The sequence below is a fragment of the Intestinibacillus sp. Marseille-P6563 genome (genome assembly GCF_900604335.1).
GTDB lineage: Bacteria > Bacillota > Clostridia > Oscillospirales > Butyricicoccaceae > Butyricicoccus_B.
Genome location: NZ_UWOD01000002.1, coordinates 340,932 through 397,498, shown reverse-complemented (window position 1 = coordinate 397,498; position 56,567 = coordinate 340,932). Strand labels below are relative to the sequence as shown.

The following is a 56,567-nucleotide window of genomic DNA, read 5'->3' as shown; positions in this document are numbered from 1 at the left end:
GCAGCAACTCCATAGTTCGGTGAAAAGCCAGCCGGCACGATGTGCACTGGGCAGAGCCAAAACAACATTCGGCTGCAAAACCTGCCAGTTGTAATACCAATGCAAAAAAGAAGTGCATGTATCACAATATAGATGCAGTAAACTGCGGCGGTTTTGTTCTTCCTCTCGACTGATCCAGTCCATGGAATGCAGCGCACAAATGCATAAATCATAGCGCCAGGCCCGTTCCAGAGGCAGATCATGGGAAGGGGTGTTTTGCAGCCATTTTTGTAGCTGCAAAGACAGTCCCAAGTCCTTTTGTTTAAGCAAAATATCCGATATGTGGTGCAGATGCTCCAAAGATGTGTGATAGAAGGCATCTGGGAAGGGGATACAGAATCGCATATAATCCACAATGGCCTGTGCAGGAACAAAGGACCAGTTTTCGATCTGTTCGGCGGCGGCTTGCGCATCATCCGCATCGCTCGTATCCAGTATCGTTGCGACATGTCCTAGGTCACAATCAAGCGGAGCAAACAGTGCAGCAGGACGGGCAAAGGAGCCATCCGAAGGTGCGACTAAATAAGCACGTCCATCCTGTTGAAACTTTTCCCATACATCGGGATGGGATGTACGATCCAGAGAAAGCTTTTGATAAAAGCGCAGCATCTGATCGCTGAGGTCAACTTGTGTCCAGGCAGATACGATAATGCGCAAAATTTCCGAAACGTTTTGTTCTGTAATCTGTTCTTTCAGACGATCTTCCAGTGCGTTGATGAAGGGAAGCCATTGCTCCAAATGACGATAGGACTCGATTTGCATCTTTTTGGCGGTTTCACGTCGATCGACCGAAGTCGTATATACCGCGCTGTAACATAGAGGCAAAGGATCAAACTGTTTGGTATCATACCGATGAATCCCACCCCAGTAGGCCGGCAAGGCCTGCAAAACTTTTTCATAATCTTTGTGATTATACGCATAGGCCGCGCGATACAGAGGGATATCGACTCGTGTGTAAATAGAATCCGGGAATTTGGTTTCTGCAACGCAAGCCCAAGACTCAAATTCCGGCAGATCATAATTCAGCGCAACTTGCACGGCAGCTCGAACGGCGGCAGCCTTTACATGCGTATTTTGAGCAAGCTCTTGACCGACCAACTGCATCGCCATATGCGCAAATCGGATGCCCTGTTCCTCCGTATAGCAGGATTCCAGACATTGCAGTACACGCATCAGACTATGGGGGGCTTTGGCCAACTCTGCTTCCAGGAGCGGCATATTGCGTTTTAATTTTTGTAAGCGAGCCTTTTCCGAGGGATATGCGTATCCGGTATGATGGATCAGCACCTGATCGATGACATAGCAGCTTTGGATGGTTTCAATCAGAGGCCAATATTCATGAATCGCGCCGCTATATCGTACACCGGTATCCAGACGTGCCAAACGGCAGGCCAATATATCGCCATAAGTTTCTGTGGATTGATAAGTGGTATAGTTGCGGAGATACGTCATAGCGAGCGATATCTGCCTGGGCGGCTGTTTTAAAAAGGAGATCAATCGATGTAAGTCCTGATCCAAATATTCATCTGCATCCAACGAAAGATACCATTGACCCGTACAACGGTCCATCACGGCATTGCGGGCTGCTGAAAAATCATTGGACCAAGTAAAATCAAACAAAATATCTGCATACTGTGCGGCAAGTTCACGTGTGCCATCGGTGGAGCCGGTATCGGCGATGACTACTTCACAGGGAATGGCTTCCCGTAAAGGAGTCAACGATTCCAAACACCGCTGCAAACAGTCCATTTCGTTTTTCACGATCATACCGATGGACAACAACGGGCCGTTGTGCTGTTTCATACTCATTTCTCCTTTGCTGAAAGGAATTCAAAAACTGGAAAAGGAGCCCTTTTGGGGCCCCTTTTCCAACCCTTGAATCAAAGGGCAGGGCGGGACGAACCCGCCCCCTCCTTGTATAAAGCGCCAAATATGGCTTACTGCAGAAGCTGCAGAACGCCCTGCGGCACCTGATTGGCCTGCGCCAGCATTGCCTGCGCGGACTGAATGAGAATATTGTTCTTGGTATATGCCATCATTTCATCGGCTACATCGGTGTCACGGATCGAGGATTCTGCATCCTGAATGTTTTCCTGCATCACCGACAGGTTATTGATGGTATGGTCCAGACGGTTTTGCGTTGCGCCCAGCGTACCACGAACGCTAGATACCGTATTGATCGCATTTTTAATTTTAGCGATCGCATCCTGTGCGCCGTCTTGCGTACCGATGTTGATATCTTCAATGTTGAGCGACTTTACATGCATATCCTGAATCGCAACATTGAGCTGGTTGTATTTGGCGCTGGTATCACCAATTTGCAGCGTCAGACCCTGCGAGTTACCGCCAGCAGCGGTTGCAGTAAAGCCAGTCGTGCTATAAGTGCCATCGTCCTTGGCTTCAGCAACCGTAACCGTAACGGTCATGCCTTCATAGATGTCAGCAACATCCTGGCTGGCGGTACCGGCCAGCTTGGCCTGGAATGTAATATTGCCGCCGTTCTTACCGGAAAGCGTATCGGTGCCGATGGCTTCCCAGGTTACGCCACTTGCTGCACCAGGGCCAGTAATGGAAATTTTGCCATCTGCTGAGATCGTAGCACTGAAAGCACCGTCGGCAGCAAGCTTACCGCCCGCAACTGTAATGGACTGAATACCGTTTTCAAGAGCGGTTGCCTGCGTCATTTTATAACCGCCCAGCGAACCATCCAGCAGATTGATGCCGTTAAAGTTCGAAGAGTCTGCAATACGGTCGATTTCGTCCTTCAGTTCAGCAACTTCCTTCTGCAGCTGTTCACGGTCAGTGCCGTCATAAGTGCCGTTTGCCGACTGGTTGGCCAGCTCGACCATACGGTTGAGCATGTCGTGCACTTCGGTCAGCGCGCCTTCGGCAGTCTGTACCAGCGAGATGCCGTCCTTGGCATTATCCTGCGCTTTATCCAGACCGGTGATCTGCGCGCGCATCTTTTCCGAAATCGCAAGGCCTGCTGCATCGTCGCCTGCGCGGTTGATCTTATAACCGGAAGACAGCTTTTCCAGGTTCTTGGACAGAGCCGAGGTATTGTTAGAATAGTTGCGGTAGGCGTTCATCGCCATGATGTTGTGTTGAATACGCATAATTAGGTTCCTCCTAAATCTGATTAGTGTGACGGGGCCATCCAATTTACCCCAGCACAGGTCGTGGAAGCGTCATGGAACTTCGGACATTCGGCCGAACTGCCCAAAATCATGGGACGCATGAACTCTATTTCAACCGACCCGTCGGCCGGATGAAAACAAATATAATGTTGGATTCTCGGGGACTGCCCGGCATGCCGGGCTTCGGGCGCGCTCCTGGGGATGGCGGAGGTTGCCGTCTTTTGTTCCCACTTCACATCCGAACGGAAACGCTGATCGCGTCGAAAGAAACCCGTTCTTTCGACCCAATCAACGCTTCCGCATCCTTGTGTCATGGGCAGACACCGGTGTCCCAACCGGTCCTATGACAGAGTCAGGCCGAAGCGCGCTGCCTCTGGGAAGCGGAATATTGTACAAGGCCCTGATCGCGCAGGTTTTGCGCCGCATTTTTGGCACGGTCAAGCGTTGTACCACAGATCGGGCAGGTCCACCGTTTGGCGCCTGCGGGGAGGGCCTCATTGACACTGCCGCAGTGATGGCACGTTTTCGTGGAAGGGAAATATTTTTCGACCACGATATACGGTTTGCCCAGACGTTCCAGCTTGTACTGCAAATAGCTGCGGAATCGTCCGTAACCGGCATCCATTACATGTCCCAGCTTGATGGCCTGCGACATTTTGACCAGATTGGTGTCTTTCACACACACGGCGTCCCAGGCGTTGGCTATCCGCCTGCTCTCCTTGTGTAGGAAGTCCTTTCTCTGGTTGGAAATGTGCTCGTGCAAACGTTGGATTTTATAGAGTTGCTGCTCGTAATTCCGGGAGCCGGGCTGCATGCGTGCAAGCTGCTGCTGCATATAGCGCAGCTTATCTTGCGACCGCGCCAGCCAGTGTGGGGGATCGGCGGCGTGGCCGTTGCTGTCGATATAAAAATGAGACAATGAATAATTCAGTCCCAAGGTGGTTTCGGGGGTAGGGGGGATCTGCCGGGATGGCTTTGTGGTATAAGCAAACACCAGCGAGCAATAGTACTTGCCGGACGAGGTTTTGCTGATGGTTGCTGTTTTTAAAGTCCACCAATGCAGGGGCCTGCGATGCAAGCGTGCTTTGACAAGACCCGCCTTAGGAAGCCGGATGCCGTCCTTGGTCAGATAAATGCTGGTGCCCTTTCCGGAGCGATAATATTGACAGTATGTTGTATAACTGTTTTTGCAGCGTTTTTTGGATTTAAAGGTGGGGTGTCGGTAGCGAGAAGGATTGCTAAAGAATCGCTGAAACGCTTTATGAAGATTTTGATGCACGGAAACCAAAGCATTGCTATCCGCTTCTTTCAGAAACGGAGCATCCTTCTTGTATTTTGCGGGGGTGGGGATAAAGTGTGCGTCGGTTTCGGTATAGAACCGGATTTGATCGCTCAACATCTGGTTCCAGAGGTAGCGGCAGCAGTTGAAATTTTCATCGAAAAAGGCTGCCTGTGCCGGTGTGGGATCAAGGCGCACTTTGATGGTCGTGTTCCAGGTTTTTGTTTGTGCCATCTCGTGTTGCACCTCCCTCTGTTGCCAGGATTTCGGACTGTTCTAACCGTTCCAGTTGGAGAGCGACGGCCAGCTCAATCGCGGCGCCAGCATCGGATTGATGGAGAAGGGTACGCAATTGCTGCACCGCATCTGCGCGGATGGCAGCTGCTTTTTGACGAGCCTCCAGGCGCTGCATGCGGCGGGCCTGCTGCCGCACCATCGGGCCGTTGGAAGGATCACATACGCTTTCCGGACGGGCATTGCCTTGCCGTTCCCGCACTTCGCCACGTACGATCGAAAGCTCCCTAGGAGCCTGAATCGCCAGCCGAAACTGCGAACCAGAACGCTGAAACACCTGAATCACAACATTTTCGCCGATGGTAATGTATTCTCCGGACTTGATTTGTAAGGAAAGCATAGCGACTCCTTTCGCATCGTTCCAACATGGATGAATGTTTGATAAATGACAAAAAGTGTACTTTCTGTAACAAATTTTTTAAATGATTTTTTTTTGGAAAATCGCTTAACTTTTCATCTCCACAGCCGATAAACTTTTTGAACGACAATGAAAGTGCTATCCATGGTGCTGTTACAAAAGGTACACTTTTAGAAACAAATTTTTCGCTCCGGCTGCTGGTTATGCAGCTGCGTTGCAAAATAAAAAGAGAGTGGATTTCCCTCATGTGGAAATCCACTCTCTTTTTTTATTCTACTTGGGATTGTGCCGGAGGGGCACATAACTCTTTTGCCCTGCGCAAAAAGGTCTGATAAGAAATACCCAATTTCTTCGCCGCTGCGCGGGAGGAGATCTCACCATGCTGCCAGGCATAGGCTAACTCCCGAAATCCTGGCGGCATGATGATTTGTTTTCGGCCCAGATGGGTGCCGCGCTTTCGGGCATCCCGGATGCCTTCGGCTTGCCGCTGCCGGATATATTGGCGTTCGGTTTCCGCCACATAACTGAGAAGCTGAAGCACAATATTGGTGATTAACTGTCCAGTCAGGTCATGTCCCTGCCGGGTGTCCAGCAGCGGGATATCCAGCACAACAATGGCCAGATTGCGCGTTTGGGTGAGATAGGCCCATTGCTCTAAAATTTCTGTGTAGTTTCGTCCCAGTCGGTCAATGCTTTTGATCACCAGGACATCGCCCGCTTGCATACGGTTGACCAGTTGGATGTAGTGAGGCCGCTGAAAATCTTTCCCCGATTGCTTTTCGATAACCACATTTTCTTTGGCGATTCCAAATTCCTGCATCGCAGTCAATTGTCTTGATTCGTTTTGGTCTTTGGTAGAAACTCGCACATAGCCATACATTGTTCCGTTCATGATTATCCTCCATACAAAAGCGGTTATAGGTATTATTCTACTCTGAAATTGCATGAAAGTGCGCGGTATATTCGGGCATCGGATGTATGAAATGGGTTTTGTGCCATGGTATGATGGAAGTTTCTTTGTAAAAAAAACCTCCTGTGCGGCTATATGATGCTGCACAGGAGGTTTGTATAGTTTTTAACACGGGTCCTTTTATGTAGTGCGATTCAGTTCTGTAATCAACAGGTCCCCGGCCCGGCAGAGCATTTTTACGTCCTGATCGATATCCTCTTGCTGCTGCTGGATCGGCTGATCGACGTAGGCGTCAAACATGCTGCGAGTGCGATGGATGGCGACATACATCATCGATCCGGTAAACGTGATGCAGATCTGTTCTCCGATCTCATCGGCGAATTTGGTGATCTGTTCCATCATGCGAGGCGTCAAAATATAAAATGCGTTTAGAGAATCGGCCGAATAAATCTGAAACCGGTTGTTAAACACTTCATCTTCGGTCTGGATTTTATTTTGTGCGGTCCAGCCCTTTAAATTTGAGAGAAAAGCGTTTTCAAAGATTTGCAGGTGTCCAAAACTGCGCTTGTTTTCATCAAAAGAGGAAAAGCGCATGATTTGGCCTTCGAAAATGGTGCGTACCTCACGCTTTTTGCCCGATCGGACGATGTGTTTGGTTTCGACATCGCCGTAAAGGAAGCCGATGCCCTGATAGCTGCCCGACAGAAAATCCTCGCTGTGGAAATATTTCGGATCTCCGGTGGCAACAACGGCGCTGTCACGGATTTCGTCATAGGAAAAGCGGTTGTGCGGGGAGTAAGAAAGGTTTTCGAAATATCCGCTTTGTTCGATCAGGGGAAGTACATAATGTTGTTTGAAGTACAGATTAAAGGCATCATAGGATTTTTTGACAAGCAGGAGGTAAAATATCCCACAAAATGCGAGGGCAATCGCGCCCGATACGCAGACAGCGGCAGCAATTCGTTTGAAGAGCGGATCGGCGTCGGTGCCAAATCCGTAGCGGCCGAGGAGGACTGCAAACACGACAAAGAGAAGGGCGGTGAGAATAAACATCACCCGGTAGCGCGCCTGGGCCTTTTTCTGCAATCGGTCCAATTGTGAGGCGTGATTCATATTGGCTGTCCTCGCTTAATCAAAACTTACTTGGAAGGAACGTTTGTGTTCTTCTGCTTCATAGAAGCTGGCTTCTTCCATATGGAAGAGCGACGCAACAATCGACCATGGAATGGTGCGGACGGTCTGGTTATAAAGGGAAACATTGGAGTTATACAACCGTCTGGCTGCCTGCAAATATTCCTCGGTGTTGCTGATGGAGCGCTGAAATTGGTCGATCGAGATCCAGGAATTGAGCAGGGGATATTGTTCGCACAGGGCATCGATTCCGGCTGCTATACCAGACAGACTGCGATGGGCATCTGCCAGGGTCCTGATCTTCTGATTGAACGCATTTTGGCGGAAGCCGGTCACCTGCGAAAGGTTGTTTTGTTCCTGCCGCGCGTGGTTTTGCGCGCCGTGTTTGCCCGCATTGGGACGGGAAAAGCGGCTGCGGTCGAGCTGATGGCGGATTTCTTCCATACTGCGGCTTTGCCGAGAAATCTCTGCATCGATGCTGCGGACCGCTTCAGTAGAAAGCTCCTGCTGAAGATCCAGACGGCGTTCTTCACCCGCCGTTCCGCTGCGTAGGGCAGTCACATCGGTGAGCGTATCGTACTCATGAGAAAGATATTTTTTGACTACGGCCAGCTGCTCGGAAAGCAGGTCATAACGCTTTTCCAAAGCGATATCGATGCCGGAACCAGCTTCTTCTATTTTGATTTGAAGCTGTTGTAAACGGTTATAAATGGCAATGAATATGATTCCAAGCAGGATCAAAATGGCGATTCCAATCAAGACATACGGCATTTTTTGGCTACCTCCAGGAGTCCCTTGCCGACAAAGGGCAAGGCTAGTTGTTATGTTTATTATAATTGTTTTTCGATTGGATGTATAGAAGGAACTTGATCTTTTTACGCAAAAGACCTCCTGCCGGGAATACTCGCGGCAGGAGGTTTGTTTGAAAATGATGGATGCACTTGTGGAAACGCTAATGCGTCTTTTTGTTGGCAGCACGGTATTCGGACGGGGTCATGCCATGCCGCTCTTTAAACAATTTGGTCAGGACTTTCCCAGAGGGAAGCCCCACACGTGCGGCAATCCGTTCAATGGATTCATCGGTGGTGAGCAGATAGGGCCGCGCATATTCGGTACGGATACCATTGACCGTATAAGCAAAAGATGTACCAAATAATTCATTAAACAGCCGGTTGACATGCCGTGGTGTAACGTGCATCGCATCAGCGACCATATCAATCGTCAGTTTTTCGGCATAGTTGGCATGAATGTACTTGGATGCCAGCAGGGCAATGTTTTTATAGCCCGCTGGAACATCTCCTCCGGACTTGTTAGGCGCAAATTCCCGCAAGACGTTTATAAAAAAGCGGTAAAACAGCATACCAACCATACCGCTCCAGCCGATTTGATGCTGCCGCAGTTCCTGTTCGATATCGTCCAACAAATAAGCTTGCGAGTGATTGCAATGTCCATAGACATATCGTTGTTTGTCAACATAGGATAACGCTTCGATAATCTTGTCGAACTCCATTTCGGAGGTCGCCGAAGCCGGGTCGGTTTTGGGAACAATATCAAAGATAAAGGCCAGATATGTCGCCGATTTCTGCGGATCAAATTCAATCGAATGCGAATTTCCTTTGCCGATCAGGATCACATCATCCGGCCCCAGCGTGACGGCCTGATCTTGGCAATGGCATACCACCGTGCCGCGGAGCCCATAAAAGATTTCATAAAGATTATGGGTGTGTTCAAATGTTACAATCGATGCGGGAAGCTGCTCGGCGTAATGGATGACAAAATCAAAGCAGGGGAAGAAAACCGTATCGATATTGATTTGATAAAGCGTATTGTCGTTGCTGTATTCGCGAAGCAAAAAAACGCACCTCTCTCTGAAACACGCAAAGGAATCGCAACTTAAGTGGACAAACGGCTGAAGGCGGCGCAGAAAGGAAAGCGCCGCTGCAACAAGTATGGTGGGGATACGTTATTTCTTTTTTCGGTGCTGCTCAATGGCTGCCTGCACAGTCTTTTGGTTGCAAAGGTGCTTGAGAAAAACACTGCTGCGCGCTTCCCCGGAATCCAAAAACAGGCCACGCCGGGCATGGATTTGCTGGATCTGATGATGGGTCAGATTGAATCGCTTGCCGGCCGCCAAACCAAAAGCACGGCGGTTGGTCACCAGAACACAAGAGTTTTGGATGGTGACAAGGGCGCGTGCCGCATCGGCCATCATCCAGACACAAATCAGATTGGTCGCCAACAGAAGCATCAGCGAAGACGAAAAGACCCGCCCGACAACAAACGAAATCGCGGCAATCAGAAAAAAGGGAAACAGCACCGGCAGAATGCGAAATTCTCCAATGGCTTCCAGGACTTCACCGGGTTTCAACTCCTGCTGGAACTGATCCAGCTGCGCCTGCTTCTGTTTGCTCATAAAGCCAATCACCCCATTCGTGAATTTTGGCTACATATAACACCCTCTCAGCGAAATGTCAAGTTGAGATTGCCCAAAACACCGTTGTAAAACGGACGAGATTTCGGAAAAGCATGTCCGAATAGAGGTTGCTGCGAAAATTTGTGGTCGTTAAAATAGATGAAAAGGAAAGATAAACCTTCGCTAATTTGTATAAAATCACGAAATTGAAGGAGGAAGCATTGCATGAAAACCATGAAAACCCTGTGTGGCGTATACGTCGGAGACATGAAGGACCCCAATCCTGAGACCCGGGGCAAAGTTGCGTTGGTCGATCTGCCGTTCCCGGAACTGGGACCGCAGGACGTGCGCATCAAGGTCGCATACTGTGCCATTTGCGGCTCCGACCCCCATTGCGTTGGTGGGTGTTTTGGGCAGGAGCCCGGCTCGACCGAACCCATCCCGCTGGGCCATGAGATTTCCGGCGTCGTGGTGGAACTGGGACCCGAAGCCCATCACAAGGGTTTGAAGGTTGGCGACCGGGTAGCCGGCAACTTCCTGCGTTTCTGCGGCGGCTGCTACTACTGCCAGAATGGCCAGCAGCAGTTTTGCGAGAACGGGCAGGCATACAACCGTCCGGGCTTTGCTTCCGAACTGATCTGGCATGAAGACCAGGTATACAAACTGCCGGACGAAATCAGCCTCAAGGAAGGCTGCCTGCTCGAGCCCATGTCGATCATTATCCGCATGATGGACAAGGCCCAGATGAAGGCCGGTATGCGTGTTTGCGTCTGCGGCGGCGGTCCAATCGGTCTGCTGGCCTTGCAGACCCTGAGCCTGTATGGCGCGACCTCGCTGACCATGATCGAGCCGATTGCCGACCGTCGCGAGCTGGCCATGCAGCTGGGCGCGCAATATACGATCGACCCGACCAGTGAAGATGTTGTGCAGCGTGCCATGGCGCTGACCGACGGACGGGGCTATGACGTGGTTCTGGACTGCTCGGGTTCGGCGCATGCGGCGCCCACGCTGCTGCCCATCACCGCCAAGGGCGGCATGCTGATTTACGGGGCGCAGTATCCCAACGATTATGAGATGCCGTTTAACATCTCCCAGTACTGCTATTTCAACGAAATCACCATAACCGGCGTTTTTGTTGCGCCGTATGCGTATCCGCGCGCTTTGCAGATGCTGACCCGGCTGAATCTGGATGTTCTGACCCAGACGGTCTTCGATTTGGAAGACGGTGTTGCGGCCTTTGACGCCCAGTTGACCGGCAAATATCCGAAAATTCTCATCAAGTGCAATCCTGATCTGGAATAAATGGCCGCTTGTGCGCTTTGGAAAAAAGACAGCGGCACAGATTGTACATACTGCACAAGACCGGCTCGAGGATGGCTTGGAAACGGACACAAATAGACAAAGCAGGTCTGGAATTCGGGTAGATAAACACCTCTATTTTCGGTACTATAATGAAAAACAGCGAGAAAATGCTGGCTAAATAAGGTGTATTGCACAAAACTGTTTGGAAACAGGATTTGTGATGTAAAATTCCAAGGAGGCATGTGAAATGGCAGACAAGCAGGAAGTTTTACGCTTGGAAAATCTGGCGTATGAGATGCGGACAAAGCTCATCAACCTGTGCGGCGTGTACGAAGGGTCGGTGCATATCGGCGGCGACCTGTCCATGACCGATTTGCTGATTGGGTTGTTCCATCATGGGCTTAACGTCGACCCGAACAACATTCAAAATCCGGCGCGCGACCGCTTTATTTTGAGCAAGGGACATGGCGCGGTTTGCATGTACATCGCTATGGCGCTGCGCGGATTCTTTGATTATGACCACATTGTCGAAACCTACGGCAAGTTGGACAGCGCATACGGCATGCATCCGTGCAAGGTGCAGCTGCCTGGCGTGGAATGCTCGTCCGGTTCGCTGGGCCAGGGCCTGGCGATGGCAGTTGGCATGGCCATTTCGGCCAAGGTCAAGGGCGAAAGCCATCGCGTCGTCTGCATGCTGGGCGACGGTGAGACCTGCGAAGGCTCGGTCTGGGAAGCCGCGATGTCGGCTCGCTCGTATGAACTGGGCAATCTGGTGGCTGTCATCGACCGCAACCAGCAGATGATGTGCTCGTACACCGAAGAGATTACGGTCATGGAGCCATATGCCGATAAGTGGAAGGCCTTTGGCTGGAACGTCATCGAGATCGACGGCCACGATATGAACGCCATCGTCGATGCGCTGGACAGCCTGCCGCCCACCTCCACCCTCCGTCCGACCGCCATCGTCGCGCACACGACCAAGGGCAAGGGCGTTGACTTTATGGAACGCAACATCGGCTGGCATGCAGGCAGCCTGAACAAGGAAGACTGGGCACAGGCACTGGCCGATTTGAAGAAGAACTACGGTAAGGAGGCATAACCATGGCAGGATCGTTTAACTTTGGAGAATGGATCTCGGCGCGCAGCGTCATCGGCGACACGCTCGACGAGATCGGAAAAACCAACGAGAAACTGTTTGTCTGCACCCCGGACGTCGGCATGAACCTGAAAAACTTCCGGCAGCACTATCCGGACCGCTACATCGATGTCGGCATCGCCGAGCAGAACTGTGTCGGCGTGGCCGCCGGTCTGGCGCTCGAAGGCAATATCCCGGTCATCATGGGCATGCTGCCGTTCCTGTCCATGCGTTCCTGCGAGCAGGTCCGCACGGCGGTTTGTTATCAGAACCTTCCGGTGCGCATCATCGGTACGGGCGGCGGCCTGACGTCGGGCGGCGGCTCGACCCACAATGCCATGGAAGACATCGCAATCGTTAAGTCGTTTGTCAATATGACCGTTCTGTCGATCGGCGACCCGAACATGATCCGCGATATCCTCAAGCTGTCCATGGATTATCCGGGGCCGATGTACATTCGTCTGGCACAGGGCAAGAAGGACCGTCCGCTGTATGAGCCCGGCACCATCGAATTTTCCATCGGCGGCAGCGTGACCGCCCGCGAAGGCACGGACGCGACCATCATCGCCCATGGCGAAATGGTCGGCATGGCGCTGGACGCCGCCGAAGAGCTGGCCAAGGACGGCATCCAGGTGCGCGTCATCGATATGTACACGATCAAGCCGTTTGACCAGGAAGCGGTCCGCAAGGCAGCCGCCGAAACTGGCAACATCGTGGTATGGGAAGACCATCTGATGAGCGGCGGTCTGGCCAGCTCGCTGGCGGACTTCTTCGTCGATGAAGGCATCACGCCCAAGAGCTTCAAGCGCTTTGGCATCCCGCAGGTCTATGCAGGCTTTGGCAGCGGCGAAGAGCTGCAAAAGAAATACGGCTATCATTCGGCCGATGTGATCGCATATATCCGTTCGCTGATGAATAAGTAAGGGAATTTTAAAATTTCATATGGAAAAGAGAAGGAGGAGGCCCATGAAACCGGTTGATGAATATACCAAACTGAGTGTCCCCAAGAAAATGGGATATGCCTGCGGTGACTTTGCCTGTAATATGAGCTGGTCGATGGTAAGCTCGTATCTGGTCTTCTATTTGACCGACATTGCGCTGATCAATGCAACCGTTGTCGGTGTCATCATCTTTTTGTCCAAGTTCTGGGACGCGGTCAACGACCCGGTCGTTGGCGCGCTGGCCGACCGGACCAACACCCGTTGGGGTCGCTATCGTCCCTGGATTATGTTCTCGTTTATCCCGATGCTGATCTTCAACGTCCTGACTTTTACCACCAATCTGGAATGGTCGGAAACCATGCGCACCTGGTGGGGCCTGGGCATGTACTTTATCCTCGTGCTGCTGTACACCATGGTAAACGTAACCTACTCGGCGATGCCGGCCCTGATGACTCGCGACACCGAGACCCGCAGCGCACTGTCCAGCTACCGTATGACCGGCGCATTCCTGGCCATGACCGTGCTGTCCTTCGCGACCTTGCGTATCGTCAACGCGACTGGCGGCGGCCCGTCCGGTTACCAGCGCGCAGCCATTGTATTCTCGCTCCTCGCAGCGCCCTTCTTCATCATCACCATCTTGTCCTCCAAGGAAATCGTCAAGGTGGACATGGAGAAATCGGAAAAGGTCAGCTTTATCCAGCAGTTTAAAGTCCTCAAGGGCAACTGGCCGGTCATCCAGATCGCGATTGCGTATCTCGGATGGGGCATCATTCAGGGCGGTATGACCTTCCGTCTGTACTTCTGTACGTACAATGCAGGCAATGATCTGCTGTACTCCAACACCCAGACCGTCTGGTCGATCTGCGGCATGATCGGTGCATTTTCGGTCAGCTATTTGGTTTCCAAGGTCAAAAACAAGGGTACCATCGGCGGCGTTGCTTTCTCGATCGTTGCCGTATGCTCGATTGTTTCCTTCTTCCTTCCCATCGAATCGGCGACTGCGCAGGCGATTTACTACGTCCTGCAAGCGGGCGTCGGCATCGGCTCCGGCATGATGCTGAGCAATGTATTCGGTATGATGCCCGATACCGCCGAATATACGTACCATAAATATGGCGTCTATTGTGCTGGCTTTGTGTCCACGGTCATCAACTTTATGCTGAAAATTGGTCAGGCGCTGGCCATTTCGGGCGCGGCCGTGGTGCTGGATATGGTCGGTTTTGTACCGAACGCCGAGCAGAGCGGACTGGTTCTGTTCACCATGAACTTTGGTTCTCACATGTTTGTCGGCCTGTGCGCGATCGTTTGTGCCATTGCCATGTTTGCGTATAAGCTCGATAAACAGACCTATGAAAACATCGTTTCCGAACTGCGAGCCGCCGGACGCGCGAACTAAGGAATTTCACAGATTTTACAACAAGGAGATGGACAAAAATGGCTACTATGAAGCAACTATGGTGGACGGACACCGACAAAATCGAACTCAAAGAGGTTCCGATTCCGGAAGTCGGCCCCAATGAAGTCAAAGTAAAAATCGCTTATGCGGCACTTTGCGCGACCGATGTCCATCAGGTCACCATGGGCGTGATGAGCGCCAAGCCGCCGGCACCGCTCGGCCATGAAGCTTCGGGCACGATCGTTGAGATCGGCGAACAGGCCGCTGCGGCGGGTTATAAAGTCGGCGACAAGGTCACCATGTTCCCGGTTTCGCATTGCGGCGAGTGCGAATGGTGCAAGAAGGGCATGACCCAATACTGCATCAATTCCAAGCCTACGGGCGCGTTTGCCGAATATGTTGTCACGGACGTGAAAACGGTCTATAAACTGCCGGACGATGCTGACCTGAAGGAATACGCCATCGTCGAGCCGACCAACTGCTGCCTGCGGGCCATGGATCTGGCTCCCATCCGGCACGGCGCCACGGTTGCGGTTGCCGGTGTTGGCGGCATTGGTTCGATCATGCTCAATCAGATCCTGCTGTCGGGCGCGGCCCGCATCACGGTCATCGAGCCGGTGGCCGAAAAGCGGCAGATGGCGCTGGATATGGGCGCCGAATATGTCATCGACCCGTTTAACGACGACGTGGTGGCCCGCGCCATGGACATTACCGACGGTGTTGGCTTTGACTATGTCTTTGAGATGTCCGGTTCGCCCAAGGCGGCACAGACGCCGATCAATATTCTGGCACGCTGCGGCACTGCGGTATATTTCGCCGTTTTCCCGCCCAAGTTCGAAATGCCGCTCAACCTGCACGAACTATATATGAAGGAAGGGCGTATTCAGACCGTCTTTACCACAACTTCCATTATGCCGCGCGCGATCAAGATGATCAAGCGCATGCAGACCGATAAGATCATCGGCAAGATCATGCCGCTGAGCGAAGCGGTAGAGAGTTTTGATGTCTTCAAGACCTCCAAATATCCCAAGATCCTGCTCGATTGCAGCAAACCGTAAACCATCTCTCTCAATCTTCCATGGGTTGGGCTGCCCGGCTGGGCGGGCAGCCCGATTCCAACCAAATGATCGATTTTAGGAGGAAGCCACCATGAAAATCAAAGCTGCTGTGACGCATCGCGCCGGAGCACCTTATCAAATAGAAGAAGTCGAGCTGGCGGCGCCCAAGGCGCATGAACTGCTCGTCAAAATCACGGCCTGCGGCGTCTGCCACACTGACGCGGCCGTGCAGAATCAGTTTATTCCCGTGCCGCTGCCGGCCGTACTCGGCCATGAAGGAAGCGGCGTAGTTGTGGAAGTTGGCCCGGATGTGACCGAGTTTCAGGTCGGCGACCGCGTTGGTCTGACCTTTGGCTCGTGCGGCAAATGCTACAACTGCATGACCGGCCATCCGCATGCCTGTGAACAATTGAATGCCATCAACTTTGGCGGCGTGCAGCCGGACGGCACCACCCGTCTGTCCACCTTGGACGGTCAGCCGATTTCGACGTTCTTTGCACAGTCTTCGTTTGCCACCCATGCGATCGTCAATGTATCCAATGCGGTCAAGGTGACCGATGACGACATCGACCTGGCGCTCATCGGGCCGCTGGGCTGCGGCATCCAGACCGGCGCCGGTGCGGTCCTCAACCGTCTGCGCCCGGAATTTGGCTCGTCCATCGCGGTCTTTGGCTGCGGCACGGTCGGCATGAGCGCCATTATGGCGGCCAAGATCACGGGCTGTGAAAAGATCATTGCCGTGGGCGGCAACCCCAAGAGCTTGGAACTGGCCAAGGAGCTGGGCGCGACGCACACCATCAACCGCAAGGAAGTGGATGACATCGTCGGCAAGATCCGCAACGAGATCACAAACGGCGGCGTCAACTATGCCATCGATACCTCGGGCGTGCCCGATTTCGTCAAGAAAGCCCTGGCAGCCTGCCGCTTCATGGGCACCTGCGTGGTACTGGGCGCGACCGGCGACGTCACCTTCAACATCCAGGCCGAACTGATGGGCGACGCCAAGAGCCTGATCGGCGTTTTGGAAGGCGACTCCATCCCCAAGGTGTTCATCCCCAAGCTGCTGGATTACTATAAGAAGGGCATGTTCCCGTTTGATAAGCTGATCAAGTTCTATCCGTTTGAACAGATCAACGAAGCCTTTGCCGAATCGGGCGAGGGCAAGTGCATCAAGGCCGTTCTCCGTATGGACTAAAAATTGACTTTAGGAGGTTTTATCAATGAGCAAATGTAAATTTCCCCACGTTTTTTCGCCCCTCAAGCTGCGCAGCGTCACGCTGAAAAACCGCATTGAGTTCACCCCTATGGTCAGCTGTCTGTCCAATGCCGCGGGCGAAGTGACCGAAGAATATCTGGAATTTATCCGCATGCAGGCGCGTTCGGGCGTTTCACAGATCATCATCGGCGACACCCAGATCGACTGGGAGCGTCCGGTCTGCTTCTATGGCGAACTGAACGTGCAGCACGACCGGTATGTGACCGCGCTGTCGCTGATTCCTGAAGTGGCGCACGAATACGGCGCTAAGATGTCCATTGAAATCGCACACGCCGGCAAGGGCGGTGTTCCGTCCATGAACACCAAGCCCGGTTTCTCGTCCTCCTATCTGCCCACTCCGGGCCGCATGCAGGACATCAAGGTCATGGACCGTGCGGATATGGACTATGTCATCGGCCAGTTTGTTGACTGCTGCAAGCGCGTCAAGGCTGCCGGTTTTGACCTCATCTTCATCCATGCCGGTCACAACAACCTCTTTGGCCAGTTTCTCAGCCCGGCTTCCAACATCCGTACCGACGAATACGGCGGCAGCATGGAAAACCGTATGCGCTTCCCGTTGGAGATTTTGAAGGCTATCCGCGAGGCGGTCGGCGAAGATTTCCCGCTCGAAATGCGTGTATCGGCCGAAGAAATGACCGACACCGGCGAACCGGGCTGCGGCCCCGAGTCGGGCAACGGCTGCTTAAAGCCCGAGCATACCCTGGCTTTCCTCAAGGAAGCGCAGAAATACATCGATATGGCGCACATCTCCTGCGGTAACGTCTTTGTCGAGCCGGGCGTCAAGTATTCGGTCCCGCTGTATCTGCAGGAGCGTCAGCAGAACGTCAAGTATGCCGCAATGTTTAAGAAGGAACTGGATATTCCGGTCTCGGTGGTCGGCAATATCATGTCCCTGGAAGAAGCGGAAGAGATTATTGCATCCGGTAAGGCCGATATGGTCGGCATGTGCCGCAGCCTGATGGCTGACCCGGAACTGATTCACAATGCCGTCAAGGGCTGCAGCGAGGACACCCGTCCCTGCCTGCGCTGCATGGATGGCTGCGGCCGGATTTTCTTCGGTCTGCCGGTCCGCTGCGCGGTCAACCCGATCGTCGGCCGGGAATATAAGTACCCGGAAGGCAAGGTCGAACCGGCCCGCAAAAAGAAGAAGGTCGTCATCGTCGGCGGCGGCCCGGCGGGTATGCAGGCTGCACAGACAGCCGTAGACCGCGGCCATGATGTGGTCCTGTTTGAGAAGGACGACTGCCTGGGCGGCATGCTGCACGACGCGAGTGCGGTCCCGTTCAAGGATCTGATGCGCAATTATACCGAGTGGATGGTACGCACGACCATGAAGTGCGGCGCCGATATTCGTCTCAACACGGCGGCCGACAAGGCGACCATCCTGGCCGAAAAGCCGGATGAAGTCATCATCGCGACCGGCAGCCAGTATTTTGTACCGCCGATCCCGGGCGTGGACGGTCCGAATGTAGTCAGCCTGAGCGACGCCGAAAACCGCCGCGCGCCGATCGGCCAGAAGGTTGTTATCTGTGGCGCGGGTCTGTCCGGTATTGAATGCTCGGTCGGCCTGTCCCGCGAGGGCAAGGAAGTCACGGTCGTCGATATGATTCCGGTTGAGGACTTTTGCAGCAAGATGTTCGCCATCACCCGCAAGGCGCTGTTTGACGAAGTATGGCACGGCCATGTACAGCAGATCGGCAACAGCAAGGTGGTAGAGATCAACACTGACGGCGTTGTCATCGAGACCGAGGGCGAAAAGAAGCTGCTGCCCTGCGATACCGTCATCACGGCCTTTGGCCTGAAGAGCGTGAACAATCTGTTCGGCGAAATGCTGGAAGAAATGCCGCTCAATACGTACTGCATCGGCGATGCCGATGGCGTGGAGACCGTTCGCAAAGCCACCAAGACCGGCTTTGACATTGCGGCCCGCATTTAAAGATTCTCAAAGCGCTGCAACGATTTGCAGCGCTTTTTTCTCTCTGCTACGCGGTCCCTTTGCATATTCATGCGGACTATGCTACAATAATACCGAACTCATTTGCAAGTCTGATTTGTTGCAAAAAATGTAAAATATCACCCGTGGGAGGGTAAGCAGATTATGACAAGTGCAGAAATTGCACGGCGTGCCGGTGTTTCCAAAACCGCTGTGTCGCGCTATTTAAATAATGGATATGTCAGCTCGGAAAAGCGGGAAGCCATCCGCCGTGTGATCGAGGAGACCGGATACGTCCCGTCCCAGCAGGCGCAGACCCTGCGCACCGGCAAAAGCCGCATGGTGGGCGTGATCGTGCCGCGCATCGATTCGGAATCCATCAGCCGCGTGGTGGCAGGCATCTCGCGGGTGCTGGAAGAAAAGGGCTATCATCTGTTGCTGGCCAACACCGACAACAATCCGCAAAAGGAAATGGAGTATCTGGAAGTCTTTCGCAGCGGCAATGTGGACGGTGTGATTTTGGTGGCGACCATTCTGTCGGCGGCACACCGGCAGGCGCTCGGTGTGCTGGGCGTTCCTTCGGTGCTGATTGGCCAGCGGATGGAGGGCATCACCTGCGTTTATCACGATGACCGCGGCGCGGCCAAGGCGCTGGTAAACCTGCTTTTGCAGCAGGGGCGGCGGCGCATCGGCTATGTCGGTGTGACACCGCGCGATAAAGCGGCGGGTGCAGCACGGCGTGCCGGTTATCAGGATGCTTTGCAGGAAGCCGGACTGCATGCCGACCCGGCCTGGATGGAACAGAGTGACTTTTCGATCGACGGCGGCTATGCCGCGGCTGGCCGGCTGTTGGCGCGCGTGAGCGATCTGGAAGGGATTTTTTGTGCTACGGACTCCATTGCGGTCGGCGTGAAAAAACGGCTGGAAGAAATGGGGCGGCGCATTCCGCAGGATGTTGCCCTGGCGGGGATTGGTCACTCCCGCTTGAGTGAACTCGTGCGGCCCAAATTGGCAACGGCGCATTATTATTATCAGACCAGCGGCGAAGAAGCGGCGCGCGATCTGCTGGAAATCCTGGAGCAGGGCGTAGACCGGAAAAAGCAGCTCATGCTGGGGTTTGAAATCTACCCCGGCGAGTCGGTATAAAGGACCCCGCTTGCATGCACGGTGCAAGCGGGGATTTTTCTTGCCTGCAAGCCGGGGAGCGTGTTGCAGAGATGAGTGCACATGGTATGGTATCAGTTTCACATAAATTAGACGATATGATTCATAAAGCATGAGTATTTCCGAGTGATTCACCGGATAATACAAAGGGAATTGGGGAAACTGCTCAAAAAAATGCTGGAAATTTAGACAGGATTGCGGATTTACAAGGGACGGGCACGGCAGTATAATACATACAGAAAAGATGAAATCGATTTCATACAAACGAATGAAAGGGCGGAAAAAAGTGGACTACAAAAAAGCGGCTTCCGAAGTGCTTCGGTGTATCGGCGGGAAGGATAACGTCGTGTCCGCAGCGCATTGCGCAACGCGGCTGCGTTTGGTCATCGCAGACAACAGCAAGGTAGATAAGAAAAACCTGGAAAACGCAACCGGCGTACAGGGCGTTTTCGAAGCACAGGGGCAATTACAGATCATTTTTGGCACCGGTACGGTCAATAAGGTATTTACGGAATTCATCGCGCTGTCGGGGGCAGCGGCCGTCAGCAAGGATGAGGCCAAGGCGCAGGGCGCGCAGAAGGGCAACTGGTTCCAGCGCGCCATCAAGACGCTGGGTGACATCTTCGTGCCGATCATCCCGGCGATCGTTGCGTCCGGTTTCCTCATGGGCATCATGGAGTCGCTCAACTTCATGGTCAACAACGGCTTTATTCAGATGGATACCAGCAGCTCCATCTATGTGTTTGCACAGCTGTTCTCCAACGTTGCATACACGTTCCTGCCGATTCTGATTGCCTTCTCGGCAGCCAAGGTGTTTGGCGGCAACCCGTTCCTCGGTGCGGTCATCGGTATGATCATGCTGCACCCCAATCTGCAAAATGCGTGGACGGTGGCAACTGAAGGCGTGCAGAATTATCAGGAAGTCTTCTTCGGCCTGTATAAGATTCCGCTCGTCGGCTATCAGGGCCACGTTATCCCGGTCATCATTGCGGTATGGGTGATGTGCTTCCTCGAAAAGCGCCTGCACAAGATCGTGCCGCCGATGTTTGACCTGTTTGTGACCCCGCTCGTGTCGGTATTCGTCACCGGTTATCTGACGCTGGCGGCCATCGGCCCGGTGTTCACCACCGTGGAAAACTTCGTCATCGACGGCGTACAGTGGCTGATCGCCATCCCGTTCGGCATCGGTTCGTTTATCATGGGCGGCCTGTATGCGACAACGGTCGTTTCGGGCATCCATCATATGTATACCATCATTGACCTGGGCCAGCTCAGCGCCTACGGCGTGACCTACTGGCTGCCGCTGGCATCGGCAGCAAACGTCGCCCAGGGCGGCGCGGCACTGGCTGTTGCCCTCAAGACCAAGAATAAGAAGCTCAAGTCCATGGCATTGCCCGCTTCGCTGTCTGCCTTCATGGGCATCACCGAACCGGCCATCTTTGGTGTAAACCTGCGCTTCTTCCGTCCGTTTATCGCGGGTGCGATCGGCGCTGCCTTTGGTGCACTGTATGCTTCGATCGTTGGTCTGGGTGCGACCGGTACGGGCGTTACCGGTATCTTCGGCATCCTGCTGCATCTGCATCATCCGATTCAGTACATCATCACCATCGCGATTGCAACCGGCGTTGCGTTTGTGGTTTCGTGGTTCTTCGGCCTGCCCAAGGAAGAGGAGCAGCCGGAAACCGTTCCGGCCGTTGAAGCACCGGCGCAGGAAGCTGCCCCGGCTGCCGCTCCGGCCGCAGCCGGTGAAACCATGACCGTTGTTTCGCCGCTGAGCGGTGAAGCGGTTGCGCTGAGCGAAACCGGCGACCCGGCCTTTTCTGCCGAAGCACTGGGCAAGGGCATTGCGGTCAAGCCCACCGAAGGCAAGGTATTTGCTCCCTGTGACGCGACCGTGTCTGCGGTCATGGGCCACGCGGTCGGCCTGGAATGCGACAACGGCATGGAGCTTCTCATCCACGTCGGCATCGATACCGTCAACTTGAACGGCAAGCATTACACCGGCCATGTTCAGGAAGGCCAGCATGTCAAGGCGGGCGACTTGATGCTCGAATTTGACATGGCAGCCATTGAGAAGGAAGGCTATAAGACCATCACCCCGGTCATCGTGACCAACTCGGACGATTTTGCCGACGTCGAGCGGCATCCCGGCGCAGTTGTCGCAGGAAAAGACATCCTGATGACGCTCAAGCGCTGATTGGAGGAGGAAAACAAACATGAGCAACGCATTGCAGCGAGATTTGGAGCGGCTGGTTGTCCGCGTGGAACGGGAGGACGGTCCGCGGGCCGCGGCTGACCCTTACCGTCCGCGGTTTCACCTGATGCCGCCGGTCGGCTGGATGAATGACCCGAACGGCCTGTGCCGCTTTGGGGAGTGGTATCATGTGTTTTATCAATACGGCCCATTCGACCCCACCGGCGGGGTGAAGCACTGGGGGCACTACCGCAGCCGCGATTTGCTGCACTGGGAGCAGCTGCCGCCCATGCTGTATCCCGACCAGCCGTGGGACATCCACGGGGTCTATTCTGGCTCGGCCCTGGTCGAAGACGGGACCATGTATCTCTACTACACCGGAAACGTCAAGTATGCGGGCGATTATGATTACATCACGGCAGGGCGCGGCCACAATACCGCGCTCGCCGTCTCCCACGACGGCGTGACCGTAGCGTCCAATGAACTGTTGCTGGAAAACAAGGATTACCCGGAAAACGTCACCTGTCATGTGCGCGACCCTAAGGTCTGGGCGCAGGACGGCAAATATTATATGGTGCTTGGCGCGCGGACCAAAGAGGACCGCGGCCAACTGCTGGTGTATGAATCGGCCAACAAGCGGAACTGGAAGCACATCAACACACTCACGACCCCCGAGGTCTTCGGGTACATGTGGGAGTGCCCCGACCTGTTCTGCCTGGATGGGCAGTGGTTTTTGATGTGCTCGCCCCAGGGCGTGACCCGGCAGGGTAACAAATATCAAAATGTCTACTCTTGCGGGTACTTCCCGCTGCATGGCGACTTCCGCGGCGCGTATACCCTAGGTGAATATCAGGAACTCGACTGCGGCTTTGATTTCTATGCGCCGCAGACCTTTGTAGACGGCGAGCGGCGGCTGCTCATCGGTTGGATGGGCATGCCGGACGCCGATTATACCAACCCGACCGTGGAAAACGGTTGGCAGCATGGCATGACCGTGCCGTGTGAACTCAAGCGCGACAGCGAAAAGCTGCTGCGTGTGCCGGCGCCCGAAATGGAGGCATTGCGCGGGGAGCGCATCGCGCCCGAGCAGGCGCAGATCTTCGATCTGGAAGCACAGACCGCGCCGCGCGGAAGGCTTGTCATTCGTGGGGCGGCTGTGTTAGAATGGGACGAAGGAACGCTGTCGCTCACGCTGGTACAGGGTGGTTCGGGCCGCACGGTGCGGTATGCCGAACCCGGAACCGTTCGGTCGCTGCGCGTGCTGGCCGATGCTTCTTCGCTCGAGATCTTTGTCAACGGCGGGGAACAGGTGCTCACCACGCGGTATTATCCCGCGCCGCATGCGTGCGGGGTACAGTCGGAAGGAGTACAAGCCGAGCTGTGGGCAATGGGCGCTCTGCAAATTCAGTAAAACCAAAGGTGGGGCACATGGCAAAGTATAAACTGCTCGCACTCGATCTGGACGGCACGCTGCTGGACCCCAGCAGCCGTGTCTCCAAAGAGAATGCCCGCGCGGTGCGGCTGGCACAGCAGGCGGGCGTGCAGATCGTGTTGTGCACAGGACGAAATTGGAAAGAAACCCGCGTTTTTAACCGTCAGTTAGAGGCGCCGGCCGATTGGGTGGTCATCTCCAACGGGGCGGCTGCCGAATGTCTGGCCGATGGCAGCCAGATCACGTTCGACGGACTGGATCGCCAGATGTGCGATACGATTTTTGAGATCTGCGCCCAATTTGATACCGATCCCTGCCTGTATACGGGCGAAAGCCTGTATTATGGCAGGGAGTTCCTGCGTTTTTTGCAGGAGATCCGCCGCCGCGGGTCCACGGCGCTGGAGGAGACCGTAGACGGGTATATCTTTATCGACAGCCCGGAAAAATGGGAAGAACTGCTGCGGCGGGAGGACGGACGCATCCTCAAAGCCATTCTGCATTCGCTGGACCCCAAGCAGGTCGACCGGCTCATCGACACGCTGGAGCAGACCGGGCAGTTTGAACTGGCGCCGTCGATCATGTATGGCGGGGCGCTGAAAAATGTAGAGATCAACCGGAAGGGTGTCCACAAGGGAAGCGGCCTTGCGCAGCTTGCCGCCCAGCTTGGGCTGGGCATGGATGCCGTCATGGCCATCGGCGACAGTGATAATGATTTATCCATGCTGCGCATGGCGGGATTGGGCGTTGCGATGGCAAACGCCGCGCCGCACATCCAGCAGGCCGCCGATGTCTGTACGGGCAGCAACGTCGAGGACGGCGTTGCGCAGGCCATTTACCGATATATTTTGGAGGGAAATACATGAAAAAAGTGGTTGCGATCGGGGAATTGCTGATCGATTTTGTGCCCCAGCAAAAGGGCTGCGCGCTGGATGAAGTGACCCATTTTGAGCGCGTGGCAGGCGGTGCGCCGGCCAATGTCGCAACCGCGGTCGCGCGGCTGGGCAATCCGGCGGCGATGATCTCGCAGGTGGGCGAGGACGCCTTTGGTACCCATATCCTCAAGGTGCTGCGTGCCAATGGGGTGGATACCCAGTGGGTGTTCCGCACCGGACGGGCCAACACCGGCCTTGCCTTTGTTTCACTCGACGCGACCGGCAACCGTGAATTTTCCTTTTTCCGCAATCCGTCGGCCGACCTGTTTCTGGACCAGGAACAGGTGACGGACACGATGTTTGCCGACTGTGCGGTGCTGCATTTTTGTTCGGTCGATCTGGTGGACTGGCCGGTCAAGGCAGCGCATCGCCGGGCCATCGAACTGGCCAAGCAGGCGGGCGCGATCATTTCGTTTGACCCCAATGTCCGGCTGCCACTGTGGAGCAGCCCGGAAGCATGCCAGGCAGCCATCCGGGAATTTTTGCCCTATGCCGACCTGGTCAAGCTTTCGGATGATGAGATCGAATTTGTCACCGGCTGCACCGACGAGCGGGAAGCGGCGCAAAAGCTGTTCGACATGGGTTGCCGCCTGGTGCTCATCACCCGCGGCGCCAACGGCTCGGCCGTCTACACCCCGCAGACCCAGACGTTTGGCCGAACCATTTCGGTACCCGTGGTCGATACGACCGGGGCAGGCGATTCGTTCATTGGTTCGTTCCTGTACCAGCTCACGCGCGACGGGGTGACGGCAGATGCCCTGGCGAACTTGAACGAGGCGCAGCTGACAGCCTATCTGGAATTTTCCGCGCAGTATGCGTCGCTCACCGTGCAGCACAAGGGCGCGGTCATGGCGACCCTGGCCGAACTGGAACAAGCTTATCCGGCCCAAAAGTAAGAAGCCCCAAAGCACCGAATCGTTGGATTCGGTGCTTTTTTGCAGACAAACGGTTGCCAAATCCGGACAAGCCGGGTAAGATACCAGTAAGGGGAATCGTTTGCTGCGGAGCAGGACAAGGAGAGTGCAACATGAAAAAAATACTCGTGGTGGGCAGTCTGAATATGGATTTTGTTATTCGGGTGGATGCGATGCCGTTGGCCGGACAAACCGTGATGGGACACGATATGACGCTGGTTCCGGGCGGAAAGGGCGCCAATCAGGCGTATGCGATTGGAAAATTGGGCGGCCAGGTGGAAATGATCGGCGCCGTGGGCAACGATGTGTATGGCGCTGCGCTGAAAGAAAATCTGGAAAGCGTGGGGGTCGGAACGAGCGGAATCGAAGTGCTGGACGGCGTGCCGACCGGCAATGCCTTTATCTCGGTCGACCGGAACGGCGAAAATTCGATCACCGTGGTGCCGGGCGCCAACGCCAAACTGACCCGGGCGATGATCGACCGCCATTTGGACCTCATCGATGCCTGTGACATTGTTGTCATGCAGCTGGAAATTCCGCTCGAGGTGGTGACGTATGTCAAAGATTTGGCGCGCGCCCGCGGGAAACACATTTTGTTGGACCCAGCGCCCGCACAAGCAGGGCTGACCAAAGAATTTTTCGAAGGGTTTGACATCGTAAAACCGAACGAAACCGAGCTGCAATGCCTGGTGGGGCAAGAACTGCACACCAAAGAAGAATTGGCAGCCGGTGCGCGGACCCTGCTGGAGCAGGGCATGGAAGCCGTGCTCGTCACCCTGGGCGGGGACGGGGTTTTGCTCGTGACCAAGCAAACCTGTGAAGCATTCCCGGCGAAAAAAGTAAAAGCGGTCGATACGACCGCGGCGGGCGATAGCTTTACGGCGGCATTTGTCGTCGCATGCAGCAAAGGGGCTTCGTATTCCGACGCCATCCGGCTGGGCAGCGAGGTCGCAGCCGTTGTCGTGACCCGAAAAGGTGCCCAGACTTCCATCCCCACCTTGGAGGAAGTACAGAACCTGTAAAACAAATCACAGGTTTTCCTGTGACTGCAAAGACCGCAAGCTTTTGGAAAAGGGCTTGCGGTCAATTGTTGCATGGGCGAACAAAATTAACAATATTTTCCGAATCGTTTCGTACGGATTGCACATTGTGCGAGCAGCCGCAATGTGCTATACTTATAAAAAAATAAGCGTAACTGCGGGTGTAACTATGATTCTAGAAGTATCGCATCTTGTGGAGTCATGGTTTTTTTATTTTTCGCAAGGGGAACGAACATGATTATCGAAAAGATCCTGAATAATAATGTTGTGATAACGCGCAGCCCTTCCGGTGCCGAAACGGTTATCATGGGCCGTGGCCTGGCCTTTGGTCGGGCGGCAGGCGACCGGGTGGATGAAAAGAAGATCGAAAAGACCTTTACCATCACCGACCCGTCTTTGGAAGGGAAACTGCACGAACTGCTTGCTGGGATGCCGGTGGAGCATATGCTCATCAGTGAAAAGATCATCAGCCGGGCCAAAGTGATTTTGGGTAAGAAACTGAGCGACAGCATCTATTTGACGCTGCCCGACCATATTTCGTCGACCATTGCACGCTATGAACAGGGAATCGTGCTGGAAAATCCGCTCAAATGGGATATTCGCCGGTTTTACCGCACCGAATATGAGATCGGCATGGATGCCAACCGCCTGGTCGAGGAAGAGACCGGCGTGAAGTTTACCGACGATGAAGCGGCGTTTATTGCCCTGCATTTTGTCAATGCGCAGCAAAACAGCGATATCAAAAGCGCATACAATATGACGTATATCATGCAGGAGATCTGCCAGATCGTCAGCGATTATTTCCAGATGGAGTTTGATGAGGATTCGCTGGATTTTTATCGGTTTATCACCCATCTGAAATTTTTTGCGCAGCGCATGATTCATCAAACGCACTACCACGACAATATGGATGGGCTGCTCAGCGCCATTGCGCAGCAGCATCCCCGGGCGTATGACTGTGCCACACGCATCCGGGACCGCATGGAACAGCAATATGATTTTAAAATGTCCCCGGATGAAATGCTGTATCTGACCATTCATATCTCGCGGCTGAGTGCACACAAAGCGTAAAAATAAAGGGCGTATCGTTCCCCGCCTCCTAATAAGAAAACATGAGAGAGTCCAGTAAAATCAATGTTTTCAGAGGCAAGGAACACGATGTGAAGTCAAAAAATCAAATACTGGCAGGAAAAGGGTGCTGATGTGAAATATCAGCACCCTTTTCCTGTCCCAAACGCCATAGGAAATCCTATGGCGTTTTTTACTTTCCATCAAGTACACGGAAAATTGTATTGAAAGGGGTGAGAAATCGAAGGTATTTCTTCATGTAGGAAATGCAAATTAAGTGTCCATAGGTTTTCCCACATAGAGAAGCAGGTGGGCACAGAATTGAATTTTCCCCGAAAACGAACACTTTTCCAGACCGCCGGAGGGAGGTGAGATTATGGCGGTATTTCGCATTGAGAAAACCCGTGACTACACGGTGATGGCAAACCACCATCTGCGGAACACGGCGCTGTCGCTGAAAGCGAAGGGGCTGCTGTCCCTCATGTTGTCCTTGCCGGAGGATTGGGATTACACCACCAAAGGTCTTGCACGGATATGCCGGGATGGAGTGGACAGCATTTGCGCTACGGTCCGGGAGCTGGAGGATGCGGGGTACATTATTCGTGAAAGAGTCCGTAACGCCAACGGACGGCTCGGCAGCATCGAGTACACGATTTTGGAGCAGCCCAGGCCGCCGGAACCTAAACCGGGAAAACCTGAACGGGAAAATCCAGTTCAGGTAAAACCAGTCTTGGATTCTCCTGCCTTGGGAAAACCTGAACAGGAAAAACCCGCACAATTAAATACTAAAGTATCAAGTAAACAAGGATCAAAAACTGATTCATTAAGTACAGAAGGATCAAATCCTATCCAATCAATCCCCCAAACCCCCGCAGGGGGCAGACGGACTGGACGGGACTGGATGCAGGAGCGAGAGAACTATCGGGAACTGATTTTGGAGAATATCGAGTATGACTATCTATGCCGGGATGACCGGCTGGACCGGGATATGCTGAATGAATTGGTTGAGCTCATGGTGGATACCGTCTGTTCCCGCAGGGAGACGATCCGCATTGCCGGGGACGACTATCCGGCGGAGGTGGTCAAATCCCGGTTCCTGAAGCTGAACAGTTCCCACATCGAGTATGTGCTGGATCGTATGCGGGAGAACACCACCTATGTCCGCAATATCAAGAAATATCTGCTGGCTGCCCTGTATAACGCCCCGGCCACCATCGACAGCTACTATGCGTCCCTGGTGAACCACGATCTGTACGGCAGCGGAGAAAGGAGATGATGACTTATGCAGGAAGAAGTCACCCAGCGCACCGTTGCCCTCTGCGTGGAGGCCACCAGGCTCTCCGCCGGGATGCTGCAACAGGCCATGAAAAAAGTGCTGGACGAGATGCAGAAAGGAGTAACCGGCCACAAGACCAAGCTGCACCACGGCAAGCAGACCCTCCGACAGCTTATGAAGCACAACACCGGCGTTTCCAACATCGAGATCACCGACCAGAACATCCGGGCCTTTTCCGCCACCGCCAAGAAGTACGGCATTGACTTTGCTCTGAAAAAGGACACCAGCGGCGAGATACCCCGCTACCTGGTGTTCTTCAAGGGCCGGGATGCCGACGTCATCACGGCGGCCTTCCGGGAGTTCTCCGCAAAGAACCTGGAGAAAGAGAAAAAGCCCTCCATCCGCAAGGCGCTGGACCAGGCGAAACAACAGGCCAAAGCCCAGCATCGCCAGCGGGAGAAGGTCAAAACTAAAGACCGGGGTGTGGAATTATGACCGACACCTGGAAAAAAGCCCTCATTCTCAACCTCCCGTATCTGCTGTTCGTATATCTCTTTGATAAGCTCTGCCAGGCGGTGCGCCTTGCGCCCGGCCTTGACGCCTCTGAAAAGTTCCTGCATTTGAGTCAGGGCTTTACGGAGGCGTTTTCTTCTGGGCTGCCCAGTCTGCATCCGCTGGACCTGCTGGTGGGTATCGCCGGGGCGGTCATTGTTCGGCTGGCGGTGTACGCCAAAGGAAAAAACGCTCGCAAATATCGCAAGGGCATCGAGTACGGCAGCGCCCGATGGGGCACGGCGGCCGATATTGCCCCCTATGTCGATCCGGTCCCCGACTGGAACATCCCTCTTACCCAGACGGAAAAGCTCACCATGTCCAGCCGCCCAAAAAACCCCAAGTACGCCCGGAACAAAAACATTCTGGTCATCGGCGGAAGCGGCAGCGGCAAGACCCGGTTCTTCGTCAAACCCTCTCTCATGCAGATGCACAGTTCCTATGTGGTCACCGATCCCAAAGGACAGCTTTTGTCCGAGGTGGGGACCATGCTGCGCCGGGGCGCCCCCAAGCTGGACGAGAACGGAAAGCCCATGCGGGACGTCCGCGGGAAAGTCATCTATGAGCCGTACCGCATCAAGGTTCTCAACACCATCAACTTCAAAAAAAGCATGAAATACAACCCCTTCGCCTACATCCGCAGCGAAAAGGATATTTTGAATCTGGTCAATGTCATCATGGCCAACACCAAAGGCGACGGTGAAAAATCCTCCGAGGATTTTTGGGTCAAAGCAGAGCGGCTTTTGTACTGCGCCCTGATCGGGTACATCTGGTACGAGGCGGAGCCGGAGGAAAAGAACTTTCTCACGCTGCTGGAGCTCATCAACGCATCGGAGGCCAGAGAGGACGACGAAGAATTTCAAAGCCCCGTTGACCTGCTCTTTGCCAAGCTGGAGAAGGAGCACCCGGACCACTTTGCTGTGAAGCAGTACCGTAAATTCAAGTTGGCCGCCGGCAAGACCCTGAAATCCATCCTGATTAGCTGCGGTGCCCGCCTTGCCCCCTTCGATATTGCGGAGCTGCGGGAGATCATGTCGGACGACGAACTGGAGCTGGACACCCTGGGCGACCGGAAAACGGCGCTGTTCCTCATTATGAGCGACACGGACACCACCTTCAACTTCGTCATCGCCATGCTGCAAAGCCAGCTATTCAACCTCCTTTGCGACAAGGCAGACGACGTGTACGGCGGCAGGCTGCCCGTCCATGTGCGGTGCCTCCTGGACGAGTTCGCCAACATCGGACAGATACCGAACTTTGACAAGCTGATTGCCACTATCCGGAGCCGGGAAATCTCGGCTTCTATCATTTTGCAGTCCCAAAGCCAGTTAAAGACCATCTACAAGGACGCCGCAGACACCATTGTGGGCAACTGCGACACCACCTTGTTTTTGGGTGGCAAGGAGAAATCCACCCTGAAAGAAATCTCGGAGCTGCTGGGCAAGGAGACCATCGACAGCTTCAATCAATCCGAGAACCGGGGCAGCCAGATTTCCCACGGCCTCAACTATCAGAAATTAGGAAAGGATGTGCCATACTTGTTCGTGAAGAGTTCAGTTGCCTTGAATTTATCATGAACAGGGACACGATCAACTGGATTCTGAAAAAACTGAATACAGGAGGTCGAACATGGAGCATTTACCAAAGAAAATCCATCACAACGGCATCAGCTATACGCTGGTGGGAGACTACTACATCCCCGATCTGAAGCTGCCGGAGGAAAACCGCCCCATCGGGCGGTGGGGGCGGATGCACAAGGCGTTTCTGCAAGAACACCGTCCCGGCCAGTACAGTGAACTGCTTCTGTCGGGAAAACTCTGGACGTATCTTGCCGATCTGAACGAGCAGGCCGATGACCGGCTGGCGTGTATCATCTCGCAGATGCAGGCTGTGGAGGGTATCACCGAGGAACTGAAAGCCCGTGACCAGCTTGCCTGGGTCGGAGCCATGAACAGCATCCGCAGCCGGGCAGAGGAAATCATCCGGTCTGAGATGATTTATGTTTAAGGAGGTGCCTGTCTATGAGATACCGTATCGAATACGCCGATGGGCGCTGCTGTAACTTTGCCAACGGCAGGGCTGAACTGCTGAAATGGCTGAAACTGCTGAAGCAAGAGGAAATCTCCGACATTCGCAAAGTGTATAAAAGCGGTGTGTCGGATTCCGTCCTGGAAACATACCGGAATTATATCCGTCCAGCATAAGGAGGGCGCTTATGGGTACAGATATAGAAAAACTGGTTGATTTGATGATTCAGGAGCGGATGCAGAGCCAGTTCGCTAAATGGCGGGAGGCAGAAACCGGCAAGGAGAAAAAAGCGGACTACCTTCGTTTGGAAACCGAGTATGAAAAAGCGATCAGCGTATTGTCTGAGGAACAGAAGGACACTGTAAGGCACTACTGCGATTCCATCTTCGATTCCGGCGCAGAAAGCGAATGCTTCTTTTACCGGCTGGGCCTCAAAGATGGCATCCGTCTCTGGAAGTTTATGAAAAAGCTGATGAAAACAGTCAGCTAACGGATGTATAACCGCATATTTTATTCCACCCGCAAACGGGTCGAAAGCCGTCCAACGGTACAGGTTGGGCGGCTTTTTCTCTACCTGCGTTTCTTCCGCTTGGGCGCATAGTACGGCTGCGGCTTGGCCTTCCCCCTCATGTTGTTGGGATTTTTGAGCATCTTGGACAGGCTCAGTATCCGAAGGAACGCTGAGAAATCCTCCGAGGAAATCTTCTCAAAGGGTATCTGCAACTTATCGCAGAATTCATGTATCAGCATTTCCACATCGCTGCCTTGCTGGACAGCCTGTTCAAATTGTTCCTTGACGTCCTCCAACGTGGGCTGCGGGTCGGCGGTGGTCTTGTCCTTTAGATGTGCCTCCCGTATGTCCCGGACAATGTTGTCCAGATCGTCATGCAGGACATGGCTGAAAAAGTCACTCTCCTGTATCTGCCCTAATTCCAGCGTCCGCATATAAAGGTCGTTCTCTCCCGGCGCATGGCTGTTGATGACGGTCTGTCGGGTGGCTTCGAGGATCAGGTTCATCTGCTCCACCCGCATATCGGCAATCCGGTCAATGAAGATTTCCATATCGGTCATCAGCCGCTGGAAGTTTGGATGCGTAGCCAGTTCGCAGAGAAGCCGGTTGTTGATCCTGCCGCTGCTCAAAAGTTCCACCATATCGTCACTCAGATGCAGAGATTGAAGCTCTGTGTTTGGGTGATTTTTATTTTCGGACAGCCCCATCAGATAGTCGGTGGACACACCATAAAATTCCGCCAGCGTTGCAATCGCAAACGGGCTGATGTCCTTATAATCATCGCTTTCATATTTTCCCAGCGCCGATCTGGACAGGCCGGTCTGCTCCGCCAGCTGTTCCAGCGTCAGGTGCTTGTCTACCACCCGCAAGTCTTTGAGCCGCTCCGGGATTGACAGCTTTGTGTACATCCAATGCCCCCTCTCTCGTTATCGTTTTTCAGTGAATACACCCATTATAGCACGATTCCATAAGCGTGGAAATATGAGGATTTCGTGCGTTTTTCCAACGTCTTGGATATACGGGAGCGGCCCTCTTTTTTCGATAAAATCATTCTTGCAGACAGGCACTGAACCTTGAAAATCGAATGACCGGCTGCAAGGGGTATGACCTCCGGGGAAGTGGCGCCATGACAGAAATCGAGCGCACCAAAGAGGCCGATACGCCGGGAGAAATTCCGGGCAGGAGCTGCTTGCAGGCAGACCGGCGGAAAGAAACAAGTTTATCATGCGGGGTGCATGGCTCCGCAGCAAAGAAATGGAGGAAAATCATTATGACACTGAGTATGAAAGAAAAGAAGATTCTCTACGCTTTCGCCTGTCCCAGCCATCACAACACGGTGACACGGTTGAAATGGCTGACAGCCCTGACGGTTGACCCGGAGGCCAAACGCCGGATGCTGGGTCTGGCCCGGAAAATGGAGACGGAGGTGGACGAAAGCTGGTACGAGGCTTTTTACCACCATCTGCGCATGGAGATGGACGAGTACCGCCGTCTCAAGCGCAGCCTGCGTGTGCTGAAATCTTACACCGATTATGAGGAGGATTTGTATGACGAAGCTGTCTAAATACGGGCTTTGAGGCCCTGGTCAAGACCGAAGATACGGTCGCTTTTTCCTCTTTGAGTATTGAACCGGCGACCATTGATGAAATCGTTGTATTCACGAGCAAGAAAGGTGACGATTATGAGTAATACATTAAAAGCAACAAAATTAGACTTTTCGCTGGTAAAGCCCTATATCAAGGTGATCGGTTTTACCATGCTTCTTCCTATCGCTTTTGCGGCCATTAACCGTTCCATCCTGACCGGCGTTTCCTTTGCCATGTGCTTTATCGCCATGACCACAGGATACACTTTCTCTGTAACGGAGAAAAACAGCATGGAGCGTTTGTATGGGATTTTACCCATCAAGAAAAGCGAAATGGTAACAGGCCGGTATCTCTTTGTTCTTGCGCTGGGCGCGATGGCTCTGGTGGTTTCTCTTATCACACAGCCGATTGTGCTGCGGGCAATGGGTGAAAGTGTTGGAGCATTTGATATGATTAGTGCAGCCATCGGCGGTTTATTCCTGTTTGCCCTTTATACCGTATTTCAAATTCCGGGCTATTACAAATATGGAGCCATCAAAGGCCGTGTGTTCATGTATATTCCTGTGGCTGGATTTTTGGCGACCTTGTTTTTCCTGCCCAAGATGCCCGCAGACAATCCCTTTGTGACTACGGTTGTAAGTTCCCCGGTACTGCTGATCGGCCTTGTGCTTGTACTCGTTGTTGTCATGTACGCTGTGTCGATCTGGTTCTCCATTCGGATTATGGAAAATAAAGAAATGTGAGGTGAGCAATATGGATTTTACAATTTTAGCGGTAGTTCTTCTGATTGGTGTCGGTATTCCTGTCCGCAACAAGCTGATCCGAAAATATCGGGAAGAAAAGAAGCAAAAAGATAAGGATCGGGATGCAAAATGACCGATATGGAGAAAGCCGAGTTCATCCGCTGTCCCATTTGTGGAAATAAAACACGGGACAAAATTCGGGAGGATACCATCCTAAAAAACTTCCCTCTCTTTTGTCCCAAATGCAAAAGTGAGTGTCTAATTGACATTGAACAATTTCATATAACCGTTATCAAAGCGCCAGACGCACAGCCGCAGAGCCGATAACTCACAAGATCCGATTCACTTGTGATTATCGGCTTTTTTGAATGTTCTGTGCCATATACCTGACTATTTTGGCGCAACCATGTTCCTGCTCAAACGGATTATTTTGCGGTCTGAAATGCAATGAATTTAGAATTGCTACAAAAGTGAAGCAATTCGGGCTGTTTTTTTGTCGAAAGAAGTGGGCGTTAGGACAATTCTGCAACAATTCGATTTTACAGTATTGATAAAGCCAAATATATAATCTATCTGCCCGGCGGCAGAAAAGAAAAAAACCGTCGCTGGGCAGACCAATTTCTATGCTCAAAATATAATTTTAGCGGCGGTTTTGAGAAATCAAGACCGCCGCTTCTTTCTGTCCAAAGGCTAACGACGACCCTATACCTTGCAATTTGGCATGGCGGCAATAGGAGGATGCCGCCATGTGCTACAAAGCCTTTCGACATAAAACGACAAGAGCCATCTTGTCAAAAAAAGTCTGTTTCCATTATCGAGATATTCCGGCCATGAAGATGAACAGTTAAATCATGTAAATACTTCTGTCAATTCCTTTGCGCCTGTCCGCATTTTGCGGATGGGCGCTTTTTGTTGTTTATGTGGGCTTCGTCACCTGACGGAGCCTTTCATAAAAATTTCTTTCCTTTCCAGGTTGCCAAAATCGCAAGTCTTGGATTACTGAGGCGAAAGGGAGGAAATCACCACCCCGCACCTGTGCGGCGCGAAGGGAGGTGAGAATATGAAAGACTCCCATGAGCAACGCATTCAAAATCAATTTGGCGCCTTCTGCGTCAGGGTTTTGAAGAATGAGGCCCGGCATATCCAACGTGACTATGCCAGCCTTCTGGACCAGGAAAAGCCTTTGGACGAGCTGACAGCCTCCGAGCTGGAGCAGACCGCCGTGTGGGACGATTACTTTATGGACGAGCATGTCTTTGAAGTATTGGGACTTCCGGTAGTCGTAACCGGCAATGTCCTGGCCGATGCGTTAGCGCAGTTGCCGGAGGGTAAACGGGATGTGATCCTGCTGTCCTACTTCCTGGGTATGACGGACCGGGAAATCAGCGAAAAGCTGCATATCGTCCATCAGACCGTATCCAAACGGCGGCTCGTTACGCTGAAAGAACTGTACGAATATCTGGTAAAGACCTGCTAATAAAAGTCAAGTAGAAATTTCAGATTTTTTAGGGAGGCAAAAAGGCAACACAAAATCAAGCCGCTGAGCATCTCAAAATTAAAACGGCGGCCAGCCAGATGGTATAGCACAAGAAAATCAGTCGTGTTCCAGGGAATCCAAGTAGGATTCCACAGAAGCGTAGTAGATACGCAGGAACTTATTTGCGGAGGCCATCATGTAGACACGGTAGGGCTTGCCTTCGGAGCGTTTCTTGTTCATGAACTGGTAGACCGGCTCATTCATTGGAGCATGCTGTAGGATGACACTCATCACCAGAAAGAGCGTTCTGCGCAGCGAAGCAGATCCGCGTTTGGAAATGCTGCGGCTACGGACATCCATTTGGCCGGATTGGTAGGGTGGGGCGTCAATGCCCGCAAAGGCCACCAGCGCTTTCTTGGAATGAAAACGGCGCACATCGCCAATTTCAGCCATGAGTTGAGGGCCGAGAGTAGGGCCAACACCAAACATCTCCATCACCACAGGATACTCCGGCAGAGAAGCCGCCAGGGACTGCATCTCCTGTTTGAGAGCAGCTAATGCGGAGGAAGTTGCCCGGAGTTGGGAAATAGCCTGTTCCACCAAAAGTTTTGCCGTATCCGTTTTGGGCATGACACCGAAGTGCCCACGGGCGGCGGCATAAATGTCCAGCGCCTTGCCTTCACTGAAATTGTAGCCGTACTTCTTGCACCACTTCTGGTATTTGGCGGCAAAGGCCTTCTCAGACAGGTCACAAACGCACTCGCGATGCCAAAAAGTAGCTACAAAGTCTATCCACTTCTCGCGGCCATCGTCGCGGGGCGGACTGGTGAACAGGCGGTTTGCATCTGGAAAAGTAGTGTCCAGCAGGGAGATCAGGTTATTCTTCAGCATGGTCTGTACTTTTGAATACTGCTGGTATTGCCGGTAGCAAGCCTTCAACATGAGACGAGTGTCCTCTTCCGGGACATATCTCGGCAGCGTGAGCCAGTGGTCAAGGCCGTAGTTGGCCAGCTTTATAGCGTCCTTCTTGTCGGTATTGGCCCGTCTTAAACTGTTGTTCCCATAGTCGTGTACCAACATTGCATTGACTACGGAAACATAAAGCCCCGCGTCGTGGAGCAGCCAAGCCACCGGCGCGTGGTAATTACCCGTGGATTCCATCACCACACGGGTCTCGCCGTCCAAGCTTTTGAGTAGCCCTGCCAGCTCGCTCAGTTCATTGGCGGTATGACGTACTTCAAAAGGTGAAACCACCACTTCTCCGAAAGGCCGCATGACGGCGATCATGCTTTTCCCTTTGGAAACATCGATGCCAACGCAGTTCATCCATATTCCTCCAATACAAAGAATCTGCAACCGGAGTCCATCTTTTCTCGCTGCCGATTCAATCTATTGGGTGACGCGAACTCTCCGGCATCCGGTGGCTCAACCTGCTTAAATCGAACGCTACAACAAGAGGATGGCTAACAGTCTTTCCAACGGACATAGAAGCCCAAGGAGGGATAGGTCAGCCAGTTGCTCCTCTCATTGTAGCTTAGGCACGAGATGGAGGGAAAGCCGGACTGGCTGCCCGGCGTTCCTGTCCAAATTTATTGTAATAGGAGGGATTTGAATGGCCGGACATGTAAAGCCCATTCCGGTGCCTGTGATTCTGGCAGCCGTGAACGGTGACGAAAATGCTCTTGCTGCTGTCGTCGCTCATTATCAGAAGTACATTCGGGCTCTTGCCACCAGACCGGTGAGGGACGAGTACGGTAACGAATACCTGTATGTGGACGAAGATATGCGGCTCAGACTGGAAACAAAGCTGATACATAGTATCGTGACGAGTTTCAAGGTACTGCCGGTCTAAAGTTGTTCGGGGTAAGTTTCGCTCCCTTTCCTTGCCCCTGACGATCCGGCAGCGGAGTCCATGATCCTTGACAAAGAAAGCCTTCGGGCAGCATAAGGCAGACGGATACGATCTGTCTGTGTGGAGCCGGTCGGCCGGTGCGCCAAGACCCTGTTGCAAGTCCGCAGGACGGGACCCCTACTAAACAGGCGAGCGACAAAACCAGGCCGCAAAACAGGTGTGGCAGCCTGTGGGCGAGGATGCACAGGCAGGATAATGAGACTCCCGCGTTGAACGCCCTCAAAGCATTGCGCGGCGCACCCATCAGCATGGGCCGGGGTGAGATTCCCGTGGAGCTGCGGCCAGCAGCCGTTCGTTTTTTGCCTCTTTTATGGTTTTAATGAAATGGCATGAAAGGGGCCTTATTATGCAGAAAATTCAATCTGAAAATAAATATGCCCCGCCTATGCGGAGCAAAAAGAAGATCGGCAACACGACCTTTATCGTCAATTCCTTTTTCCCTCAAACGGGAAATCAGACGATAGCCTCCAAACTGGAGAACCTGATAAAAGCCGATATTCAGAAACAAACTGTGACTTGAAAACCTTCTAACAGGCAGACAGGGAAAAGAAAGCGCGGTATAATGAAGTTGGACTTCAATATCGTGTTTGACTGCCGGATAGGAGGTATTTATGTATTACCAGTCAAACACCGCTGCCGCGCTTCAATTCCCTTACACGGCTATGAGCTCCGAAGAACTTACAGCTTTGTATTGTCGCTTATCCCGTGACGATGAATTGCAGGGTGACAGCAATAGCATTGTAAACCAGAAAAAAATCCTGGAAAAGTATGCCCGTGAGCATGGATACAGTAATTTCAAATTCTATGTTGATGATGGCATCTCAGGTACGACCTTCAACCGCCCAGGTTTTCAGCAGATGATTGCAGACATTGAGGCTGGCCTTGTCAAGAGGGTCATCATCAAGGATATGTCACGTTTCGGACGTGATTATCTGCAAGTCGGCATGTATACGGAAATCATGTTTCCCGAACATGATATTCACTTTATTGCGGTGAATGATGGTGTGGACAGCACTCAGGGTGACAACGAGTTTACGCCCTTCCGCAATATCATCAATGAATGGTACGCCAAAGACACCAGCAAAAAAATCCGTGCCGTTATGAAAGTGAAAGGCAATGCAGGAGAACATTTGACTGTTTTGCCTCCGTATGGATACATGAAATCGTCTGATGACAAAAAGCAATGGGTGAAGGATGAAGAAGCCGCCCAGGTAGTTTATGAAATTGGTCTCTATATCATGGACGGATTGGGACCCTCGCAGATTGCAAGAAAACTGACGGAAAGAAAAATTCTTACTCCGGCTGCTTACTATGCGAGCAAGGGCAGAACAACCAATGTCACAAAGAAAGGTTCTCCTTACGCTTGGGATTCTTCTACGATTGCCGACATCATGGACCGTTGGCGTGAATACCTGGGGCACACAGTTAATTTCAAAACCCGTAAAAAATCCTACAAGAGTAAAAAGACCTTGCACAATCCAGAAAGCGAATGGAAGATTTTTGAGAATACCCACGAAGCTATCTGGACGGAGGCGATTGCCGATGCAGCAAGGCTCGCAAGGCAATCGCGGCGCCGCCCTACAAAGATGGGAGAAATGGGGATGTTCTCCGGCATGATGTTCTGTGCCGACTGCGGCTCCATCATGTACCAATGCAGGGCAACCAATTTCCGGCGCGATCAGGAATATTACCTGTGTTCCGGCTATCGGAAAAGCCGTGATGTATGTGGGCAGACACATTCTATCCGAACTGTTATCCTGGAAGAATTAGTTCTGCAAAATCTGCGCGAGATTGTTTCCTTCGCATCACAGCGCAAAGACGATTTTGTGAAGATGGTCATGGATGCGGATATGCGCCAGCGTAACCGAGGTTTGGCAAAACGGCAGAAAACATTGGCCGATGCCGAAAAGCGGATTGCAGAGCTGGACACCATTTTCAAACGGCTCTACGAGGATACTATTTCAGGAAAACTTTCTGACGAGCGTTTCCAAAAGCTCTCCGCTGACTACGAGAAAGAACAGCATGAGCTTCAAGAGTTAGCGGCTGTCCTCCGTGGTGAAATCGAAGCAGAGGAACGCAAAAGTGCCAATGTGGAAAGGTTTCTCTCCGTTGTAGAACGGTATACGGAAATTCCTGAATTGACCCCATGTATCTTGCATGAGTTTGTCGAGAAGATTGTTGTCCATGCTGCCAGCGATCCGAAGGGCAAGAACCGCACCCAGGAAATTGACATCTACTATAAGGGCATTGGAGCTCTGGAAGTATCCAAAGTCACTTCATCAAGGCAAGAATGAGAAAAACGGCATAGCCGAAGCTATACCGTTTCTCTCTTGCCCCACGATGTTTTCTTATCGGGAGGCACCTTTTCGATACGCCCTTTTTATTATACGGATGTCGAAAGTTGTTTGGCATGGCACTTTTCCAGCCAGACGAACAGGCCCAGACACAGTGCGATCTGCACACAGGTCGAAGCCGGTGTTGCCAGACCGATTTGGAAAAGGGTCGCGCCAGCCATGCGGCTGACCAGGAAAGCCACCGGAATACGAACGCAAAAGGCGCCGATCATGCCTTGCAGCATGACAAACAGGGTCTTTTCGCAACCATTGTAGTAGCCCATGAAGCAAAACAGCAGGGGCGTCAGCATACAGTCAATCGCATAGGCTTTGAGATAGCTGTATGCCGCAGCGATGACCGCTGCATCGTTGGAAAAGATGGAAGCCATCCAGGTGCCATGGAAAAACGTAAGGCAGGCCAGCACCACACCGGCCGCCAGTGAGGTTGCAATGCCATAACCGAGCGCTTTTTTGGCGCGATGGGGATTTTCGGCGCCCATATTCTGAGCGACAAACGCAGACATGGACTGCATATACGCCGACGGCACCAGCATGATAAAAGCACAGACCTTTTCGGCCACACCAATCCCGGCAGACGGCACGACGCCGAACGAATTGACGATGGCCTGAATCAGTAAAAAGGAGATGCCGACCAGTAATTCCTGCAAAGCGACCGGCGCACCCAGCCGGAGTTCGGTAGCAACAATGGTTTTCTCCAAGCGGATGTACTGTTTGGAAAAGGTGAAGGGAAGCTGCTTTCTGCGAATGATTTGAAACGAAATCACAACACTGACCGCCTGTGCGATCACGGTCGCGAGCGCCGCACCGGCAGCGCCCAGATGGAAAACAGCCACGAGCAGCAAGTCGCCCACGATATTGATGACGCAGGCGATCGCGACCGTCAGAAGCGGGGTCTTGGAATCCCCGATGCCGCGGAAAATGCTGCCCAGCACATTGTATGCCACAATGAACAGCGCGCCAGCACCACAAATCCGGATGTATAAAACCGTTTGGGCGAAAGCTTCCTGCGGGGCGTGCATCCAGGATGCCAGAAATTCGGCCCCGGCGACCATCAGGAAGGTCAAAACAATGCCAAAGATCGTAAAGACGTACAGACCGCTGCCGATGACTCGTCCGGCGGCATCGGGCTGCCGCTTGCCGATTTTTTCGCCGACCAGAATGGTGATGCCCATGGCAAGGCCGGTGATGATCATGGTGATGGTTTGCAGCAGCATACTGCCGGTGGCGACACCGGATACGTCGGTCGTATGGGCGAATTGGCCCACGACCAGCAGGTCAACGCCGCCATAAAGCGCCTGCAAAAACAGGGTCAACAGGATGGGGAGCGCAAAACGGATGAGCGAGCGGAAAATATCCCCTTCGGTTAAGTTGCGGGTGGAATGCACAAAGTTACCTCCTTTTTCATAGTTGCCGTGCTTGCAGGAAGGATGAAAAAAAGCTGGATAAGGAATCCGATATCTCAATCGGCTGCCTTATCCAGCTCATCATTTCCAGCGAATGACTTACCCTCCGTGCAAGCAAGTCCATTATAGCAGATCATGGGGGTCTGTCAAGGTTTTTGTCCATTTCTGGACATGGTTTCGGCAAGGTTGGTCCATAAAAAAGCACAGCCCCAAAAGGGGCTGTGCCAAAAACTTATTTGAGCGGTAAAATGGTATAGCTGGCTTCAAAAACTTCATGCGCAGACAGCTTGTTTTCCCAGGCCCGTTCGGACAGATCGCCCGTAAAGCCGACCGAATCGCAGCGTCCATACCAGGGTTCGATGCAGACAAAGGGAGCCTGTTTGCCCGGAGGCGACCAGATGCCGAACAGCGGTGCATCAAAACGCACGGCAAGGTAAGGAGTTTTGTTGGAAAGACACAGCGATACCTGGCTGCATTGCCGGTTCTCGACGACCAGGGCGTCGTGATCGAACAGCGTTTCGGTCAGCGGGAGATAGCCGCCCGTGAGCGGAAAATCCACATGTTCGGGCAAAGCCAGACCGTGTTCTTCGATGGGGGTGCAGCGCAGCACGGGCGCATCGGTATCAAAATGCAGGAAGCAGCCGGCATGGCCGCCATTGCCCGAAGGCGGGCACAGAAAAGCCGGATGGCCGCCAATGGCGAAATACAGATCGTTTGCAGCTGGATTCATGACTTTCCAGAGAACTTCCAGTCCTTCCGACGTCAAACGGTAGCCCAGTTCGAGCCGGAAATCAAAGGGATATACGGCGCGGGTCGCATCGTCGGCTTCCAAGACAAACCAAATCTCATCGGCTTCCTGATGCAGCAGCGAAAACTCCCGATCGCGTGCAAAGCCGTGCGGGGTCATGGGAAATTCCTGACCGCCGGTGCGATAGCACAGACCGTTCGTTTTTCCGACAAATGGGAATAAGACCGGCGATACCCGTGCCCAGTATTGGGGATCGGCCGACCAAAGGTATTCAGTCCCTTTGTTGTTTTTCAGGGAGCGGAGCTCGGCACCAAAGGGATCGATCTGCGCTTCAAATCGCAGGTTGTGGATCGAGTACAATGACATCGTTCGTTCCTCCTTGTTTCGGTCGTTTCTTTCGGTTGTTCTCTTTGTTTCTATTATAATGCCTTTGCGGTGGGATACAAGAGAAAAAAGAGAAATAAAACTTCATGATGCTAAAATTGAGAAAAGTTTTGTGGAATGTGCACAAGACAAAGCGGGGGATTTTAAGCGAAATGGAAAAAAAGCAAAACATGGTTGACAAGGCAGAAGGGGGGTGTTATAGTGAAGATACCGTTAAGGAACCAACCACAAACGGTGGCTGGGTGATTGAAACTAAATAAACGGATTGTTACTGGTAAGGCAGGCAAAACCAAATTTTCAAACGGAGAGTCCCGGTTTGTAAATTTGGTTTTTTTGTTTTTCTGGGACGCATACGCTAGAAAAGGAGACAGAAAAATGGCTGGTATTTTTGGAATGTTTAAGAAAAAACCGATCGTGCTGAGTGCACCGGTAGAGGGCGAATGCGTACCGCTCAGCCGTGTGCCCGATCCGACGTTTGCGGACGAGATCCTGGGCAAGGGCGTGGCGATCATCCCGGCAAACGGACGGGTATGTGCTCCGGCCGATGGGGAGATCACGACCATGTTCTCCACCGGGCATGCGTTTGCGATGACCACCACCGAAGGCGTGGAGGTTCTGGTGCATGTTGGTCTGGAAACCGTATCGCTGCAGGGTGTACCGTTCACCGTACACGTGCAGGACGGCCAGAAGGTCAAGAAGGGCGATCTGGTTTTGGAAGCCGATCTGGATGCCATCCGCAAGGAAGGCCGCGAGATCATTACGCCGGTTGTGGTATGCAACCCCGACGCATATGGTTCCATTGAGGGCCTGACCGGGAAGAAAGTATCGCAGGGCGATGAGATCATCCACATCGCACAGTAAAGGAAAATCCTTATAAAACACCGCGTTTTATAAGTTTTCATGGTTCGGGAAAGGCGTCTGGGAGAGGAGGCGAAACCGCCTGCGCAACGCGCAGGGATGCAAAGAGATTGAGAAATCGAGCTTTTGGGGGTCCTGGCACGGGGGTGTGCCGGAACCAAAGAGGCAAGAAAGGGGTTATCACATTATGATGAAATATTTGCAAAGATTGGGCAAAGCATTGATGCTGCCCGTCGCATGTTTGCCCGTCTGCGGTATCCTGATGGGTATTGGTTACGCGATGTCGCCTCACGCCATGCAGGGCGGCGACATCACTGGTATGGTAGAAATTATCGGCTTCTTCCTGATCAAGGCAGGCGGCGCGCTGATCGACAACATGTCCTGGCTGTTCGCAGTCGGCGTTGCAGTCGGTCTGGCCAACGATAAGGACGGCACCGCTGGTCTGGCGGGCCTGGTTTCCTGGCTGATGATCACCAAGCTGCTCAACCCGAGCGTTGTTTCGGTCCTGACCGGCGTGGCAGCGGACGCTGTAAACCCGGCTTACTCCAAGATCGAAACTCAGTTCATCGGCATTCTGGCCGGTGTCATCGGCGCAGCTTGCTACAACAAGTTCAAGGACACCAAGCTGCCGGATGCTCTGTCGTTCTTCTCCGGTAAGCGCTGCGTTGCGATCGTTACCGCAATCGTTTCGATCGTCATCGCTGCTATCCTGTTCTTTGTATGGCCGGTTGTTTACGGCGCACTGGTTTCCCTGGGCGGCGCAATCGTCAGCCTGGATGCAATCGGCGCTGGTGTTTACGCTTTCCTCAACCGTCTGCTCATTCCGTTCGGTCTGCACCATGCACTTAACTCGGTATTCTGGTTCGATGCCATCGGCATCAACGACCTGGGCCAGTTCTGGGCAGGCGCAACCCAGGCTACCGATGGCCACAGCCTCGGTATGTACATGTCCGGTTTCTTCCCCTGCATGATGGTCGGTATCCCGGGCGCTGCCTTGGCAATGGTTCATTGTGCAAAGCCCAATAAGAAAAAGATCGCTGCCGGCCTGCTGGGTGCTGCTGCGCTGAGCGCATTCGTCTGTGGCGTTACCGAGCCGTTCGAATTCGCATTCATGTTCCTGGCTCCGGCTCTGTATGTTGTTTACGCTCTGCTGTACGGTATCTTTGCCGCTGTTACGGTTGCTCTGGGCTTCCGCGCAGGCTTCTCGTTCTCCGCTGGTCTGACCGACCTGGTATTCTCGGCTTCTCTGCCGGCGGCAGCCAAGACCCTGCTCATCATCCCGCTCGGTCTGGCAGCAGGCGTAATCTTCTACATCGTATTCCGTGTTCTGATCACCAAGTGTGATTTCAAGACCCCGGGCCGTGAAGATGACGACGACACCGCAGCACAGGATGCAGGTGCTACCCTGGCAAACAATGACTTTACCGCAATCGCAGCCACCGTTCTGGAAGGCCTGGGCGGTAAGGACAACGTGACCTCGCTCGATAACTGCATCACCCGTCTGCGTCTGGAGGTCAAGGACCCGCTGCTGGTTGACGAGAAGAAGATCAAGTCGGCTGGCGTGGCAGGCGTAATGCGTCCCTCCAAGACCGCTGTACAGGTTATCGTTGGTACCAAGGTACAGTTTGTTGCCGATGAGATGCAGAAGATGCTTTAAACTTTTGCGGAACAACTCCCGCACCTAACCGAAACCATATGGCTCGGGAGCTCATCAGAGCTCCCGAGTTTTTATCTTCAAGCGAAAACATAAAATTCTGGTTTTTATAAGGAGGACGTTATGATTTTACAAAGCAAACGCGTCTGGGTAGGCGGTCAGTTCCTGCCCTTCCAGCTGGAAATCGAAGCGGGCAAGATCGTCCAGCTTCTGGACTACGGCACAAAGCCGGTGGATGAAGACTATGGCGATGCCCGGATTGTGCCCGGCTTTATCGATGTCCACACCCATGGCGCCTATGGTTATGACACCAACGACGCGCAGCCCGAAGGTCTGCGGCACTGGATTCGTTCCATCCCGGAAGAGGGCGTGACCGGCATCCTGCCGACCACGGTCACCCAAGTACCGGCTGTGCTCGAACCGGCGGTGCGCAGCGTGGCACAGGTCGTGCGCGAAGGGTACGAAGGCGCCGAGATTTTGGGCATTCATTTTGAAGGACCGTACCTGAACATGGACCGCAAGGGCGCGCAGCCGCCCGAAGCGATTTTGCCCGCCTCGGTCGAGCAGTTCCAGAAGTACCAGGAGGCAGCCGATGGGCTGATTCGGTATATCACGCTCGCGCCTGAAGAGGACAAGGACCTGGCGCTCACCCGGTATTGCAGCGCCCATGGCGTGGTGGCCAGCATGGGCCACTCGAGCGCTGATTATGACTGCGTCATGCGGGCGGTTGCCAATGGCGCGCGCAGCATGACCCATGTGCACAACGGCATGCCACCGTATCACCACCGCGAGCCCGGTCTGGTGGGCGGCGCGCTGCGGCTGCACGATACCTTTGGGGAAATCATCGGCGACGGCTGCCATACCCACTTGACGGTACTGAATAATTTCTTTGCCGCCAAGGGCCGCGACTTTGGTATCCTGATTACCGACTCGCTGCGAGCCAAGTACTGCCCGCCCGGAGGCGAGTATGAACTGGGCGGTCATGCGATCGAGATTGGCGAGGACGGTCTGGCCCGTCTGAAGGGGACCGATACCATCGCGGGCAGCACGCTGCGCATGAACCGCGGTCTGCAAATTTTGGTCGAAGGGGCTATGGTGCCGTTTGATGTGGCGCTCAATGCCTGCACGATCAATCCGGCGCGGTGCCTGCGGGTCGATGACCGCAAGGGCAAGCTGTGCGCCGGGTACGATGCCGACATCGTTATCCTGGATGACGATTATACTGTACGGCAAACCTATTGCCGCGGCAAGGCCATGCTGCCGGTTCAATAAACACCAAGGGGACGGTCCACGAGGGGCTGTCCCCTTCCTTATATATAATAAGGTATACATTGACTTTTGCGTTCCGGGAAAGTTATAATAAGGAAGGACATAAGGCATGCTGCCTGGAGAGTGAAAAGAGGCAGCGGCTTTTGAAATTGGAACAATTCCGGAGGTATGACAAATGGATAAGAAGAAGATCGCAGGCGAAAAAGCAGCCGAATACGTCAAGGACGGCATGGTCGTTGGTCTGGGCACCGGCTCGACGGCGTTCCATCTGGTCAATGCAATCGGCGAGCGGGTCAAGAACGGTCTGAAGATTCAGGCGATCCCGACCAGCAAGGCGACCGAAGCACAGGCGCGTGAGCTGGGCATCCCGCTGCTGACCATCGACGAAGTGGACCATGTCGATCTGGACATCGACGGCGTGGACGAGATCGATCCGCAGTTCAATGCCATCAAGGGCGGCGGCGGCGCGCTGTACCGCGAAAAGGTGGTTGCGACCCTGGCTAAGGAAGTCATCTGGATCATGGATGACTCCAAGCTGGTTGAGCACATCGGCGATTTCAGCCTGCCGGTCGAGATCGCGCAGTACGGCTCCAAGCAGGCTATGGCCAAGATGGAAGAGTATGGTCTCCATCCGGTGCAGCGTATGCGCGACGGCAAGCCGTTTGTCACCGATAATGGCAACTATATTGTAGACCTGCAGGTCGGCGCAGGCTTTGACATCGAAGGCACCCGCGAAAAGCTGGCTGGCATCGTCGGCGTTTTGGAGCATGGCCTGTTCCTCAACATGTGCAAGCGCATGATCGTTGGCACCGACGAGGGCGTCAAGATCACCGAAAATCCGGGCAAGTAAAAGAAAACTGCAAAAAGTGGTTGACACAGGGCGAAAACTGTGGTATTCTACATAAAGCCGCATCAAGCAGGGTAGGTGAAGTGTGCCCAAGTGTGGCAACACCCGCAAGAGCGTGACTCTAATAACGAAAGAGAGGTGCTACCGAACATGTATGCAATTCTGGTAACTGGTGGCAAGCAGTACAAAGTATCTGAGGGCGATGTAATCTACGTAGAGAAGCTCGGCGTAGAGGACGGCGCAACCGTAACCTTCGATCAGGTTCTGGCAGTCGGCGACGGCGCAGATCTGAAGATCGGCGCTCCCTACGTGGAAGGCGCAACTGTAACCGCTACCGCGGACAAGACCGGCAAGCAGAAGAAGATCAACATCTTCAAGATGAAGCCGAAGAAGGGCTACCGTCGTCGTCAGGGTCATCGTCAGCCCTACACTAAGGTAACTATCAGCGCGATCAACGCCTAATGACTCGCGTTACGTTTTATCTATCGCACGAACAGATCGAAGCGGTCGACCTGCTCGGTCACGCGGGCTACGCGGACGAGGGGGAAGACATCGTCTGTGCGGCGATCACAAGCGCGGTACAGATGACCCACGCGCTGCTCTATGATGTACAGAAAATCGCAGTGGACACCGTCATCGAAGACGAAGGCGCACACATCCGGCTCACCCTGCCGGCGCACGAGCTGGGCGCAGGACAGGACGGCATGAAAGCCCTTCGGATCTTCTATACCGAGCTTGCAGCTCAGTATCCCGAATTTTTAAGCGTAATGGAGGTGCAGAAAGATGCTTAAGATCAGCTTACAGTTTTTCGCTCACAAGAAGGGCGTTGGTTCGACCAAGAACGGTCGTGACTCGGAGGCAAAGCGCCTCGGCGTAAAGCGTGCAGACGGTCAGGTCGTTCCGGCTGGCAACATCCTGGTTCGTCAGCGTGGTACCAAGATCCACCCGGGCACCAATGTTGGCCGTGGTTCGGACGATACCCTCTTTGCAAAGGTTTCCGGCGTGGTTCGTTTCGAGCGCGTTGGCAAGGACCGCAAGAAGGTTTCGGTTTACCCGCAGTAATTTGAACGTTTACGAAATCCCAGACAGCCGTCTGGGATTTTGTTTTGTACACATACTAAAACAAAGGAGGCGAAAAAAGGATGTTTATCGATATTGCAAAGATCCGCATTGCGTCGGGTAAGGGCGGCGACGGCAAGGTCGGCTTCCACCGTGAAAAGTACGTGGCAGCCGGTGGACCGGATGGCGGCGACGGCGGCCGGGGCGGCTCGGTGGTGTTCAAGGTCGATGATAACCTGTCCACCCTGCTCGACTTCCGCTATAAAAAGAAATATGTGGCCCCCAACGGCGAAAACGGCATGGGCAAGCGCATGAAGGGCAAGGATGGCGCCGATTTGGTCATCCGCGTGCCGCGCGGCACCATCATCCGCGATCAAAAGACCGGGCAGGTCATCAAGGATATGTCGGACGACGAGCCGTTCGTGGCCGCCAAGGGCGGCAACGGCGGCTGGGGCAACACCCATTTTGCGACCCCGACCCGGCAGGCGCCGCGGTTTGCCAAGCCCGGTCAGCCGGGCGTGGAAATGGAGATCGTGCTCGAACTCAAGCTGCTGGCCGACGTGGGTCTGGTCGGCTTCCCGAACGTGGGCAAATCGACGCTTTTAAGCATGGTGTCGGCCGCACGGCCCAAGATCGCCAACTATCATTTCACCACCCTGATTCCCAACTTGGGCGTCGTGCGTGTGGGTGAGGAACAGAGCTTCGTCATGGCCGACATCCCGGGCATCATTGAGGGCGCCAGCGAGGGCGCGGGCCTGGGGCATGACTTCCTGCGCCATGTCGACCGCTGCCGCTTGCTGCTGCATCTGGTCGATGTGTCGGGCAGCGAAGGCCGCGACCCGATCGAGGACGTGGAAACCATCAACGCCGAGCTGGCCGGATACAGTGAATTTCTGGCTGCCCGTCCGCAGATTCTGGTGGCTAATAAGACCGACCTGCTGGGCGAGGACCGTGCACCGGTCGAGCGCCTGCGCGCTTATGCCGAGGAAAAGGGCTTTGAGTTCCTGGAACTGTCGGCAGCGACCAATCAGGGCGTGCGCGAACTGGTGCTCAAGACTTGGGAAGCGCAGCAAGAATTGCCGCCCGTCTTTGTGTACGAACCCGAATATGTGCCCGAAGCCCCCGAACCGACCGAGCGCGAAATCACGGTCGAGAAGGTGGACGACTATTATGTGGTTGGCGGCGCGTGGATCGAAAAGATCATGGGTTCGGTCAACACCGACGATTACGAGTCGCGCCAGTATATGGACCGCATGCTCAAAAAGGCGGGCGTATACGACCGTCTGGAAGCCATGGGCGTCCAGGAAGGCGATTTTGTTGTGATCGGCGACATCGAATTCGAATATGTCCACTAAGGGAGGCGGAAAAGAATGGCGACCATACTGAAGGGACTGGGGCTGGCCTGCGTGGCAGCCGTGGTGATTTTGTCCATCGGGATGCACTGGTACGTGAAAAAGCGGGCCGATTTGGAACCCGACCGCGCCGGTCGTGTGGTCATGCGCGGTTCGCTGGCGCGCACGCTGCTGTGCATTGTGGCCGCTGTATTTTTCCTGGTTTCCAGTCAAATCTAAAGAAAAAGGCTGCCTTCGGGCAGCCTTTTGGTTTATTCGGTTGTTTGCTCGCAGAAATAGGGGGTCTTGCGGAAATGGCCGCCGCCCACGCGCAGCGCAGGCTGTGGATAAGCCAGCGCATAGAGGTCATCGGCCAGCGCGTCACGCGCCAGGGCCGGTTGCAGTTCGTCCGCCAGCGCGCGGGACGCGACCGGCTTGACGATGAGGGGCAGGGGACAGGTCTCCTTCATGCGGCGTAAGACCGCCCGGCCGCGGGGGCCAATGGCCAGCACGCGCACATAGCGGCCCTCCGGGGGGATGGACTGCGGCAGGCCGAGCCAGGCCCGCAGCAGGACCCGCCGCACCCGCGCGAGCGGATACCGGCGGGTTTGTGCCGCCGTGCACACCGCCGCAAAGCTGGTCTGGTCGCGGATGGCCTCCCAAAGACGGTATTCCAGCCCATCTGAACAGCCATAACCGGCCAGGTCGGCGGGCGTGAGCCGCCGCAGATGGGCGAGCATGGCCGTGTCGAGGGCTGCACGCAGAACCGGCGCTTCGCCCTGCTGGGTGGCCTGCTGCAAGACGGCAAACGAAGCCGGAGGCATGAGCGCCCGGCAGGCGTCGATTTCCCCGCGCGCGAGCAGGCTGCGCAGATAGGACGCCGAGGGCAGACCGTCCTGCGGGGTGTCGCTGTCGTGCGCGCTGCCCGCGCGAGGGATGGCTAGCGGCTGGATGGCGCTGCCCAAGGTGTCCAGCGCCGAAAGATATTCGATGGCCAGGGTGTTGTTGGGGCTTGCAAACAGTGCGCCCGCGGCTGGGTCGGTCGCCTGCACGGCCTGCTGCATGGCCGCGGCATAGGACAGGCCGCCCGCCATGGCCTGCCGCAAGCTTTGCGCATGGCTGCCGTCGGCCCGGGAGAGGGCGGACGCGCGCTGCAAAAGCGCAAGATCGGCCTGTTCGGCGCCAAAGGAAAGATGAGTCACGCAGCCGAGCGCATGCAGCAGCGAAATCCCGCCCCAGGCAAAGCCGGACGCCGACCAAAGACAGGCCGAAAGCGGCATTTCGACGACCAAATCGGCCCCGCACTGCACGGCAGCGTTGGCGCGGTGATATTTTTCCAAAATCGCCAGATCGCCCCGCTGGACATAATTGCTGCTCATCGCGCAGACAAAGGCGGTATCCGGGCCGAGAAGCGCACGGGTTTGCGCAAGATGGTGCAAGTGGCCGTTGTGAAACGGATTGTACTCGGCGATGATGCCGCAAATTTTCATAAACTCCTCCGAAAAAATGGTGAAATTTCTGTTGTGTTCACCGATGGGTTAGTGTACAATAGGAATGTATATAGTGTCATTGTACTCTTTTTTGCGGTTTCCTGCAACCTATGGGCGGGAGCGCAAAAAACCAAAAACGTAAAAAGGGAGTTTTGAGGAATGAAAGTTTTGGTCATCAATGCGGGCAGTTCTTCGCTGAAGTATCAGCTCATTGACATGGATACCAAGGCGGTAATGGCCAAGGGTCTGTGTGAGCGCATCGGGATCGACGGCAAACTGACGCACCAGGGCAACAAGACAGAAGAAAAATATAAAGCTGACATTGCGATGCCCACCCATTCGGATGCGATCAAGGCTGTTATCGACATCCTGCTCGACAAGGAGTGGGGCGTCATCAGCGACATGTCCGAGATCGATGCCGTTGGCCACCGCGTTGTACATGGCGGTGAATATTTTGCCGACTCGGTTATCATCACCGATAAGGTCATCAAGGCGATCGAGGCTTGCATTCCGCTCGCACCGCTGCACAACCCGCCCAACCTGACCGGTATCAACGCTTGCCGCGAAGTCATGGGCGACGTGCCGATGGTTGCTGTATTCGACACCGCATTCCACCAGTCCATGCCGCAGAAGAGCTATATGTACGCGGTACCGTACGAATACTACCAGAAGTACAAGATCCGCCGCTATGGCTTCCATGGCACCAGCCATAAGTATGTATCCCAGCAGGCTGCCGAAATGCTCGGCCGCCCGATCGAAAGCCTCAAACTCATCACCTGCCACCTGGGCAACGGTTCTTCCATTGCTGCCATCGACGGCGGCAGGTCGGTCGACACCTCCATGGGCTTCACCCCGATCGATGGTCTGCCCATGGGCACCCGCAGCGGTAACATCGACCCGTCCATCATCGAATTCCTGGCTGAGCATGAGAACATGAGCGCGGCCGAGGTCATCAATATCCTCAATAAGAAGTCTGGTATGCTGGGTATTTCGGGCGTATCTTCCGACTTCCGCGATCTGGACGTTGCCATCAATGAGGGCAACAACCGTGCCGCTCTGGCAAAGGATATGTTCAACACTTCGGTTAAGAAGATCATCGGTTCGTACATCGCCGAAATGGGCGGCGTAGACGCCATCATCTTTACCGCAGGCGTTGGCGAAAACGACCGTTCGGTTCGTTGGGACGTTTGCGAACATATGGAATATCTGGGCATCAAGATCGACCCGGAGAAGAACAAGTACCGCGGCCGTCAGATGGACATCTCCATCGATTACGCACGCGTACGCGTTCTGGTCATTCCGACCAATGAAGAGCTGGTTATCGCACAGGATACCGAGCGTCTGGTCAAGGAAGCACAGGCCAAGTAAAAAAAGACCAAAGCGGACCGGTTTCAATGGCCGGTCCGCTTTTTTGTGTGTCAGGTGGTGCGATCGGCCGCCTGAAGTTTAAAGAAAAAGCTGCAAGCCCAGATGCCGGCCAAACCGACCAGACCATAGATCAAACGGCTGATGACAGTACCCTGGCCGCCAAACAGCCAACCGACTAAATCCAACCCTGCGATGCTGAGGATACCCCAGTTGATCGCGCCGATAATGACAAGAGTAAGTGCAAGACGGTTCATAAAAATTCCCCTCCTTTGTCTTGTTTGCGGTTATTTTGCGCCCGGGCTGCGGAAAATATACATGCCGCAGCACAGCGTCCCAAAAGACGGGATTTTGTGCGTTTTGGAAAGAATCTGGGCTGTTTTGGCTGGAAAAGAGCTACATATTCGGTATCGTCCTGCGGCGCGCGCAGACGGCACGCGGAAAAATTCACACATTTTTTTCAAAAAAACGCGGTTGTATGCTATAATGTCTATGACAGTCTGCGCCGCTTGCGAAAACAAAGGCGTGACAGGAAGGAATGAAGACATGCTTGTTGATTGCCATATGCACTCCCGCTTTTCGTTCGATGCCCAGCCGGACACCGTCCAGCAGATTGCGGAAGCATCCATCGAACGGGGCTTGTCCACGATCGCCATTACCGATCACAAGGATTATTTTTATCATGGCAAGCCGCCCATGGAACTGGATGTTCCCGGCGTACTGGCCGAGATCGACGCGGTGCGCGCCCAATACGACGGGAAGATCGAAGTGCTGAAGGGCATCGAATTGGGCGAGATCCATGCCGACCCGGATGCGGCAGCGCTGCTCGAAGCCTATCCGTTTGATACGGTGATCGGCTCCATGCATGTGATGCCCAACAACGTCGATTTTTATGACATGGATTACGACCATTTGGATCAGGAGCAGCTTTTGCGCGATTACCTGATGGAAGCCAAAAAGATGGTCGAATACGGCGGATTTGATGTGCTGGCCCATTTGGATTACCCCCTGCGAGTCATGAAGCGCGATAATAACCATCCCTCCTTTGCCAATTTTATGGAATGGGTCGTCCCGCTGCTGCGCACGGTCATTGACCGGGAGATTTCCTTGGAAATCAATGCAGCCGGTCTGTTTGGCTGGATGAAAAAAGTCGGGCCGGAGGATTTTGTCTTGGCAGAATACCGGCGCCTGGGCGGGACCATGGTTTCCATTGGTTCGGATTCCCATGCGGCGGCTTCGGTGGGGCGCGGAATTGAATCCTGCATTGCCCATGCCAAGGCCCATGGCTTTGATTATGTGATGGTTTACCGTGCGCGTAAAGGTGAGGCGGTATCGATTTGAAACATACACAGATGAACGAGATTACGGTAAAGGCATACGCCAAAATCAATTTAACCCTGGACGTGACCGGACGGTTGCCCAACGGGTATCACACAGTCAAAATGGTGATGCAGTCGGTCGATCTGCACGACGATCTGCATCTGCGGCGCGGCGGCGGTATGGGCATCCGCATGAAGAGCAACATCCGGTTTTTGCCCAGCGATGAGGGCAATCTGGCCGTGCGGGCCGCACGGCTGTTTTTGGAGCAGACCGGTCTGCCCGACGATGGGGTGGACATTGATCTGTTCAAACGCATCCCGGTCGCAGCCGGGATGGCAGGCGGTTCGTCCAATGCGGCGGCCGTCCTGCGCGGCATGAATCAGCTGTATGGCGCCGGTCTGTCGGCTGCCGAACTGCGGGAGATCGGCCTGGCCATTGGCGCCGATGTGCCGTATTGCATTGAAGGCGGTTCCATGTTGGCCGAAGGCATCGGAGAAGTTTTGACCCCGCTGCCGCCCATGCCTGCCTGTCATGTGGTCGCGTGCAAACCGCCGTTTTCGGTGGTGACCGCCAAGGTCTATGCGCGGATGAACGGCGGCAAGCTGGCCATCCGGCCGGACACCAGAGGCATGCTGCAGGCGCTGGAAGCACAGGATTATGGCGGGGTGTGCCACCGCCTATATAATGTGATGGAGATGGTGACCGGCAGCGACTATGCCGAGATCGGGGAGATCAAGGACACCATGCTCGACCATGGCGCGGACGGCGCGATCATGAGCGGTTCGGGCCCGACCGTGTTCGGCCTGTTTGCGTCCGAAGAAAACGCCAAGGATGCGGCGGCTGCGCTGCAAGGACGTTTTTCCGAAACTTTTATCACCCACATCCGCAACGAAAAAAATCAAGTTTAAATGGTTTAAACCCAAAAGCCTTTGTCCATACTGGAGTCAACACCAAATGGATGGAGGCTTTTTCCATGATGCTCAGAAGAATCGAATTGACCCTGGCGCTTGTGCTGGCCTTTTTGTTTACATATGCCGCAGCGGTCAGCCAGCAGCAAAATGAACTGGCGGGCGGTTTGCTGCGGCTGCATGTGGTCGCCAATTCCGATTCGCCCCACGACCAGCAGATCAAACTGCAAGTGCGCGACGCGGTTTTGGAATTTTGCCAGCCGATTTTGGAAGGCGCGCGTGACCGGGCCGAAGTACAGGAGCGGCTGGAAGGGCAGATGCAGGCTCTGGCCAATCATGCCCAGCAGACGCTCTGGGATGCCGGGGAGGACCGGAGCGTCACCGTCCGTTTGGCCGAGGAATATTATCCGACGCGGGATTATCCGTCATTTTCGCTGCCGGCCGGCAATTACCTGGGGCTGCGGGTGACGATCGGCGAAGGCGTGGGTCATAACTGGTGGTGCGTGGTCTTTCCACCGCTGTGCAAAGAGGCAGCAGCCGGGGAAACCACCCAGACCCCGGAAGAGGAGCTCAAACCGCAGTATTCTTTCCGATTCAAGACCGCCGAAGTGATCGGGATGCTGCGGCATCAGTTTTTCTCAAATCCAAAATAAGCCGCAGAAATGCGGCTTGTTTTTTGGGACGCGACATGGTATGATAAAAAAGACAAATTTTGATTCATACTGCAAGGAAGTGAAGTTGTGTCCCAAACGACAAAGAAACTGGAGTCATTTTTCTGGTTTTACTTGATTTTGAACCCGATTTTGGACATTGTGAGCGGTCTGTACATTCAGTTCGTCACCAAGGGCGACGTGTATAGTTCTGCAAGCATTGCTCCCATCACCCCGTCGCTGGTGGTGCGCATGGTGGTGCTGCTGGTCATGGTGGGGTATATTTTCCTCATCCGCGACTGGAAATCGGTCAAGATCGCCATCCCCATGGGCGTGGCCTGGCTGCTCAGTGTCGCCAGTGAGTTCATCACCTTTGACGGCGTTTCGATTTTCATCGATATTCAGTATTTTTCCCGCTTTGCCTACAATGTAGCGGTCTTTTTTGTGTATTGCCGTTTGATGGAGCGCAGTGGTCTGCCGCGGGAGCAGGTGATCGAAAAGATTCACCAGTTCATCATGGCGTCGCTGTTCCTGCTGACGGTTGTGATCGTGGTGCCGTATATTTTTGGCGCCGGGCATTATACGTATGCGGACCGCTTTGGCTACCGTGGGTTCCGCGGCTTCTATTATTCGGGCAACGACATTACCGGCGCCCTGATGATTTTGTTCCCGATCGGGTCGTGCTATTTTCTGTCCATCCCCGCGCGGGATATGAACCGCAAGCGCATGGCGTTGCTCGCTCTGCCGCTGGCCATGACCCTGCTGAGCATGCTGATGATCGGTACTAAGACCGCCTTTTTAGCCATCGGTGTTTCGATTTTTGGCATTGTCGTGTATGCGCTGGTACAGCTGGCGCACAAAGATCCCGAAGCTTTCAAGCGTGTGATCTGTGTGGCGATTTTGTTTGTGCTGTTGTTTGCGGTGATTTCGGGCCTTTCCATGCTCGTCAGCGGCACCAGCATTGGCGATACGCTGGAAGGCACCCTTCGCGGCTTTGGCGACGCGAAGGGCGAATCGGCGGAAACGCTGCTGTTTAGCGGTCGTCTGAAAAAGCTTATGCCGTCGTGGAATGATTATACGGGCGGCGGGCCGCTCACCTGGCTGTTCGGCGTGGGCCGTGGTTCCCAGGTGGAAACGATCGAGATGGATCTCTGCGAAACCTTGATCTATTACGGTATTTTTGGTTTCATTGCCATGTTGTGGCTGTTTTTCAAGGAAGGTGTGGCATTTGTCGGGCGGTTCTTCCGCCAGTTCAGCATCTTGGGTCTGGGCGCATTTTTGTCACTCGGCCTGTGCGTGGGCTATCTGACGATTGCAGGACATGTGCTGTTCACCGTAACATCGGGCTTCTATTTTGCAGTCACACTGGCGTACGCCAGATTTATCACGGGCGGCGATTTGCAGAAGCGCTGAAAAAAAGCGGGGCACAGCTCCGCTTTTTTCCTATGGCAGGCGAACCGAAATCATTTTCCCAGGCTCTCATCCATAGGCGCGGA

General features: G+C 53.9%; 57 protein-coding genes and 1 pseudogene (1 of these 58 only partly in view). 43 read left to right on the top strand and 15 right to left on the bottom strand.

Going from position 1 to position 56,567, the window contains the following annotated elements; translation table 11 throughout:
* From EFB11_RS10100 to EFB11_RS10060, 9 genes are all read right to left on the bottom strand, one after another.
* On the bottom strand, nt 1-1,842 hold the 5' portion of the coding sequence (locus EFB11_RS10100; RefSeq protein WP_164706715.1) for a glycosyltransferase. The gene continues 300 nt to the left of window position 1, outside the view; only the first 1,842 of its 2,142 coding nucleotides appear in the window; it begins with the start codon at nt 1,840-1,842; its stop codon lies beyond the left edge, outside the window.
* Between the two features lie 134 nt (nt 1,843-1,976).
* Nucleotides 1,977-3,155 (bottom strand): flagellin N-terminal helical domain-containing protein, encoded by a 1,179-nt coding sequence (locus EFB11_RS10095; protein ID WP_122790110.1) that lies wholly within the window; start codon nt 3,153-3,155, stop codon nt 1,977-1,979.
* Between the two features lie 373 nt (nt 3,156-3,528).
* Nucleotides 3,529-4,689 (bottom strand): RNA-guided endonuclease InsQ/TnpB family protein, encoded by a 1,161-nt coding sequence (locus EFB11_RS10090; RefSeq protein ID WP_122790109.1) that lies wholly within the window; start codon nt 4,687-4,689, stop codon nt 3,529-3,531.
* Complete coding sequence (locus EFB11_RS10085; RefSeq protein WP_122790108.1) at nt 4,643-5,089, bottom strand: carbon storage regulator; 447 nt, start codon at nt 5,087-5,089, stop codon at nt 4,643-4,645. The genes EFB11_RS10090 and EFB11_RS10085 overlap by 47 nt, the downstream gene beginning before the upstream one ends.
* A 286-nt stretch (nt 5,090-5,375) precedes the next feature.
* Nucleotides 5,376-5,999, bottom strand: coding sequence for a recombinase family protein (locus tag EFB11_RS10080; protein ID WP_122790107.1), 624 nt, complete (start codon nt 5,997-5,999; stop codon nt 5,376-5,378).
* Nucleotides 6,000-6,197: 198 nt separating this feature from the next.
* The gene (locus tag EFB11_RS10075) at nt 6,198-7,130 is read right to left on the bottom strand and encodes a DUF3137 domain-containing protein (RefSeq protein ID WP_122790106.1); all 933 of its coding nucleotides are present in this window, start codon (nt 7,128-7,130) and stop codon (nt 6,198-6,200) included.
* 15 nt (nt 7,131-7,145) lie between these two features.
* Nucleotides 7,146-7,919 (bottom strand): LemA family protein, encoded by a 774-nt coding sequence (locus EFB11_RS10070; RefSeq protein ID WP_122790105.1) that lies wholly within the window; start codon nt 7,917-7,919, stop codon nt 7,146-7,148.
* Between the two features lie 181 nt (nt 7,920-8,100).
* Nucleotides 8,101-9,000 carry an AraC family transcriptional regulator gene (locus EFB11_RS10065; protein ID WP_122790104.1) on the bottom strand — a complete coding sequence of 300 codons (900 nt, stop codon included), beginning with the start codon at nt 8,998-9,000 and terminating at the stop codon, nt 8,101-8,103.
* A gap of 111 nt (nt 9,001-9,111) precedes the next feature.
* On the bottom strand, nt 9,112-9,561 hold the full coding sequence (locus EFB11_RS10060; RefSeq protein WP_122790103.1) for a hypothetical protein: 450 nt from the start codon (nt 9,559-9,561) through the stop codon (nt 9,112-9,114).
* Between the two features lie 225 nt (nt 9,562-9,786).
* Here EFB11_RS10060 and EFB11_RS10055 point away from each other — a divergent pair, with 225 nt between their 5' ends.
* The 20 genes and pseudogenes from EFB11_RS10055 to EFB11_RS09960 all read left to right on the top strand — a co-directional run bounded on the left by EFB11_RS10055 (nt 9,787) and on the right by EFB11_RS09960 (nt 31,692).
* Nucleotides 9,787-10,863: a zinc-dependent alcohol dehydrogenase gene (locus EFB11_RS10055; RefSeq protein WP_243115209.1), complete on the top strand. Its 1,077-nt coding sequence runs from the start codon at nt 9,787-9,789 to the stop codon at nt 10,861-10,863.
* A 247-nt stretch (nt 10,864-11,110) separates the two neighbouring features.
* A complete protein-coding gene (locus EFB11_RS10050; RefSeq protein ID WP_122790102.1) occupies nt 11,111-11,962 on the top strand; it encodes a transketolase in 852 nt (283 codons plus the stop codon).
* Between the two features lie 2 nt (nt 11,963-11,964).
* Nucleotides 11,965-12,921 carry a transketolase family protein gene (locus tag EFB11_RS10045; protein ID WP_122790101.1) on the top strand — a complete coding sequence of 319 codons (957 nt, stop codon included), beginning with the start codon at nt 11,965-11,967 and terminating at the stop codon, nt 12,919-12,921.
* Nucleotides 12,922-12,964: 43 nt separating this feature from the next.
* Nucleotides 12,965-14,335: an MFS transporter gene (locus EFB11_RS10040; protein ID WP_164706714.1), complete on the top strand. Its 1,371-nt coding sequence runs from the start codon at nt 12,965-12,967 to the stop codon at nt 14,333-14,335.
* Nucleotides 14,336-14,373: 38 nt separating this feature from the next.
* On the top strand, nt 14,374-15,393 hold the full coding sequence (locus EFB11_RS10035) for a zinc-dependent alcohol dehydrogenase (RefSeq protein WP_122790099.1): 1,020 nt from the start codon (nt 14,374-14,376) through the stop codon (nt 15,391-15,393).
* Between the two features lie 91 nt (nt 15,394-15,484).
* Nucleotides 15,485-16,588 (top strand): NAD(P)-dependent alcohol dehydrogenase, encoded by a 1,104-nt coding sequence (locus tag EFB11_RS10030; protein ID WP_122790098.1) that lies wholly within the window; start codon nt 15,485-15,487, stop codon nt 16,586-16,588.
* A gap of 25 nt (nt 16,589-16,613) precedes the next feature.
* Entirely contained in the window at nt 16,614-18,605 is a 1,992-nt protein-coding gene (locus tag EFB11_RS10025) for an oxidoreductase (RefSeq protein ID WP_122790097.1), read from the top strand.
* 162 nt (nt 18,606-18,767) lie between these two features.
* A complete protein-coding gene (locus EFB11_RS10020; protein ID WP_122790096.1) occupies nt 18,768-19,748 on the top strand; it encodes a LacI family DNA-binding transcriptional regulator in 981 nt (326 codons plus the stop codon).
* A gap of 304 nt (nt 19,749-20,052) precedes the next feature.
* Nucleotides 20,053-21,963 (top strand): PTS beta-glucoside transporter subunit IIBCA, encoded by a 1,911-nt coding sequence (locus tag EFB11_RS10015; protein WP_122791279.1) that lies wholly within the window; start codon nt 20,053-20,055, stop codon nt 21,961-21,963.
* A gap of 19 nt (nt 21,964-21,982) precedes the next feature.
* On the top strand, nt 21,983-23,371 hold the full coding sequence (locus EFB11_RS10010; RefSeq protein ID WP_122790095.1) for a glycoside hydrolase family 32 protein: 1,389 nt from the start codon (nt 21,983-21,985) through the stop codon (nt 23,369-23,371).
* A gap of 17 nt (nt 23,372-23,388) precedes the next feature.
* Nucleotides 23,389-24,255 carry a Cof-type HAD-IIB family hydrolase gene (locus EFB11_RS10005; protein WP_122790094.1) on the top strand — a complete coding sequence of 289 codons (867 nt, stop codon included), beginning with the start codon at nt 23,389-23,391 and terminating at the stop codon, nt 24,253-24,255.
* Nucleotides 24,252-25,220, top strand: coding sequence for a carbohydrate kinase family protein (locus EFB11_RS10000; protein WP_122790093.1), 969 nt, complete (start codon nt 24,252-24,254; stop codon nt 25,218-25,220). Before EFB11_RS10005 ends, EFB11_RS10000 begins: the two co-directional genes overlap by 4 nt.
* Nucleotides 25,221-25,351: 131 nt before the next feature.
* Nucleotides 25,352-26,260 (top strand): ribokinase, encoded by a 909-nt coding sequence (gene rbsK / locus EFB11_RS09995; protein ID WP_122790092.1) that lies wholly within the window; start codon nt 25,352-25,354, stop codon nt 26,258-26,260.
* A 252-nt stretch (nt 26,261-26,512) separates the two neighbouring features.
* Nucleotides 26,513-27,349, top strand: coding sequence for a BglG family transcription antiterminator LicT (gene licT, locus EFB11_RS09990; protein WP_122790091.1), 837 nt, complete (start codon nt 26,513-26,515; stop codon nt 27,347-27,349).
* A 373-nt stretch (nt 27,350-27,722) separates the two neighbouring features.
* Complete coding sequence (locus EFB11_RS09985; RefSeq protein ID WP_122790090.1) at nt 27,723-28,622, top strand: DUF6017 domain-containing protein; 900 nt, start codon at nt 27,723-27,725, stop codon at nt 28,620-28,622.
* 6 nt (nt 28,623-28,628) lie between these two features.
* Nucleotides 28,629-29,117: a PcfB family protein gene (locus tag EFB11_RS09980; protein ID WP_122788746.1), complete on the top strand. Its 489-nt coding sequence runs from the start codon at nt 28,629-28,631 to the stop codon at nt 29,115-29,117.
* Nucleotides 29,114-30,706, top strand: a pseudogene (locus EFB11_RS09975) (VirD4-like conjugal transfer protein, CD1115 family); the annotation flags it as partial. The gene EFB11_RS09980 and the pseudogene EFB11_RS09975, both read left to right, overlap by 4 nt.
* A 97-nt stretch (nt 30,707-30,803) precedes the next feature.
* Nucleotides 30,804-31,181 (top strand): TnpV protein, encoded by a 378-nt coding sequence (locus EFB11_RS09970; RefSeq protein ID WP_021659582.1) that lies wholly within the window; start codon nt 30,804-30,806, stop codon nt 31,179-31,181.
* Nucleotides 31,182-31,195: 14 nt separating this feature from the next.
* The gene (locus EFB11_RS09965) at nt 31,196-31,378 is read left to right on the top strand and encodes a hypothetical protein (protein WP_021659583.1); all 183 of its coding nucleotides are present in this window, start codon (nt 31,196-31,198) and stop codon (nt 31,376-31,378) included.
* Nucleotides 31,379-31,389: 11 nt separating this feature from the next.
* A complete protein-coding gene (locus EFB11_RS09960; RefSeq protein ID WP_122790089.1) occupies nt 31,390-31,692 on the top strand; it encodes a hypothetical protein in 303 nt (100 codons plus the stop codon).
* An 80-nt stretch (nt 31,693-31,772) separates the two neighbouring features.
* Here the strand turns inward: EFB11_RS09960 and EFB11_RS09955 are convergent, their stop codons facing one another.
* Nucleotides 31,773-32,621 carry a helix-turn-helix domain-containing protein gene (locus tag EFB11_RS09955; protein ID WP_021659585.1) on the bottom strand — a complete coding sequence of 283 codons (849 nt, stop codon included), beginning with the start codon at nt 32,619-32,621 and terminating at the stop codon, nt 31,773-31,775.
* A 218-nt stretch (nt 32,622-32,839) separates the two neighbouring features.
* On the opposite strand from EFB11_RS09955, the gene EFB11_RS09950 reads away from it, so the two are divergent.
* From EFB11_RS09950 to EFB11_RS09930, 5 genes are all read left to right on the top strand, one after another.
* Nucleotides 32,840-33,277 (top strand): hypothetical protein, encoded by a 438-nt coding sequence (locus EFB11_RS09950; protein ID WP_242949187.1) that lies wholly within the window; start codon nt 32,840-32,842, stop codon nt 33,275-33,277.
* Nucleotides 33,278-33,394: 117 nt separating this feature from the next.
* Nucleotides 33,395-34,042 (top strand): ABC-2 transporter permease, encoded by a 648-nt coding sequence (locus tag EFB11_RS09940; RefSeq protein ID WP_122790088.1) that lies wholly within the window; start codon nt 33,395-33,397, stop codon nt 34,040-34,042.
* A gap of 10 nt (nt 34,043-34,052) precedes the next feature.
* Nucleotides 34,053-34,175, top strand: coding sequence for a hypothetical protein (locus tag EFB11_RS17365; protein ID WP_016147279.1), 123 nt, complete (start codon nt 34,053-34,055; stop codon nt 34,173-34,175).
* On the top strand, nt 34,172-34,369 hold the full coding sequence (locus EFB11_RS09935) for a cysteine-rich KTR domain-containing protein (RefSeq protein ID WP_122790087.1): 198 nt from the start codon (nt 34,172-34,174) through the stop codon (nt 34,367-34,369). The genes EFB11_RS17365 and EFB11_RS09935 overlap by 4 nt, the downstream gene beginning before the upstream one ends.
* Before the next feature lie 733 nt (nt 34,370-35,102).
* Nucleotides 35,103-35,519 (top strand): sigma-70 family RNA polymerase sigma factor, encoded by a 417-nt coding sequence (locus EFB11_RS09930; RefSeq protein ID WP_122790086.1) that lies wholly within the window; start codon nt 35,103-35,105, stop codon nt 35,517-35,519.
* Nucleotides 35,520-35,636: 117 nt separating this feature from the next.
* Here the strand turns inward: EFB11_RS09930 and EFB11_RS09925 are convergent, their stop codons facing one another.
* Nucleotides 35,637-36,845 carry an IS110 family transposase gene (locus EFB11_RS09925; protein ID WP_122790085.1) on the bottom strand — a complete coding sequence of 403 codons (1,209 nt, stop codon included), beginning with the start codon at nt 36,843-36,845 and terminating at the stop codon, nt 35,637-35,639.
* 286 nt (nt 36,846-37,131) lie between these two features.
* Between EFB11_RS09925 and EFB11_RS09920 the strand changes: the two genes are divergently transcribed.
* From EFB11_RS09920 to EFB11_RS09905, 3 genes are all read left to right on the top strand, one after another.
* Nucleotides 37,132-37,371, top strand: a complete 240-nt coding sequence (locus tag EFB11_RS09920; RefSeq protein ID WP_122790084.1) for a helix-turn-helix domain-containing protein — start codon at nt 37,132-37,134, stop codon at nt 37,369-37,371.
* A gap of 406 nt (nt 37,372-37,777) precedes the next feature.
* Nucleotides 37,778-37,951, top strand: coding sequence for a transposon-encoded TnpW family protein (locus EFB11_RS09910; protein ID WP_164706713.1), 174 nt, complete (start codon nt 37,778-37,780; stop codon nt 37,949-37,951).
* Nucleotides 37,952-38,042: 91 nt separating this feature from the next.
* On the top strand, nt 38,043-39,725 hold the full coding sequence (locus EFB11_RS09905) for a recombinase family protein (RefSeq protein ID WP_243115207.1): 1,683 nt from the start codon (nt 38,043-38,045) through the stop codon (nt 39,723-39,725).
* An 89-nt stretch (nt 39,726-39,814) separates the two neighbouring features.
* On the opposite strand, the gene EFB11_RS09900 is transcribed toward EFB11_RS09905, so the two are convergent.
* Together EFB11_RS09900 and EFB11_RS09895 are read right to left on the bottom strand one after the other, a co-directional pair.
* Nucleotides 39,815-41,170, bottom strand: coding sequence for an MATE family efflux transporter (locus tag EFB11_RS09900; RefSeq protein ID WP_122790082.1), 1,356 nt, complete (start codon nt 41,168-41,170; stop codon nt 39,815-39,817).
* 250 nt (nt 41,171-41,420) lie between these two features.
* Complete coding sequence (locus EFB11_RS09895) at nt 41,421-42,302, bottom strand: aldose 1-epimerase family protein (protein ID WP_122790081.1); 882 nt, start codon at nt 42,300-42,302, stop codon at nt 41,421-41,423.
* A gap of 104 nt (nt 42,303-42,406) precedes the next feature.
* Between EFB11_RS09895 and EFB11_RS16870 the strand changes: the two genes are divergently transcribed.
* From EFB11_RS16870 to EFB11_RS09850, 10 genes are all read left to right on the top strand, one after another.
* Nucleotides 42,407-42,580 (top strand): hypothetical protein, encoded by a 174-nt coding sequence (locus EFB11_RS16870; protein WP_164706712.1) that lies wholly within the window; start codon nt 42,407-42,409, stop codon nt 42,578-42,580.
* 115 nt (nt 42,581-42,695) lie between these two features.
* Nucleotides 42,696-43,181 carry a PTS sugar transporter subunit IIA gene (locus tag EFB11_RS09890; RefSeq protein WP_122790080.1) on the top strand — a complete coding sequence of 162 codons (486 nt, stop codon included), beginning with the start codon at nt 42,696-42,698 and terminating at the stop codon, nt 43,179-43,181.
* A gap of 184 nt (nt 43,182-43,365) precedes the next feature.
* Nucleotides 43,366-44,835 (top strand): N-acetylglucosamine-specific PTS transporter subunit IIBC, encoded by a 1,470-nt coding sequence (gene nagE, locus EFB11_RS09885; RefSeq protein ID WP_122790079.1) that lies wholly within the window; start codon nt 43,366-43,368, stop codon nt 44,833-44,835.
* Between the two features lie 120 nt (nt 44,836-44,955).
* Complete coding sequence (gene nagA, locus EFB11_RS09880) at nt 44,956-46,104, top strand: N-acetylglucosamine-6-phosphate deacetylase (protein WP_122790078.1); 1,149 nt, start codon at nt 44,956-44,958, stop codon at nt 46,102-46,104.
* A 172-nt stretch (nt 46,105-46,276) separates the two neighbouring features.
* Nucleotides 46,277-46,951: a ribose-5-phosphate isomerase RpiA gene (gene rpiA, locus EFB11_RS09875; RefSeq protein ID WP_122790077.1), complete on the top strand. Its 675-nt coding sequence runs from the start codon at nt 46,277-46,279 to the stop codon at nt 46,949-46,951.
* 147 nt (nt 46,952-47,098) lie between these two features.
* Nucleotides 47,099-47,410 carry a 50S ribosomal protein L21 gene (gene rplU / locus EFB11_RS09870; RefSeq protein WP_122790076.1) on the top strand — a complete coding sequence of 104 codons (312 nt, stop codon included), beginning with the start codon at nt 47,099-47,101 and terminating at the stop codon, nt 47,408-47,410.
* On the top strand, nt 47,410-47,739 hold the full coding sequence (locus EFB11_RS09865; RefSeq protein ID WP_122790075.1) for a ribosomal-processing cysteine protease Prp: 330 nt from the start codon (nt 47,410-47,412) through the stop codon (nt 47,737-47,739). Before rplU ends, EFB11_RS09865 begins: the two co-directional genes overlap by 1 nt.
* The gene (rpmA, locus tag EFB11_RS09860; RefSeq protein WP_122790074.1) at nt 47,732-48,010 is read left to right on the top strand and encodes a 50S ribosomal protein L27; all 279 of its coding nucleotides are present in this window, start codon (nt 47,732-47,734) and stop codon (nt 48,008-48,010) included. The genes EFB11_RS09865 and rpmA overlap by 8 nt, the downstream gene beginning before the upstream one ends.
* Nucleotides 48,011-48,090: 80 nt before the next feature.
* A complete protein-coding gene (obgE, locus tag EFB11_RS09855; protein ID WP_122790073.1) occupies nt 48,091-49,362 on the top strand; it encodes a GTPase ObgE in 1,272 nt (423 codons plus the stop codon).
* Nucleotides 49,363-49,377: 15 nt separating this feature from the next.
* The gene (locus EFB11_RS09850) at nt 49,378-49,578 is read left to right on the top strand and encodes a hypothetical protein (protein ID WP_122790072.1); all 201 of its coding nucleotides are present in this window, start codon (nt 49,378-49,380) and stop codon (nt 49,576-49,578) included.
* Between the two features lie 32 nt (nt 49,579-49,610).
* Here EFB11_RS09850 and EFB11_RS09845 read toward each other — a convergent pair whose 3' ends face one another.
* Nucleotides 49,611-50,828 carry a tRNA(Met) cytidine acetate ligase gene (locus tag EFB11_RS09845; RefSeq protein WP_122790071.1) on the bottom strand — a complete coding sequence of 406 codons (1,218 nt, stop codon included), beginning with the start codon at nt 50,826-50,828 and terminating at the stop codon, nt 49,611-49,613.
* Between the two features lie 159 nt (nt 50,829-50,987).
* On the opposite strand from EFB11_RS09845, the gene EFB11_RS09840 reads away from it, so the two are divergent.
* Nucleotides 50,988-52,196, top strand: coding sequence for an acetate/propionate family kinase (locus EFB11_RS09840; RefSeq protein WP_122790070.1), 1,209 nt, complete (start codon nt 50,988-50,990; stop codon nt 52,194-52,196).
* A gap of 50 nt (nt 52,197-52,246) precedes the next feature.
* On the opposite strand, the gene EFB11_RS09835 is transcribed toward EFB11_RS09840, so the two are convergent.
* Nucleotides 52,247-52,450 carry a DUF378 domain-containing protein gene (locus EFB11_RS09835; RefSeq protein WP_122790069.1) on the bottom strand — a complete coding sequence of 68 codons (204 nt, stop codon included), beginning with the start codon at nt 52,448-52,450 and terminating at the stop codon, nt 52,247-52,249.
* Between the two features lie 289 nt (nt 52,451-52,739).
* On the opposite strand from EFB11_RS09835, the gene EFB11_RS09830 reads away from it, so the two are divergent.
* The 4 genes from EFB11_RS09830 to EFB11_RS09815 all read left to right on the top strand — a co-directional run bounded on the left by EFB11_RS09830 (nt 52,740) and on the right by EFB11_RS09815 (nt 56,484).
* Nucleotides 52,740-53,534 (top strand): histidinol-phosphatase HisJ family protein, encoded by a 795-nt coding sequence (locus EFB11_RS09830; RefSeq protein ID WP_164706711.1) that lies wholly within the window; start codon nt 52,740-52,742, stop codon nt 53,532-53,534.
* Complete coding sequence (gene ispE, locus EFB11_RS09825; RefSeq protein ID WP_243115206.1) at nt 53,531-54,421, top strand: 4-(cytidine 5'-diphospho)-2-C-methyl-D-erythritol kinase; 891 nt, start codon at nt 53,531-53,533, stop codon at nt 54,419-54,421. Before EFB11_RS09830 ends, ispE begins: the two co-directional genes overlap by 4 nt.
* A 65-nt stretch (nt 54,422-54,486) precedes the next feature.
* Nucleotides 54,487-55,074 carry a stage II sporulation protein R gene (locus EFB11_RS09820; protein WP_164706710.1) on the top strand — a complete coding sequence of 196 codons (588 nt, stop codon included), beginning with the start codon at nt 54,487-54,489 and terminating at the stop codon, nt 55,072-55,074.
* Nucleotides 55,075-55,161: 87 nt separating this feature from the next.
* Nucleotides 55,162-56,484 carry an O-antigen ligase family protein gene (locus tag EFB11_RS09815; protein WP_122790066.1) on the top strand — a complete coding sequence of 441 codons (1,323 nt, stop codon included), beginning with the start codon at nt 55,162-55,164 and terminating at the stop codon, nt 56,482-56,484.
* The last annotated feature ends 83 nt before the right edge of the window (nt 56,485-56,567 follow it).

Excerpts from the sequence above, each read along its gene's own strand:
- EFB11_RS10030 (WP_122790098.1), top strand. The coding sequence starts at position 15,485 with ATGAAAATCAAAGCTGCTGTGACGCATCGCGCCGGAGCACCTTATCAA.
- EFB11_RS09840 (WP_122790070.1), top strand. The coding sequence starts at position 50,988 with ATGAAAGTTTTGGTCATCAATGCGGGCAGTTCTTCGCTGAAGTATCAG.
- EFB11_RS10035 (WP_122790099.1), top strand. The coding sequence starts at position 14,374 with ATGGCTACTATGAAGCAACTATGGTGGACGGACACCGACAAAATCGAA.
- EFB11_RS09925 (WP_122790085.1), bottom strand. The coding sequence starts at position 36,845 with ATGAACTGCGTTGGCATCGATGTTTCCAAAGGGAAAAGCATGATCGCC.
- EFB11_RS09890 (WP_122790080.1), top strand. The coding sequence starts at position 42,696 with ATGGCTGGTATTTTTGGAATGTTTAAGAAAAAACCGATCGTGCTGAGT.
- EFB11_RS10095 (WP_122790110.1), bottom strand. The coding sequence starts at position 3,155 with ATGCGTATTCAACACAACATCATGGCGATGAACGCCTACCGCAACTAT.
- EFB11_RS09920 (WP_122790084.1), top strand. The coding sequence starts at position 37,132 with ATGGCCGGACATGTAAAGCCCATTCCGGTGCCTGTGATTCTGGCAGCC.
- EFB11_RS09965 (WP_021659583.1), top strand. The coding sequence starts at position 31,196 with ATGAGATACCGTATCGAATACGCCGATGGGCGCTGCTGTAACTTTGCC.
- EFB11_RS09935 (WP_122790087.1), top strand. The coding sequence starts at position 34,172 with ATGACCGATATGGAGAAAGCCGAGTTCATCCGCTGTCCCATTTGTGGA.
- nagA (WP_122790078.1), top strand. The coding sequence starts at position 44,956 with ATGATTTTACAAAGCAAACGCGTCTGGGTAGGCGGTCAGTTCCTGCCC.
- EFB11_RS17365 (WP_016147279.1), top strand. The coding sequence starts at position 34,053 with ATGGATTTTACAATTTTAGCGGTAGTTCTTCTGATTGGTGTCGGTATT.
- EFB11_RS09895 (WP_122790081.1), bottom strand. The coding sequence starts at position 42,302 with ATGTCATTGTACTCGATCCACAACCTGCGATTTGAAGCGCAGATCGAT.
- EFB11_RS09940 (WP_122790088.1), top strand. The coding sequence starts at position 33,395 with ATGAGTAATACATTAAAAGCAACAAAATTAGACTTTTCGCTGGTAAAG.
- EFB11_RS10055 (WP_243115209.1), top strand. The coding sequence starts at position 9,787 with ATGAAAACCATGAAAACCCTGTGTGGCGTATACGTCGGAGACATGAAG.
- obgE (WP_122790073.1), top strand. The coding sequence starts at position 48,091 with ATGTTTATCGATATTGCAAAGATCCGCATTGCGTCGGGTAAGGGCGGC.
- EFB11_RS10000 (WP_122790093.1), top strand. The coding sequence starts at position 24,252 with ATGAAAAAAGTGGTTGCGATCGGGGAATTGCTGATCGATTTTGTGCCC.
- EFB11_RS09845 (WP_122790071.1), bottom strand. The coding sequence starts at position 50,828 with ATGAAAATTTGCGGCATCATCGCCGAGTACAATCCGTTTCACAACGGC.
- EFB11_RS09980 (WP_122788746.1), top strand. The coding sequence starts at position 28,629 with ATGCAGGAAGAAGTCACCCAGCGCACCGTTGCCCTCTGCGTGGAGGCC.
- EFB11_RS09950 (WP_242949187.1), top strand. The coding sequence starts at position 32,840 with ATGACAGAAATCGAGCGCACCAAAGAGGCCGATACGCCGGGAGAAATT.
- EFB11_RS10040 (WP_164706714.1), top strand. The coding sequence starts at position 12,965 with ATGAAACCGGTTGATGAATATACCAAACTGAGTGTCCCCAAGAAAATG.
- EFB11_RS09955 (WP_021659585.1), bottom strand. The coding sequence starts at position 32,621 with ATGTACACAAAGCTGTCAATCCCGGAGCGGCTCAAAGACTTGCGGGTG.
- EFB11_RS10045 (WP_122790101.1), top strand. The coding sequence starts at position 11,965 with ATGGCAGGATCGTTTAACTTTGGAGAATGGATCTCGGCGCGCAGCGTC.
- EFB11_RS10085 (WP_122790108.1), bottom strand. The coding sequence starts at position 5,089 with ATGCTTTCCTTACAAATCAAGTCCGGAGAATACATTACCATCGGCGAA.
- EFB11_RS10090 (WP_122790109.1), bottom strand. The coding sequence starts at position 4,689 with ATGGCACAAACAAAAACCTGGAACACGACCATCAAAGTGCGCCTTGAT.
- nagE (WP_122790079.1), top strand. The coding sequence starts at position 43,366 with ATGATGAAATATTTGCAAAGATTGGGCAAAGCATTGATGCTGCCCGTC.
- EFB11_RS09960 (WP_122790089.1), top strand. The coding sequence starts at position 31,390 with ATGGGTACAGATATAGAAAAACTGGTTGATTTGATGATTCAGGAGCGG.
- EFB11_RS09910 (WP_164706713.1), top strand. The coding sequence starts at position 37,778 with ATGCAGAAAATTCAATCTGAAAATAAATATGCCCCGCCTATGCGGAGC.
- EFB11_RS10075 (WP_122790106.1), bottom strand. The coding sequence starts at position 7,130 with ATGAATCACGCCTCACAATTGGACCGATTGCAGAAAAAGGCCCAGGCG.
- EFB11_RS10005 (WP_122790094.1), top strand. The coding sequence starts at position 23,389 with ATGGCAAAGTATAAACTGCTCGCACTCGATCTGGACGGCACGCTGCTG.
- EFB11_RS09930 (WP_122790086.1), top strand. The coding sequence starts at position 35,103 with ATGAAAGACTCCCATGAGCAACGCATTCAAAATCAATTTGGCGCCTTC.
- rpmA (WP_122790074.1), top strand. The coding sequence starts at position 47,732 with ATGCTTAAGATCAGCTTACAGTTTTTCGCTCACAAGAAGGGCGTTGGT.
- rpiA (WP_122790077.1), top strand. The coding sequence starts at position 46,277 with ATGGATAAGAAGAAGATCGCAGGCGAAAAAGCAGCCGAATACGTCAAG.
- EFB11_RS10060 (WP_122790103.1), bottom strand. The coding sequence starts at position 9,561 with ATGAGCAAACAGAAGCAGGCGCAGCTGGATCAGTTCCAGCAGGAGTTG.
- EFB11_RS10050 (WP_122790102.1), top strand. The coding sequence starts at position 11,111 with ATGGCAGACAAGCAGGAAGTTTTACGCTTGGAAAATCTGGCGTATGAG.
- EFB11_RS10080 (WP_122790107.1), bottom strand. The coding sequence starts at position 5,999 with ATGAACGGAACAATGTATGGCTATGTGCGAGTTTCTACCAAAGACCAA.
- licT (WP_122790091.1), top strand. The coding sequence starts at position 26,513 with ATGATTATCGAAAAGATCCTGAATAATAATGTTGTGATAACGCGCAGC.
- EFB11_RS10010 (WP_122790095.1), top strand. The coding sequence starts at position 21,983 with ATGAGCAACGCATTGCAGCGAGATTTGGAGCGGCTGGTTGTCCGCGTG.
- rbsK (WP_122790092.1), top strand. The coding sequence starts at position 25,352 with ATGAAAAAAATACTCGTGGTGGGCAGTCTGAATATGGATTTTGTTATT.
- EFB11_RS09830 (WP_164706711.1), top strand. The coding sequence starts at position 52,740 with ATGCTTGTTGATTGCCATATGCACTCCCGCTTTTCGTTCGATGCCCAG.
- EFB11_RS10070 (WP_122790105.1), bottom strand. The coding sequence starts at position 7,919 with ATGCCGTATGTCTTGATTGGAATCGCCATTTTGATCCTGCTTGGAATC.
- EFB11_RS10020 (WP_122790096.1), top strand. The coding sequence starts at position 18,768 with ATGACAAGTGCAGAAATTGCACGGCGTGCCGGTGTTTCCAAAACCGCT.
- EFB11_RS09820 (WP_164706710.1), top strand. The coding sequence starts at position 54,487 with ATGATGCTCAGAAGAATCGAATTGACCCTGGCGCTTGTGCTGGCCTTT.
- EFB11_RS09865 (WP_122790075.1), top strand. The coding sequence starts at position 47,410 with ATGACTCGCGTTACGTTTTATCTATCGCACGAACAGATCGAAGCGGTC.
- EFB11_RS09850 (WP_122790072.1), top strand. The coding sequence starts at position 49,378 with ATGGCGACCATACTGAAGGGACTGGGGCTGGCCTGCGTGGCAGCCGTG.
- EFB11_RS09970 (WP_021659582.1), top strand. The coding sequence starts at position 30,804 with ATGGAGCATTTACCAAAGAAAATCCATCACAACGGCATCAGCTATACG.
- EFB11_RS10025 (WP_122790097.1), top strand. The coding sequence starts at position 16,614 with ATGAGCAAATGTAAATTTCCCCACGTTTTTTCGCCCCTCAAGCTGCGC.
- EFB11_RS09985 (WP_122790090.1), top strand. The coding sequence starts at position 27,723 with ATGGCGGTATTTCGCATTGAGAAAACCCGTGACTACACGGTGATGGCA.
- EFB11_RS09835 (WP_122790069.1), bottom strand. The coding sequence starts at position 52,450 with ATGAACCGTCTTGCACTTACTCTTGTCATTATCGGCGCGATCAACTGG.
- EFB11_RS16870 (WP_164706712.1), top strand. The coding sequence starts at position 42,407 with ATGATGCTAAAATTGAGAAAAGTTTTGTGGAATGTGCACAAGACAAAG.
- rplU (WP_122790076.1), top strand. The coding sequence starts at position 47,099 with ATGTATGCAATTCTGGTAACTGGTGGCAAGCAGTACAAAGTATCTGAG.
- EFB11_RS09905 (WP_243115207.1), top strand. The coding sequence starts at position 38,043 with ATGTATTACCAGTCAAACACCGCTGCCGCGCTTCAATTCCCTTACACG.